The 57,671-nt window shown below is 72.1% G+C and carries 46 protein-coding genes and 1 pseudogene; 24 read left to right on the forward strand and 23 right to left on the reverse strand.

Annotation, left to right across the window (positions count from 1 at the left end; all coding sequences use genetic code 11):
• Positions 1-153: 153 nt before the first annotated feature.
• Positions 154-1,692 carry a multiple monosaccharide ABC transporter ATP-binding protein gene (mmsA, locus tag ACFYPH_RS13725; protein ID WP_355068942.1) on the forward strand — a complete coding sequence of 513 codons (1,539 nt, stop codon included), beginning with the start codon at positions 154-156 and terminating at the stop codon, positions 1,690-1,692.
• Positions 1,689-2,939 carry a multiple monosaccharide ABC transporter permease gene (gene mmsB / locus ACFYPH_RS13730; RefSeq protein ID WP_354855015.1) on the forward strand — a complete coding sequence of 417 codons (1,251 nt, stop codon included), beginning with the start codon at positions 1,689-1,691 and terminating at the stop codon, positions 2,937-2,939. The genes mmsA (ACFYPH_RS13725) and mmsB (ACFYPH_RS13730) overlap by 4 nt, the downstream gene beginning before the upstream one ends.
• A 1,187-nt stretch (positions 2,940-4,126) precedes the next feature.
• Here the strand turns inward: mmsB (ACFYPH_RS13730) and ACFYPH_RS13735 are convergent.
• Positions 4,127-5,503 (reverse strand): DNRLRE domain-containing protein, encoded by a 1,377-nt coding sequence (locus ACFYPH_RS13735; RefSeq protein WP_354855016.1) that lies wholly within the window; start codon positions 5,501-5,503, stop codon positions 4,127-4,129.
• Positions 5,504-5,725: 222 nt separating this feature from the next.
• Here ACFYPH_RS13735 and ACFYPH_RS13740 point away from each other — a divergent pair, with 222 nt between their 5' ends.
• From ACFYPH_RS13740 to ACFYPH_RS13755, 4 genes are all read left to right on the forward strand, one after another.
• Complete coding sequence (locus ACFYPH_RS13740; protein WP_387181676.1) at positions 5,726-7,006, forward strand: MFS transporter; 1,281 nt, start codon at positions 5,726-5,728, stop codon at positions 7,004-7,006.
• Positions 7,003-7,989, forward strand: coding sequence for a TolB family protein (locus tag ACFYPH_RS13745; RefSeq protein ID WP_387181679.1), 987 nt, complete (start codon positions 7,003-7,005; stop codon positions 7,987-7,989). The genes ACFYPH_RS13740 and ACFYPH_RS13745 overlap by 4 nt, the downstream gene beginning before the upstream one ends.
• A 122-nt stretch (positions 7,990-8,111) precedes the next feature.
• A complete protein-coding gene (locus ACFYPH_RS13750) occupies positions 8,112-8,795 on the forward strand; it encodes an alkaline phosphatase D family protein (protein WP_387181682.1) in 684 nt (227 codons plus the stop codon).
• 80 nt (positions 8,796-8,875) lie between these two features.
• A complete protein-coding gene (locus tag ACFYPH_RS13755) occupies positions 8,876-9,838 on the forward strand; it encodes a hypothetical protein (RefSeq protein WP_387181685.1) in 963 nt (320 codons plus the stop codon).
• A 15-nt stretch (positions 9,839-9,853) separates the two neighbouring features.
• Here the strand turns inward: ACFYPH_RS13755 and ACFYPH_RS13760 are convergent, their stop codons facing one another.
• The 6 genes from ACFYPH_RS13760 to ACFYPH_RS13785 form a co-directional block, all read right to left on the reverse strand.
• Positions 9,854-10,792, reverse strand: a complete 939-nt coding sequence (locus tag ACFYPH_RS13760; RefSeq protein ID WP_354855022.1) for an ATP-binding cassette domain-containing protein — start codon at positions 10,790-10,792, stop codon at positions 9,854-9,856.
• Complete coding sequence (locus ACFYPH_RS13765) at positions 10,789-13,827, reverse strand: FtsX-like permease family protein (RefSeq protein ID WP_387181688.1); 3,039 nt, start codon at positions 13,825-13,827, stop codon at positions 10,789-10,791. Before ACFYPH_RS13765 ends, ACFYPH_RS13760 begins: the two co-directional genes overlap by 4 nt.
• A gap of 80 nt (positions 13,828-13,907) precedes the next feature.
• On the reverse strand, positions 13,908-14,555 hold the full coding sequence (locus ACFYPH_RS13770) for an ABC transporter ATP-binding protein (protein WP_387181691.1): 648 nt from the start codon (positions 14,553-14,555) through the stop codon (positions 13,908-13,910).
• A 79-nt stretch (positions 14,556-14,634) separates the two neighbouring features.
• Positions 14,635-15,216 (reverse strand): TetR/AcrR family transcriptional regulator, encoded by a 582-nt coding sequence (locus tag ACFYPH_RS13775; protein WP_387181693.1) that lies wholly within the window; start codon positions 15,214-15,216, stop codon positions 14,635-14,637.
• Between the two features lie 13 nt (positions 15,217-15,229).
• Complete coding sequence (locus tag ACFYPH_RS13780; protein ID WP_387181695.1) at positions 15,230-15,922, reverse strand: hypothetical protein; 693 nt, start codon at positions 15,920-15,922, stop codon at positions 15,230-15,232.
• Between the two features lie 28 nt (positions 15,923-15,950).
• A complete protein-coding gene (locus ACFYPH_RS13785; protein WP_387181698.1) occupies positions 15,951-18,353 on the reverse strand; it encodes a PEP/pyruvate-binding domain-containing protein in 2,403 nt (800 codons plus the stop codon).
• 117 nt (positions 18,354-18,470) lie between these two features.
• Between ACFYPH_RS13785 and ACFYPH_RS13790 the strand changes: the two genes are divergently transcribed.
• Entirely contained in the window at positions 18,471-19,130 is a 660-nt protein-coding gene (locus ACFYPH_RS13790; protein ID WP_387182322.1) for a M23 family metallopeptidase, read from the forward strand.
• Positions 19,131-19,203: 73 nt separating this feature from the next.
• The gene (locus tag ACFYPH_RS13795) at positions 19,204-19,434 is read left to right on the forward strand and encodes a DUF2188 domain-containing protein (RefSeq protein WP_007457642.1); all 231 of its coding nucleotides are present in this window, start codon (positions 19,204-19,206) and stop codon (positions 19,432-19,434) included.
• Between the two features lie 93 nt (positions 19,435-19,527).
• On the opposite strand, the gene ACFYPH_RS13800 is transcribed toward ACFYPH_RS13795, so the two are convergent.
• Entirely contained in the window at positions 19,528-20,550 is a 1,023-nt protein-coding gene (locus tag ACFYPH_RS13800; protein WP_354855028.1) for a DUF4331 family protein, read from the reverse strand.
• A 262-nt stretch (positions 20,551-20,812) separates the two neighbouring features.
• Positions 20,813-22,069, reverse strand: a complete 1,257-nt coding sequence (locus tag ACFYPH_RS13805; RefSeq protein ID WP_354855029.1) for a family 16 glycosylhydrolase — start codon at positions 22,067-22,069, stop codon at positions 20,813-20,815.
• Between the two features lie 279 nt (positions 22,070-22,348).
• On the opposite strand from ACFYPH_RS13805, the gene ACFYPH_RS13810 reads away from it, so the two are divergent.
• The gene (locus tag ACFYPH_RS13810) at positions 22,349-22,747 is read left to right on the forward strand and encodes a hypothetical protein (RefSeq protein WP_354855030.1); all 399 of its coding nucleotides are present in this window, start codon (positions 22,349-22,351) and stop codon (positions 22,745-22,747) included.
• Positions 22,748-22,759: 12 nt separating this feature from the next.
• On the opposite strand, the gene ACFYPH_RS13815 is transcribed toward ACFYPH_RS13810, so the two are convergent.
• A complete protein-coding gene (locus ACFYPH_RS13815) occupies positions 22,760-24,208 on the reverse strand; it encodes an aminotransferase class V-fold PLP-dependent enzyme (protein ID WP_355068866.1) in 1,449 nt (482 codons plus the stop codon).
• Complete coding sequence (locus ACFYPH_RS13820) at positions 24,198-25,946, reverse strand: ATP-binding cassette domain-containing protein (RefSeq protein ID WP_387181703.1); 1,749 nt, start codon at positions 25,944-25,946, stop codon at positions 24,198-24,200. Before ACFYPH_RS13820 ends, ACFYPH_RS13815 begins: the two co-directional genes overlap by 11 nt.
• A 158-nt stretch (positions 25,947-26,104) precedes the next feature.
• Here ACFYPH_RS13820 and ACFYPH_RS13825 point away from each other — a divergent pair, with 158 nt between their 5' ends.
• The 6 genes from ACFYPH_RS13825 to ACFYPH_RS13850 all read left to right on the forward strand — a co-directional run bounded on the left by ACFYPH_RS13825 (position 26,105) and on the right by ACFYPH_RS13850 (position 33,175).
• Complete coding sequence (locus ACFYPH_RS13825; RefSeq protein ID WP_354855033.1) at positions 26,105-26,497, forward strand: PPOX class F420-dependent oxidoreductase; 393 nt, start codon at positions 26,105-26,107, stop codon at positions 26,495-26,497.
• 86 nt (positions 26,498-26,583) lie between these two features.
• A complete protein-coding gene (locus tag ACFYPH_RS13830; protein ID WP_354855034.1) occupies positions 26,584-27,279 on the forward strand; it encodes an alcohol dehydrogenase catalytic domain-containing protein in 696 nt (231 codons plus the stop codon).
• Positions 27,280-27,802: 523 nt separating this feature from the next.
• Entirely contained in the window at positions 27,803-29,350 is a 1,548-nt protein-coding gene (mmsA, locus tag ACFYPH_RS13835; protein ID WP_355135975.1) for a multiple monosaccharide ABC transporter ATP-binding protein, read from the forward strand.
• Positions 29,347-30,645, forward strand: a complete 1,299-nt coding sequence (gene mmsB, locus ACFYPH_RS13840; protein ID WP_354855036.1) for a multiple monosaccharide ABC transporter permease — start codon at positions 29,347-29,349, stop codon at positions 30,643-30,645. Before mmsA (ACFYPH_RS13835) ends, mmsB (ACFYPH_RS13840) begins: the two co-directional genes overlap by 4 nt.
• A gap of 51 nt (positions 30,646-30,696) precedes the next feature.
• On the forward strand, positions 30,697-31,800 hold the full coding sequence (locus ACFYPH_RS13845; protein ID WP_354855037.1) for a sugar-binding protein: 1,104 nt from the start codon (positions 30,697-30,699) through the stop codon (positions 31,798-31,800).
• A gap of 112 nt (positions 31,801-31,912) precedes the next feature.
• The gene (locus tag ACFYPH_RS13850; RefSeq protein WP_387181709.1) at positions 31,913-33,175 is read left to right on the forward strand and encodes an ROK family protein; all 1,263 of its coding nucleotides are present in this window, start codon (positions 31,913-31,915) and stop codon (positions 33,173-33,175) included.
• Here ACFYPH_RS13850 and ACFYPH_RS13855 read toward each other — a convergent pair.
• A complete protein-coding gene (locus ACFYPH_RS13855) occupies positions 33,172-33,312 on the reverse strand; it encodes a hypothetical protein (RefSeq protein ID WP_354855038.1) in 141 nt (46 codons plus the stop codon). The two genes, ACFYPH_RS13850 and ACFYPH_RS13855, sit on opposite strands and share 4 nt — an antisense overlap.
• 74 nt (positions 33,313-33,386) lie before the next feature.
• Positions 33,387-34,997, reverse strand: a complete 1,611-nt coding sequence (locus ACFYPH_RS13860; protein WP_387181712.1) for a hypothetical protein — start codon at positions 34,995-34,997, stop codon at positions 33,387-33,389.
• Between the two features lie 136 nt (positions 34,998-35,133).
• Between ACFYPH_RS13860 and ACFYPH_RS13865 the strand changes: the two genes are divergently transcribed.
• Positions 35,134-36,246, forward strand: a complete 1,113-nt coding sequence (locus ACFYPH_RS13865) for a DNA glycosylase AlkZ-like family protein (protein WP_363939031.1) — start codon at positions 35,134-35,136, stop codon at positions 36,244-36,246.
• 48 nt (positions 36,247-36,294) lie between these two features.
• On the opposite strand, the gene ACFYPH_RS13870 is transcribed toward ACFYPH_RS13865, so the two are convergent.
• The 3 genes from ACFYPH_RS13870 to ACFYPH_RS13880 are packed head-to-tail and all read right to left on the reverse strand — an operon-like array spanning position 36,295 to position 38,614.
• Positions 36,295-37,275, reverse strand: coding sequence for an ABC transporter permease (locus tag ACFYPH_RS13870; protein WP_387181715.1), 981 nt, complete (start codon positions 37,273-37,275; stop codon positions 36,295-36,297).
• Positions 37,272-38,162: an ABC transporter ATP-binding protein gene (locus ACFYPH_RS13875; protein WP_387181718.1), complete on the reverse strand. Its 891-nt coding sequence runs from the start codon at positions 38,160-38,162 to the stop codon at positions 37,272-37,274. The genes ACFYPH_RS13870 and ACFYPH_RS13875 overlap by 4 nt, the downstream gene beginning before the upstream one ends.
• Positions 38,163-38,206: 44 nt before the next feature.
• Positions 38,207-38,614: a GntR family transcriptional regulator gene (locus tag ACFYPH_RS13880; protein ID WP_355068880.1), complete on the reverse strand. Its 408-nt coding sequence runs from the start codon at positions 38,612-38,614 to the stop codon at positions 38,207-38,209.
• A 179-nt stretch (positions 38,615-38,793) separates the two neighbouring features.
• On the opposite strand from ACFYPH_RS13880, the pseudogene ACFYPH_RS13885 reads away from it, so the two are divergent.
• Positions 38,794-40,063 (forward strand): annotated as a pseudogene (locus tag ACFYPH_RS13885) (Nramp family divalent metal transporter).
• 63 nt (positions 40,064-40,126) lie between these two features.
• Here ACFYPH_RS13885 and ACFYPH_RS13890 read toward each other — a convergent pair.
• The 6 genes from ACFYPH_RS13890 to ACFYPH_RS13915 form a co-directional block, all read right to left on the reverse strand.
• Positions 40,127-40,399: a hypothetical protein gene (locus ACFYPH_RS13890; RefSeq protein WP_355068884.1), complete on the reverse strand. Its 273-nt coding sequence runs from the start codon at positions 40,397-40,399 to the stop codon at positions 40,127-40,129.
• A 66-nt stretch (positions 40,400-40,465) separates the two neighbouring features.
• On the reverse strand, positions 40,466-43,333 hold the full coding sequence (locus ACFYPH_RS13895; protein ID WP_387181722.1) for a DUF5682 family protein: 2,868 nt from the start codon (positions 43,331-43,333) through the stop codon (positions 40,466-40,468).
• Entirely contained in the window at positions 43,330-44,442 is a 1,113-nt protein-coding gene (locus tag ACFYPH_RS13900; protein WP_234582269.1) for an AAA family ATPase, read from the reverse strand. The genes ACFYPH_RS13895 and ACFYPH_RS13900 overlap by 4 nt, the downstream gene beginning before the upstream one ends.
• Positions 44,443-44,456: 14 nt before the next feature.
• Positions 44,457-45,881: a VWA domain-containing protein gene (locus tag ACFYPH_RS13905; RefSeq protein WP_387181726.1), complete on the reverse strand. Its 1,425-nt coding sequence runs from the start codon at positions 45,879-45,881 to the stop codon at positions 44,457-44,459.
• Complete coding sequence (locus ACFYPH_RS13910; RefSeq protein WP_387181729.1) at positions 45,878-47,269, reverse strand: hypothetical protein; 1,392 nt, start codon at positions 47,267-47,269, stop codon at positions 45,878-45,880. Before ACFYPH_RS13910 ends, ACFYPH_RS13905 begins: the two co-directional genes overlap by 4 nt.
• Entirely contained in the window at positions 47,269-47,736 is a 468-nt protein-coding gene (locus ACFYPH_RS13915; protein ID WP_387182325.1) for a hypothetical protein, read from the reverse strand. The genes ACFYPH_RS13910 and ACFYPH_RS13915 overlap by 1 nt, the downstream gene beginning before the upstream one ends.
• Before the next feature lie 333 nt (positions 47,737-48,069).
• Between ACFYPH_RS13915 and ACFYPH_RS13920 the strand changes: the two genes are divergently transcribed.
• The 5 genes from ACFYPH_RS13920 (at position 48,070) to ACFYPH_RS13940 (ending at position 53,424) form a co-directional block, all read left to right on the forward strand.
• Entirely contained in the window at positions 48,070-49,179 is a 1,110-nt protein-coding gene (locus ACFYPH_RS13920; protein ID WP_387181732.1) for a lectin, read from the forward strand.
• A 173-nt stretch (positions 49,180-49,352) separates the two neighbouring features.
• Positions 49,353-50,474: a hypothetical protein gene (locus tag ACFYPH_RS13925; RefSeq protein WP_387181734.1), complete on the forward strand. Its 1,122-nt coding sequence runs from the start codon at positions 49,353-49,355 to the stop codon at positions 50,472-50,474.
• A gap of 91 nt (positions 50,475-50,565) precedes the next feature.
• Positions 50,566-51,615 (forward strand): nitronate monooxygenase, encoded by a 1,050-nt coding sequence (locus tag ACFYPH_RS13930; protein ID WP_387181737.1) that lies wholly within the window; start codon positions 50,566-50,568, stop codon positions 51,613-51,615.
• 67 nt (positions 51,616-51,682) lie between these two features.
• A complete protein-coding gene (locus ACFYPH_RS13935) occupies positions 51,683-52,777 on the forward strand; it encodes an SRPBCC domain-containing protein (protein WP_387181740.1) in 1,095 nt (364 codons plus the stop codon).
• A 14-nt stretch (positions 52,778-52,791) separates the two neighbouring features.
• Complete coding sequence (locus ACFYPH_RS13940; RefSeq protein ID WP_387181742.1) at positions 52,792-53,424, forward strand: hypothetical protein; 633 nt, start codon at positions 52,792-52,794, stop codon at positions 53,422-53,424.
• A 40-nt stretch (positions 53,425-53,464) separates the two neighbouring features.
• Here the strand turns inward: ACFYPH_RS13940 and ACFYPH_RS13945 are convergent, their stop codons facing one another.
• Positions 53,465-55,501, reverse strand: a complete 2,037-nt coding sequence (locus ACFYPH_RS13945) for a glycosyl hydrolase family 28-related protein (protein ID WP_387181745.1) — start codon at positions 55,499-55,501, stop codon at positions 53,465-53,467.
• Positions 55,502-55,721: 220 nt separating this feature from the next.
• On the opposite strand from ACFYPH_RS13945, the gene ACFYPH_RS13950 reads away from it, so the two are divergent.
• A complete protein-coding gene (locus ACFYPH_RS13950) occupies positions 55,722-56,825 on the forward strand; it encodes an NYN domain-containing protein (protein ID WP_354855061.1) in 1,104 nt (367 codons plus the stop codon).
• A 347-nt stretch (positions 56,826-57,172) separates the two neighbouring features.
• On the forward strand, positions 57,173-57,394 hold the full coding sequence (locus ACFYPH_RS13955; RefSeq protein WP_030335934.1) for a hypothetical protein: 222 nt from the start codon (positions 57,173-57,175) through the stop codon (positions 57,392-57,394).
• The last annotated feature ends 277 nt before the right edge of the window (positions 57,395-57,671 follow it).

The raw sequence follows: 57,671 nt of genomic DNA on the forward strand, positions 1-57,671 counted from the left end.
CCCCGTGCGGGGTGTGGCCCGGGGTTCGGGGGGGGCGGGGGGGGCCCCCCCCGCCCCCCCCCCCCCACCCCCCCCCGGGGGGGGGGGCGCCCCCCCCCCCCCCCCCCCCACGCCGTGATGGACCGCGTCCAGACCCGACAGAGGACAGTGACCATGGACGACACCATCCTCGAGATGCGTGGTATCACGAAGACCTTCCCGGGGGTGACCGCGCTGGAGGACGTCAGCCTCGCGGTGCGTCGGGGGGAGATCCACGCCATCTGCGGTGAGAACGGCGCCGGCAAGTCCACCCTGATGAAGGTGCTGTCCGGCGTCCACCCCTCCGGCTCGTACGACGGGGAGATCCTGTTCGACGGCAAGCCGATGCAGTTCCGGGGCATCCGGGACAGCGAGGCCAACGGCATCGTCATCATCCACCAGGAACTCGCCCTGGTGCCCTACCTGTCGATCGCCGAGAATCTCTTCCTCGGCAACGAGCGGCGTGGCCGTGGCGGGCTCATCGACTGGAACCGGGCCAACGCCGAGGCGGCCGAGCTGCTGGCGTCGGTCGGGCTGCACGAGAACCCGGTCACCCCGGTCATCCAGCTGGGCGTCGGCAAACAGCAGCTGGTGGAGATCGCCAAGGCGCTGTCGAAGAAGGTGCGCCTGCTCATCCTGGACGAGCCGACGGCCGCCCTCAACGACGTCGATTCGGCGCACCTGCTCGGCCTGTTGCGGCAGCTCAAGGAGCAGGGCATCACCTGCATCATGATCTCGCACAAGCTCAACGAGATCACCGCGATCGCCGACTCGACCACCGTCATCCGCGACGGCCGCACGGTGGAGACCCTGGACATGCGCGCCGACGACGTGAATCAGCAGCGCATCATCCGGGGCATGGTCGGGCGCGACATCGAGAGCTTCTACCCCGATCGCGTCTCGTCGCCCGGGGAGGAGGTGCTGCGGATCGAGGACTGGTCGGTGCGGCATCCGACCCAGGAGCGGATGGTCGTCGAGGGCGTCAGCCTGTCGGTGCGCGCCGGCGAGGTCGTCGGCATCGCGGGGCTGATGGGTGCCGGCCGGACCGAGCTGGCGATGAGCGTCTTCGGCCGTTCCTACGGCCGCGACATCCACGGCAAGCTCTTCGTGCGCGGGCGGGAGGTCAACGCCCGTACCGTCGCAGAGGCCATCGACAACGGCATCGCCTACGTCACCGAGGACCGCAAGCGCTACGGCCTCAACCTCATCGACGACGTCCGGCGCAACGTCTCGGCCGCAGCCCTGGACCGGCTGGCCCACCTGGGCTGGGTGAACGGCAACGAGGAGATCAAGGTTGCCGAGGCCAGCCGCAAGGAGATGAACATCCGGACGCCCAGCGTCATGGCGGTGGTCGGCAAGCTCTCCGGGGGCAACCAGCAGAAGGTCGTGCTGTCGAAGTGGCTGTTCACCGACCCGGATGTGCTGATCCTGGACGAGCCCACCCGGGGCATCGACGTCGGCGCCAAGTACGAGATCTACACGATCATCAACCGGCTGGTGGCCGCAGGTAAGGCGGTGATCGTGATCTCGTCGGAGTTGCCCGAGCTGCTCGGCATGTGCGATCGCATCTACACCCTCGCCGCAGGCCGGATCACCGGCGAGAAGCCGGTCGGCGAGGCGACCCAGGAGAGCCTCATGGAGCTGATGACCAAGGACAAGGAGCTCGTCGGATGACCAGCATCAAAACCCCTTCGACGGAGCGCCCGACGCCCCCGGACAGCACACCCGCCGCCGCCCTGCACAGTGGGACGAGCGACCTGCGGGCGCTGGTGTTGAACAACCTTCGGCAGAGCGGGATCTACGTCGCCCTGGTCGTCATCGTCGCGCTCTTCGCGCTCCTGACCGACGGGGTGCTGCTGAGTCCCGGCAACATCACCAACATCGTCCTGCAGTACTCGTACATCCTGGTGCTCGCGATCGGGATGGTCATTCTCATCATCGGCGGGCACATCGACCTGTCGGTGGGTTCGGTGGTCGCGCTGACCGGCGCGGTCTCCGCCGTCCTGGTGATCCAGCAGGGCCACCCCTGGTGGGTGGGCATCGTGGCGGCACTGGCCGTCGGTGTCGCGGTCGGCGCCTGGCACGGGTTCTGGGTGGCGTACGCCGGCATCCCGGCCTTCATCGTGACCCTGGCCGGCATGCTGCTCTTCCGGGGCCTCACGCTGCAGGTGCTCGACAACATCTCCCTGTCGCCCTTCCCGGCCGAATACCAGAAGGTCGCGGCGGGCTTCCTCAACGGGCTGCTCGGCGGTCAGGGCTTCGACGCGTTCACGCTGCTCATCGGCGCTCTCGCCGTGGCCGGGTACGCGGTGAGCGGCTTCCGCACCCGCCTGGCGCGCATCCGCTACCAGCAGCCGGTCGAGTCGTTCCCGCTGTTTGTCGCCCGGGTCGTCCTGGTGGGCGCGGTCCTCATGTACTTCGCCTGGCAGTTGGCGCACGCCCGAGGGCTGCCGATCGTGCTGATCATCCTGGCCGTGCTGGTGCTCGTCTACGGCCTGCTCACCCGGCGTACGGTCTTCGGCCGCCAGGTCTACGCGATCGGCGGCAACCTCTCGGCGGCGGCGCTGTCGGGCGTGAAGGTCCGCACCGTCAATTTCTGGATGTTCGTCAACATGGGCTTCCTCGCGGCGGTGGCGGGCGTCATCTACTCGTCGCGGTCCAACGGGGCGCAGCCCGCAGCCGGCAACATGTTCGAGCTGGACGCGATCGCCGCGGCGTTCATCGGCGGCGCGGCGGTCACCGGTGGCGTGGGCACCGTGGTCGGCGCGATGGTCGGTGGTCTGATCATGGCGGTGATGAGCAACGGCATGCAGCTGATGGGCATCGACCAGTCGACGCAGTCGGTGGTGAAGGGGCTCGTCCTGCTCGTCGCCGTCGCGTTCGACGTCTACAACAAGCGCCGCGCCGGTACGGCCCGCTGACACGACGACACTGCACACGTGTGCCCCTACCCGTCCCACGGGCAGGGGCACACGTCGTTAGGCGCCGCGGGGCGTTTGGCGCCGCGGGGCGTTCGGCGCCGCGGGGCGTTCGGCGGCGCGGGCGTTCGGCGGCGCGGGCGTTCGGCGGCGCGGGCGTTCGGCGGCGCGGGCGTTCGGCTGCCCGGCCACGTCGACTCCGCGCTGCGGCGCCCACGGAAGCCCGCGCCGCGTCGCCGCCGGCGGAGGCTCGCGCCGATGCCGGGACCGCCTTGCCGGAGTCGGCCCCACCTTCCTCAAGCGCTGTAGAGCTGCCCCAGATATGGGGCGGCAACCCCGCGGCACGCAACAGGGCTCGCGGTCACGCCGGTGACGACCGCCGTGCCGGCAACGGCCGTCCTGGTGACGACGGCCCTCCTGGTGACGACGGCCGTGCTGGGTGGCGACGGTCGTGCTGGTGACGATGGTCGTTCGGTGGCGACGGCCGTGCCGGTTGGCGACGGCCGTCCTGGTGGCGACGGCCGTCCTGGTGGCGACGGTCGTGCTGGTGGCGACGGCCGCGCGGTCACGCCGCCCCTTCGCGGTCCATGCACGGCCCGCCGCAGAGACGGACGGCGTCGTCGGGCTGTCGATGCCGCAGATCTTGGACAGTTTCCGTTCTTTCGTAACGGAAACTGTCCAAGATCTGCATTGGCGAGGTGTCGTGATGGGTGTGTGGTCCTTCGTCTGCGGCCTGGCGTGCGGTTGGCGAGGGGCAGGGTCTGTGCTGCTGGCGATTGCACATCGTCCGCGAACTCGACCGGCATGACGACTTCCGCACCGGGCGGGTGGGTGGCCCATATCTGGGGCAGCTCTACAGGGAACCGCACGGAACCCTGGGCCGCCGGCAGTAGCGCCGCCTGCTGCCGTGCCGCAGCGCCGCAGCGCCGCAGCGCCTGCCTCCGTGCCGCCTGCCTCCGTGCCGTGCCTCCGTGCCGCCGTGCCGCAGCGTCGTGCCGCCTGCCGCAGCGTCGTGCCGCGCCGCAGTGCCGCCTGCCGCAGCGCCGAGTCGCCGCGCCCAGTGAGGGGTGCCCGCGTGGGGGCGGTGCGGGTGTTGCAGGTGCTGCAGGTGCCGCGGGTGCTGCGGTGTCGCGCGCCGCTGCGAGGGGTGATCCCGCCGCCCCGGTAGCGGGGGCGGCGGGATCAGGCGGTCAGTGGCAGGCGCCGGTGCCGCTGTCGTTGTAGGTCTGCCCGGCGACCGGCACGAACTGCCAGTCGTAGCTGGCGGAGTGCAGGGTGAACTTCAGGACCCCGAACGCCGAGCTGTTGCGGGCCTCGCTGTTGGGCTGGATGGTGCCGAAGCCGTAGTGGTCGGCGCCGCCCATCCCGGCGACGAAGCTGCGCATCCCCCGGCTGGCGTCGTAGCCGCCGGCGGGGTTCATCGGGCCGAACCGCTCGTACACGTGGTTGTGGCCCCAGACCACGACGTCGGCGTTGTAGTCGTAGAGCGCCTGGTACAGCGGGCGGGTCGACGTCGACGGCGCGTGGTTGGAGCTGGACGTGAACAGCGGGTGGTGCCAGTACGCCAGCGTGCACGGCTTGCTGGTGGCCGCCAGGTCAGCGCGCAGCCACTGCTCCTGCGTCGACCCGGCCGACATGCTGATGTTCGAGTTCAGCGACACGATGTGCCAGTTGCCGAGGTCGTAGGAGTAGTACCCGCGACCGCTCGGGCCGGCGGTCGTGCCGAAGTAGTTGTAGTAACCGGTCGCGCCGGACGTGTTGTAGTCGTGGTTGCCCGGTGACGGGCGGGTGCGCGCCTTGTGCCGGCCCCAGGTGGGTTCGTAGTAGCTGGCGAACTGGGATGCGGTGCCGCTGTCGTAGACGTTGTCGCCGGTCGTGAAGACGGTGCCGGAGATGTTGTCGAGCAGCGCCGCCGTGGCGGTGTCACCGGAGCCGGAGGTGGCGATGTCACCGGCCCCGACGAGGACCGGATCGCCCGACGGCGGTGTCGTGGTGCCGGTCGTGACCACCAACTGCGGGGCGTCGCCTCCACTCTCCCGCGTGTCGTAGTAGGCGCCGTCGCCGCTGGTCGAGGTCGCGCCGAAGCTGAAGGTCCCGTTGCCGGTGACCGCTGAGGTGACGTCGACCTCGTACCAGGTGTTGCCGGCGACCGCGCCGAGCGACCCGAGGGTGGCCCCGTCGATCGTCGGCTGGTTGCTCCAGGTCGTGCCGGTCTCCGACCAGGTGGTGTTGGACATCGTCCGGAACGTGCCACCGGCGTCGCTGCCGCTGTTGCCGCTGATCGTACGCAGCCGCAGCTTGGCGCTGGTCACCGTGCCGCTGACACCGCTCACCGTGAAGCGCAGGAACATCCGCCGTGCGGGTGAGTTGTCGACCACGATCTGCGTGGACGTGCCGTAGTTGGTGGACGCCGTGTCGCTCTGGACGTAGGTGTCGGCGACCGGCGTGAACGTCACGCTCGCCGCGGAGGCCGCGCCCGAGCCGGTCAGGACGACGGCGGCGGTGGCGGCGACGAGCACCGCGACCGTCCCGATCGTGACCGGTGGGCGGGCGATTCGAATGTCCATCCAGGACCCCTTCGTTGCGGGTGGAAAGCGCAAGGAATGTAGGAAGGTCGATGAACCGGCGGACTGCCGCCAGGTGAACAGTACGCTCAAGCAACGAAACATCTCGATGTTTGTTCGATGTTCACCCACCGCATGTCTGTCCGCCCCTCGCGGTCCCTTGTGACGCCCCCGACCCGATCGTCACGATGGCTGACCGTCGCCCACCGATCAGAGGAGATGCGCGTGTACCTGTCGTCCGTCTCCCGGCCGGTCACCGACCCGCCCGACGCCGGGCCACGACGCCGACGGCTCGCGCTGGTCAGCGGCAACGTGGTCGCGCTCGGCACGGTCAGCCTGATCACCGACATCTCGGCCGAGATGGTGGCCGCCGTCCTGCCGCTCTACCTGGTGCTGGGCCTGCAACTCAGCCCGGTGGCCTTCGGCGTGCTCGACGGGGTCCACACGGGCGCCACCGCGCTGCTGCGGGTCGTCGGCGGCTTCCTCGCCGACCGGTTCCGGCGGCGCAAGCTGGTCGCCGGCGTCGGCTACGCACTCTCTGCCGTCGCCAAACTCGGCCTGCTGCTCGCCGGCCGGTCGGTGCCCGCGATCGGCGCCGTCATCGCCGTCGACCGGCTCGGCAAGGGTGTGCGCAGCGCGCCCCGCGACGCGCTCATCACGCTCTCCACCCCGCCCGAGGCCCTGGGCCGGGCGTTCGGGGTGCATCGGGCGATGGACAGCGTCGGCGCGTTCCTCGGGCCGCTCGTCGCGTTCGCCGTCCTGCTGGTCGTCGGGCAGTCGTACGACGCGGTCTTCGTCACCAGCTTCTGCGTCGCCGTCCTGGCCGTCGTCGTGCTCGTGCTGTTCGTCCGGGAGCGACCGACCGGCGAGCCGGCCGACGGGCCGGACGAGCCCCGGGTCTCCGTCCGCGAGGCGTTCGGCCTGTTGCGCAGCCGGCCCGCCCGTCGGCTGCTGCTGGCCGCGACGATGCTCGGGCTGGCCACCATCGGCGACGGCTTCGTCTACCTGGTGCTCCAGCGCCGGGAAGACCTTGGCCTGCGGTGGTTCCCGCTGCTGGCAGTGGGCACCAGCCTGGCCTACCTGGTGCTCGCCGCACCCCTCGGCGTGCTCGCCGACCGGATCGGGCGGTTGCCGGTGGTGGTGGGCGGCTACGTGGCCCTCGGCGCGACCTACCTGCTGCTGTCCGGGCCGGCGCACGGCTGGCCGGCGCTCGCGTTGACGCTGGCGCTGTACGGCGCGTTCTACGCGGCCACCGACGGCGTGCTCATCGCGCTCGCCGGGCCGGTGCTGCCACCACGGCTACGGACCACCGGGATCGCGCTGGTCCAGACCGGGCAGGCGCTGGCGTACCTCGTCTCCTCGGTCCTGATCGGGCTGGCCTGGCAGGCGTGGGGGCCGCAGACGGCGGTCCGGGTGGCGGCCGTGGCCGTCGTCGGCGTCCTGGTCGTCACCGTGCTCCTGCTGGCCTCCCCGCTCCGCCCCAGTCTCCGGAAGGTGTCCCCATGAGCGCGATGTCGACCCGGGCGAAGCTCGGCGTGGTGGCCGCCAGCGCGGTGCTGTTGGCCAGCGTGGCGGCCGGCTACGCCGCCATCGCCGCCGAGCCGGCCCGGACCCCGCCGCCGACCGCCGCCGGGGACCAGGCGGTCACACTGGCGCCGGGCCCGCGCCTGCTGGCCATCACCGACCGGTACGTCTCCAGCGTCGCGACCGCCGATCCCGCCGGGCCGCGTACCGTCTCGGGTCTGGAATGCCTGCGGGTGTACGCGGCCGCCGGCACCGGTGTCTGCCTGCGGCCGGAGACGGCGTGGTCGTACCAGGTCGTGGTGCTCGACGCGGCGCTGCGCCAGAAGCGGACGCTCAGCGTGCCCGGCCTGCCCAACCGGGCCCGGGTCTCGGCCTCCGGCCGGATGGTCTCCTGGACGACGTTCGTCGGGGGCGACTCCTACACGGCGAGCGGCTTCTCCACCCGCACCGGCATCCTCGACACCGTCACCGGCGCCACCGTGACGTCGCTGGAGGAGTTCGCCGTCACGCGGGACAGTCGCGGCTACCGCAGCCCCGACGTCAACTACTGGGGTGTCACCTTCACCGCCGACGACAACCACTTCTACGCGACCATGGCCACCGGCGGCAGGCGGTACCTCGTGCGCGGCGACGTGGCCGCCCGGACCGTCGAGACGATGCGGACGAACGTGGAGTGCCCGTCGCTGTCGCCCGACGGCACCCGGATCGCCTTCAAGGAGGCGATCGACGCCGACCCGACGAAGGGTTGGCGGCTGTCGGTCCTCGACCTGGCATCCGGGCGGGTCACCGCGACGGCAGAGACCACCAGCGTCGACGACCAGGCGGCCTGGCTCGACGACGCCACGCTGGCCTACACACTGCGCCAGAGCGACGGTCGGCCCGACGTCTTCAGCGTCGCGGCCGACGGGTCCGGTACGCCGAAACTGCTGATCCCCGGTGCCGAGTCGCCGTCGCCGCTGACCTGACGGCCCGGCCGCCAACCTCGGCGGCCAGGACACCTGACCGCCTTGCCGCGGTCGACGTCCCGTCACGTCGGCTTCCGCGCCGCAGCCTTCGCCGTTCATCGACGGCCTCGAAGGTATGGACCATGACAAGGCTGAGCCGTCGCATATTCGTCCTCAGTGGACTCGCTGCCGCCGGCGCCGCGGTGACACCCTGGCAGGGTGACCGCGCCGCGGTCCCGTACCCCTTCAAACTCGGTGTGGCGTCCGGTGATCCGGCGTCCGACAGCGTGGTCCTGTGGACCCGGCTGGCGCCCTCGCCGCTCAACGCCGACGGGCAGGGCGGCATGGCCAACGCCGACGTGACGGTCGAGTGGCAGGTGTCCACGACGGACCGCTTCTCGTCGCTTGTCGCGTCCGGCTCGGTGGTCGCCCGCTACGCCGACGCCCACTCGGTGCACGTCGTCGCGGGCGGCCTCGCCGCCGACTCCGACTACTACTACCGGTTCCGGGCCCAGGGGCAGATCTCCCCGGTGGGACGTACGCGGACCGCGCCGGCCCCGGGCACCTTCGGCCGCGACATGGCCTTCGCGTCCTGCGCCCACTACGAGGCCGGCTACTACACCGCGTACCGGCGGATGGCCGAGGAGAACCCCGGGCTGATCCTGCACCTCGGCGACTACATCTACGAGGGTGGCGTCAACACCTCCGCCGTGCGCCAGCACGTCGGCGCGGAGATCGTGTCGCTGGCCGACTACCGCCGCCGGTACGCCCTCTACGCTAGATCTACCTGCGCCTGTTCCGCGACGGCACACCCGGCTACGAGCTGAAGCTGTCCACCGGCGGCACCAGCGGGGCCGCCTGGCGGCACATCAGCCCGGACGTCGGGCTCGACGACCGGGGCAACACCGTGGTCGTCTGGGCCGCCGACGGAGACGGCAACGGCGTCTACAACATCCAGTACCGGGTGGTGTCAGCGGCCGGCGCGATCCTCGGCTCGGGGCAGGCCAACGCCAGCGACGCCGGGCAGCAGATCTGGCCGAAGGTGGCGGTCGACCCCGACGGCGCGCCCACCACCGCCGGCGTCGGCTTCACCGTCGTCTGGGAGGACGTGCAGGGGACCGCTCCGGCCACCGTCAAGGCCGCCGGCTTCACCGCCGCCACCACCAAGGCGTACGAGGTGACGGCCTCGCAGACGACCGGCTCGCACCACCGCCCCGACGTGGCGGTGTCCGCCTCCGGCGAGGCGCTGGTGGTCTGGGACGAGGACGCCGACGCCAACGGCTCGTACAACATCGGGTTGACCCGGCTGGCCCGGTCGAACGGCGCGGTGGTGCTGTCCCTGCGCACGGCCAACGCGCAGAGCGGCGGGCAGCAGCAGCGGGCGTCGGTCGCGGCGACGTTCGCCGGTGACTTCACCGTCGGCTGGGAGTCGGACCACACCGGCACCCGGGGCGTCTGGGCGCGCTCGTTCACCGCTGCCGGCGCCGCCCGCCACGGCGAGGTCCAGGTGTCCACCGGGACCGGGGCCGTCGCGCCCGGGGTCGGCATCGACGACGAGGACAACGTCGTGGTGGGCTGGACGGTGTCCGGCGCCAACCCGGACGTCTGGGCGCGCGGCCTCAACCCGGACGGCAGCACCACCGGTCGGCTGGCGGCCCAGGCCCTGAGCCAGACCACGACGGGTCGGCAGGAACACCTGGCGATCGCCGCGTCCCCGTGGGGCGAGGTGAGCCTCTGCTACACCGACGACAACGACGGCAACGGCTTCGACCAGGTGCTCCTCGGTCTCGGGGCGACGAACTCCACCTGGCTGATGACCGCCGAGGAACTGCGCCAACGCAAGGCGCGGGCCGCTGCCACGGTGAACTGAGTCGGCCGGGTCCATTCAGAGGGCGTGGTCGGGCTCGCCGCCGGCGCTGGCCGCCCCGTCGTCACCGCCGAGGGACGACGGGGCGGCCACGGCGCGCAGGGTGATCGCTCGGTCGCTGTGGTCGACCTCGAACAACGTGCCGGCCGGGAAGGCTGCCGACGTCTCGGGCGGCAACTGGATCGTGCCGTCACCGGCCACCACGGCGAAGTCCCGGCCGTTACGCCCCTCGGCGCCGACCCGGCCGTCGCGGATGGTGACCGCTCGGCCGAGCCGGGCACCCACCTCGCCGTCGTGGGTCACCACGACCACTGTGGTGCCCCGCTGCGCGTTGACAGTGGCCAGCGCCGCGAGCACGTCGTCGCGACCGGCCTGGTCGAGCTGACTTGTGGGCTCGTCGACCAGGAGCAGGCCGGGCCCGGCGGCGAGCCCCTGCGCCAGAGCGGCCCGCTGGCGCTGCCCCGGGGTCAGGTCGCTCACCCGCCGCGCGCCGGCGCCGCCGAGACCGACCAGTTCCAGGATCGCCTCCGGTGGGTCGAGCCGGCGTCCGGCCAGGCGTGCCGCGGGTCGCTGCGCCAACCAGATGTTGTCCGACAGCGACAGGTACGGCAGCAGGTTGCGTTCGGCGCCCTGGAGCACCGTGCCGACCGTGGCCCCGCGCAGGGCGGCCAGGCCCTTGGCCGAGAGCCGGGACAGCTCGTGGTCGCCCACGTAGACCCGCCCGGCGGAGGGTTGCATGAGCCCACCGAGAATCGCCACCAGCGTGGACTTGCCGGAGCCGGACGGACCCACCAGCGCCAGCATCTCGCCGGCCGCGATGTTCAGGTCCACGCCGGAGAGGGCGACGACGTCACCGGTGGCGGTGGGGTAGATGTGGATCAGCCGGTGGCAGGTGACGGCCACACCCCCGGCCGGCTCTGCGGGGGTCTCCGGCGCGTCCTGCCGCGCGGCGGTCATCGACCGCTCCGGCGGCGCACCGAGGCGGCGACGATCCGACCGAGCACGACCGCCGTGAGGGCGAACACGATGACGGCTGGCACCGCGAACAACAGCAGCCGGCCGACGTCCGGCCAGTCGGGTATCGGGACCGGTGAGCGGCCGTCACTGAACAGACGCTGCCCGCCCCGGGTGAGGAGCCAGATCACCAGGGTGACGAGTGCACCCGACCCCACCGCGAACACGACCGGCCACCCGTAACCGCCACGCACGGCACGTGGTGGCAGCCCCTGCCGACGGAGCGCCACCAGCATGGCCACCCGGGCGCGTTGGTCGGCGGAGGCCGTCGCCACCATGCCGGCCGCCCCGATCAGCACCCCGGCCAGCGCAGCGAACACGTTGAAACGCAGGGCCAACGCCGCTCCCTGCCGATCGAAATTCTCCCGTACCTGGGCGATCGTCCGGTCGCTCCGCACGACCAGACCCTGTGCGCGAAGCCGGTCGAGGATGTCCGCGGGAGCCGACCGCGCCAACCAGACCTCCTCGCTGCCGTTCTGGCTGGCGACGGCGAGTCGGTCCGCGTACTCCAGATCGACGATGAGCCCGGATCCACCGAGCCGCGGCAGGCGGTCGACCAGACCTCGAACCGATCCGTTGGTCGGTGTCCCGTCGACACCGTCGTACGGGTGTGAGCCGCCGACCGCCGTTCCCTTCGACCGGGTCAGGTAGACGGGCAGCGGGAACGGCGCATCGACGACACCGACGCCGGCCGGCTTCGACCGCCGGTTCTCCGCGATCTCGAGGGCCAGCGCCGCCTTCGGCCCGCTCGCGGCGCCGAGGAACGTGTCAACCGGATCGAGCAGCCGCCACCGTTGCGGATCGGCGAGCTGCGCGCCGGTCAGCACGACCGTCTCGCCCTGGCCGTCGCCGTCGGCGGCACGCAATTCCTCGAACTGGACCTTGAGCTGCCCGGACACCACGGGAGCTTCGATTTCGATCTTGACCAGCCGACATTCCTGCGCGCACTCGGGCACCTGGAGGTCGTAATCCCTCCGGCCGGGCTTGATGTCGTCGCGGGGGAGGACCACCCGGGTGCCGTTCCTCCCGGAGATCGTGATCGCGAGGCGGACCCGATTTCCGGCGAAGACCTCGGCGTCGAAGTCGGCGGAGAGCGCCATGATGAGCTGGCTACCCCGCAACCGCACGGGTGTCCCCGGCGCGGCTGGGTGGATGTCTCGGGCGATGTCCGCCAGGGACGCGCCGTAGGACGGATGCGGCGCGGCCACCGTCACCAGTCGGTCGGAGTCCACGGCCAACAGCGGTGTGCCGGCTGCGCCGGGCGAACCCGACACCACCGCGGCCATCGCGAATCTGCCCTCGGGATCAACCGCCCGCACGGCGGTCAGCAGGTGTGAACGCGACGTCGCGTCGACCTCGACGACGCGCGGCGCGCCGACCTCGACGACCGCCCGATCGCGGTAGGCGGCCGAAGCGACCTCACTCGTCGCGACGGTGAAAGCGAGCATGGCGACGACCACGGTCAGCAAGGCGATCAGCGGGCGGAACCGTGGTTGCCGGGCCACCTGTACCAGGGCGAGGCCGACCGCCGTCCGGCCGCGCGCGAGCAGCGCCGCACCCACCGCGGCGCCGGCGATCATCGCGACCCGCGCCAGCAGTACAGCTGCGGCGAGCGCTCCGGCGACCGGCGCCACCAGCGCCAGGCCACTGGGCGATCCGCCGGAGCGCAACTGCACCACGGCGGCCACGGCGATGGACACCGCGACGACGTCGCCGATGGTCGCCCGCCACCCTCGTACCCGTGCCGGCACCCGGCGCAGCAGGTCGACGACCGGCGCGGACATCATCCGAGCCTGGGCCAGCAGCACCGCGGCGAACGCGCCGACGGCGCCGATGGTGGCGAATCCGATCGTGGTCGCGTCCACCGCGACGTCGACGTGGGTCGGGAGGGTATGCGCGGCGAGCAGTGTGGCAGCGCCCAGACCGGCCAGGCAGCCGAGGGGAATCGCGACCAGGACGGGCACGGCGTGCTCGCCGATCGCCAGCGCCCACAGGCGTCGGCGCTGCACGCCACGGAGCAAAAGCAGGCCCTGCTCCGGTCGCCGCTGGTCCGCCGCCGAACCGACCGCGACGAAGAGGACCAGCCAGCAGAGCAGAACGAGCAGCCCCGCGCCCAGCGCCACGCCGTCGGCCAGTTGCCCGCGTTGCAGCGTGACGCGATCCAACAGGCCGGGCAGGCTGGTGCCGGCCCCGTAACCCGCACGGCCCCCGTCGCGCTTCAGCACCGCGAGCGTCGCCTGCAGGTCCGGTATCGATCGGCTGTCCAACAACTGCTCGGTGGCGTAGAGATCAGCCGTCGATCGGAACAGGATCGCCTGATCGTCGACGAGGGGTGCGGACTCGGCGCTGAAGATGGCGTCCTCGGCGCTGCCCGGGATCGACCCGCTGGCCGAGTCCGCAGCGGGTGGCCGAATGAACTCCTCGCCAAGCCAGAACGGATCCTTCACGTCCAGCGGTCGGTAGACGCCGGCCACCCGCACCGGCACCGCGCCGAACGTGAACTGATCCCCGACGGCGACACCGAGCCGCGCCGCGGTGTGCGTGCTGACCATGACCTCGGGGAGCTGACCCCTCGAGGTGGCCCGGGGGCAGGCGCCGGTCACGGTGACCCGTTCGCAGACCCCCGCCCGATAGGTGAGGTTCGAGGTCACCGTGCCGGCACGGCCGGCGGCGACACCGCCACTCTGGGCGCCCAGGACGACGTCGAAACCAGCCGGCGTCAACTCCCGGACCTTGCCCGCGAACAGCGTCCTGTTGGGATCGCCGGGCATCCCCGGATATTCGACGGGCTCGGCGAGTCGCACCCGGAGCTCGTTCGGCTGCGCGGTGGACAGTTCGTAGCGCCACAGAGCCTGCCCGGCTGCGGCGACGTAACTCGGTGCGGCCGCGGCGGCGGCACTGGCGAGCAAGGCGAGCAGGAGCACGGCCGTGGCCTGCGCCCGGCGGGCCGCGAGCGCTGCCCAGATGATGGTCAGCATTGACGGTGATGGTATCGGCGAAGCCCTACGCTCACCGTCCCCTGCGAGTGGACTGAGACCTGCCGGTTACGGGAGGTTCCTCAATTCCGGACGATCTCCGCCCGGCCCTCGACGAGGTGAAGCTCCGCTTCGCAGGCGGCGGCCACCTCCGGGTCGTGGGTGGCGAACACGACGGCCGCACCCCGGCGTGCCTCGTCGTGCAGCAGATCCAGAATCCGCTGCCGATTGCCCGCGTCCAGTTCGCTGGTCACCTCGTCGGCAAGCAGCACGCCGCCGCGCAGCGCCAGACCGCGAGCGATGGCCGTACGTTGCTGCTGGCCGCCGGACAGCTCCTCGACCATCTGGTCAGCCTGGCCGGAGAGGCCCAGCCGATCCAACATCGCGGCGGTCTGCTGGCGGGCCTCCGGCGCTGCCACGCCGCTGGCGACCAGTGCGACCTGCAGGTTCTCGGTCGCGGTCAGGATCGGGGCCAGACCGTTGTCCTGCGGGACGAGGACGATCCGGTGCTCGACCCCGTGATCACGGTCGCGTAGCGCCTGCCCGTCCACTGTCACGGTGCCCTCCCGCGGGTGCAGCAGCCCGGCCATCGCGTTGAGCAGGGTGGTCTTGCCGGCACCCGACGAACCGGTCAACGCCAGCATCCGACCCGGACGGACCGTCACCGACACGTCCCGGAGGACGGGGGGCATGTCGCCGTAGCCGACCGACACCCTGTGCAGAGTCAACATCCGCGCTCGCCCCTCCCGGTACCGACGTTCCGCACAGTGCCACGGCCGTCCAGATGGCGCAATCCTGGAGGAGACACGCTCAGGTGGTCGCCGGTGTGCCGAAGAGCAGGTCGAGGTGGGCGTCCAGGGCGGCGAGGGCCTGCTCGGCGGTGTACTGCCCACCGAGCAGGTGGACGCCCAGCCCCTCCATCAGCGCCAGCAGTCCCGTCGCGGCGGCGTCGCCACGGCCGGCGGGCAGGACGCTGGCGATGAACGCGGTGAGCTGGGCGGTGTCCTCGCGCAGGCTGGGCGCGGCCGACGGCCGCACCGCCGTGTACGCGAGGAACGCGAGTGCCACCCGACCGTCGTCGCGGGTGTGCTCGTCGAGCGGCAGGAGTGCGGCGATCATCGTGCGCAGCAGCAGCCGGGGGGACGGATTCTCGCCCAGGCCCGCCACCGCCTCGGAGACCCGGATCTGACTGCGCTCGCGGACCACGCTCAACGCGAACGCCATCATCTCGTCCTTGGTGCGAAAGTAGTGCTGGACCATCCCGGCGGACACGCCCGCCTCGGTGGCCACGTGGCGCAGGCTGACCGCCTCCAGGCCCTGGTCCGCGGCGACCCGCATCAACGCGTCCGCGATGAGGGTGCGTCGCTGCTGGTGATCGACCTTCTTGGGCATGACCTCGATCGTTTCACAGTGGGTGGCCGGGAGCCGCCGTCGTGCGGCGGTCAGCCTCCGGCGCGGGCGTGCCCCGGGCGCTGCGCAGCAGACCGTCGGGGTCGTCGGCGTACAGCCGCAGCTCGTCCATCGGCGCGGACCGGCCCGTGGGCAGGTCGAAGGTCGTCGGCCGGCGCAGCAGGACGTCGATGCTCGTCTGACTGCCGACCGAGAGGTGCAGGACGCGCCGGTCACCCTCCTGCTCGACCTGGACGGCCCTGCTGGAGGGCAGTGAGCGGTGGCGTTTGCGCAGCGCCGCGACGTCTGCCCAGGGGATCCAGATGTCGATGCCCGAATTGACCCGCACCCGCAGGCCGTGGTCACCGACGACGTGTGGATGAATGGTCATGCTGGCGTAGAGACCGACCATCCAGAGCACGCCCCAGATGCCCAGGCCGAGCACGATCCAGCGGGCCGGCCGCCACGGAACCACGTGGGTGACGATCAGGTCGAAGATCGGGATCTCGACGACCGACAGGGCGATGAAGATGCCGAGGATCGGCTTGACCACGCCGAGGTAGCCGAACGGCTCGCCGCCCTGCCCCAACGGCAGTGGACGACGCCGCGCCCACACGTAGAGGCTGCGCCACATCGCGGCCTCGGCCGCGGCCGCCCGACGCAACAGCGGTCCCACTCTCGCCCTGGTCGGCGTCCTCGTGTCGGTCATCTCGTCGTCCTCGGGGTTCAGGTGGTGGTCAGTGGACGGTCACGACGCCGGCGCCGCCGTCGACGGTGACGAGCTGCCCCGTGGAGATCGTCCGGGTGGCGTCCGGCACGCAGATGACGGCGGGAATGCCGTACTCCCGGGCCACCGTGGGGCCGTGCGCCATGATCGCGCCGGTCTCGGTGACCAGCGCCGCGGCGGTGAGGAACAGCGGGGTCCAACCGGGATCCGTGGTCGCGGCGACCAGGACGTCGCCGGGCTCGACGTGGGCGGTGGCCGGGTCGCGGACGACCCGGGCCGGGCCGGTGACCCGACCTGCGGACGCCCCCACGCCGACGAGCGTCCCGTCCAGGGCGGACGCCGCCGGCAGGACGGTCTCGACGTCGGTGCCGTCGGACAGCAACGCCACCGGCACCGACCGGCGACGCAGCTCCCGGCGGTGCACGGCCCGCCGGGACGCGACGGCGCCGCGGTGATCAACATCCTGGTGTACGGCGGCGCGCACCTCGTCGAGGGTCAGGAACATGATGTCGTCCGGCTGTTCCAGCAGCCCGGCGCCGGTCAGGTCCGCCCCGATCAGCAGCAGTTGTCGGCGCCTCTCCCGCAGCGGGTACAACCCGGCGAACTTGCCGGCCTCGCGCAGGCCGGCCAACGAACGGGCCCGGCGCAGCAGGAACCCGGCGACCCGGCCGCGCACCGGGCGCCGCCGACGGGTCCGCGTGACCAGCTCTCCCAGCGCCGTCTCCGCCGCCGCCGCGGCGCGGTGGAAGCGCTGGTCGGGGCCCTGCCCCGGATCGGTGACACGCAGGTAGTTGGCGAGCGCGGCGAAGACCGGTGTGGGGTCTTCGGCCCAGCGCGGCACGCCGACGTCGACCTCGGCGACACCGCGGTGGCCGTACGCGTCCAGGAAGTCGGCCATGCCGATGTCGGGCAGCGTTGCACCCAGATGGCGGGCGGCCAGCTCGTCCGGTGGGGTGTCGAGCAGGAGTCGTCGGTGCTCACCCACGCCCTGAGCGAGTCGCCACAGCGCCAGGTCCATCTCGATGGTGACGTTGTGCGGCATTCCGCCGAGCACGGCGTGGATCTCGTCCGGGTCGGCGACACCCTTGAGCAGCGTGGCCGGCATCGCGGCGGCGAGCATCCCGGCGACGATCGGCCACATGATGGCGTCGCTGTCGTCCCTGTCGTCGCGCGCTTCGAGCAAGCGCAGCCGGTCGGCCGCGGTCCGCAGGTCGTCGGTGGCGACCGACCGGACTCTGAGCTGCTCGATCGCCTCGAACATCCGGATCCGTGCGGCGTCCGGGCGCGCCAGCGCGCGTACGATCCCCACCACCGCGCGGCCGGCCGTCCGCAGCGACGCCGCGCCCTGTCCCGCACCGCGTCCGGTGCCGCCGCTGGTCGGGGCGAATCGCGGATCCGCCAGGACGTGCTGCATCACCGCCTGTGCCCGGGGGCCGAAGTCGACAGCCATGAGCTTGACCAGCCGTCGGCGGGACGACCGGCTCCTGGCCAGGTCGGTCAGGTCGCCGTAGAGGCGGCCGCCGATGTCGACGATCTCCACCCGGACGCCGAGCGCCGCGAGCATGGCGGTGATCTGCGCCCGCAGGGTCGCCATGCCCATCGGGGTGACCGGTTGCAGCATGCCCTGGACGTGGCCGAACTCCAGAAAGACGCGGGGGAGGGGCTTGCCGGTGGCCGGTGGCAGGGGGAACAGGCTGGTGATCGGGCGCGACTGCAGCAACCACAGCACGTCGTCCGCGTCGATCGCCCACTCCACGTCCTGCGGGCAGCCGAAGTGGTCCTGCAACCGTTCACCCGTGGCCCGCAGTCGCTCCAGGTGCGCGGCGGTCAGGCACCCCGTGTCGTCCCGCGCGACGCCGTCGAGGACGTAGTGGTCGACGGCCGTCGCGCCGTCCACGACTGTGGTGCCGAGACCCGGCGCGGCGTCGACCGCCATCTCGTCGCGGCAGCCGGTCAGCGGGTTGGCGGTGAAGAGCACCCCCGCCGCCGTGGGGGTGACCATGCGCTGCACGACGACCGCCATCCGCACCTCGCGGTGCTCGATGTGGCGGGCCTCGCGGTAGGCGGTCGCCCGGTCGCTGTGCAGCGATTCCCAGCACCGGCCGATCGCGGCGATCAACTCGGCGCCGCCCGTGACGTTGAGGAGGGTGTCCTGGTGTCCCGCGAAGCTGGCGTCCGGTAGGTCCTCGGCGGTGGCGCTGGAGCGCACCGCCACCGGGCCGGCCCCGAGTCGCCCGTACGCGGCGATGATCTCCGCCGCCGGGACGACGCCGCGCCGATGGGCCTCGGTGGTGACGCAGAAACCCTCGGGGACGCGTTCGCCGCGCCGGATCAACTCGCCCAGCCCGGCTGCCTTGCCACCGACCAGGTCGACCATCTCGGCGGTCACCTCGGACAACGCGATAACGGACATGACGCCCTCCAGTTGCAATGCGACTGCATCGCAACCACCGTAGCCTCTTTACGATGCAACTGCAATGTCACCTGGGTATGAGCGCGACCCGCGATCGCGGCGTTGCCGGCGTCTGCCATGCTCGGGCCGGTGACGACCGGCCGCCCCACCCGAGCCCGCAGCCACCGCCGCATCCGCCGCCGGCTGATCCCCGTCCTTCTCGCGCTCGTCGTGGCGGCGGCCGTGCTGGGCGTCGCCGTGGTGGTCGTGCCGTTGCTGCGGCCGGCCGGTCCCCGTCCGCTCTTTCAGATGCCGGTCGCCTGCGGTGAGACGTGGCAGCTCAGCACCTACCCCGGTCACGACGACTTCGACGTCGACCTGTTCCCCATCGAGGGCGAGGCATGGGGGCGTCCGGTGCTCGCGTCCTACGGCGGCACGGTCACCGTGGCGGGCATCAACGGTTCGCTGGGTGGGCGTACGCCGGAGAATCCGGAAGGCCCGCGCGGTCGCGGCGGCGGCTACTGGGTGAAGATCGATCACGGTGGCAAGTGGGAGACGCAGTACCTGCACCTGCTCGAACCGCCGCTGGTCGAGGTCGGTCAGAAGGTCGCCCAGGGTGAGCAGATCGGGCGGCTCGGCAGCACCGGCGACTCCGGCGCTCCGCACCTGCACTACGAGCAGCGACGCGGCTGGGACAAGGTCGAGACCCATTTCGGCGGTGCGCCGTCGGGCATCACCACCGACGAACGCGAACAGATACTTCGGCGGGTGAGCGAGAACTGCCCGGCCGTCTCCTGAGGACCACGGGTTTGTCCACCACGGCTCGGGGCACTGGACTGGTGACAGTTCGGACGCAGGGAAGGAGCCGGCGATGGTCAAGGGTGACGTCGACACGTACCAGGAAGACGGGCAGTGGAAGAACCGTCCGGAGGGCAACGATCGGGCCAGCAGCACGCACGACTCCAAGGCCGACGCGCAGGCGCAGGGGCGCGAGATGGCAGCCGACCGGGGCGTCGAGCACGTGATCAAGAAGCAGGACGGCACGATCGGGGAGAAGAACACGTACCCGCGCAGCCGCGACCCACGGGACATCGCGGGCTGACCGCCGCACCGCCTGCGGACCGACCTCTTCGGCGTGACCGAGGAGGTCGGTCCGCTTTAGGCGCGTCGTCGTGAATCGCCCATGGGATGCGGGTCAGGCCGGCACCACGTACGGGAACGCGTCGGCGCGGGCGGCCTTCGTGACGTCGGGCGTGAGGCCCGAGGTGGTGCCGGTGTTGAGGACCAGGGAGAACATCACCTCGGGCGCGTTGTCGGCCATGGTGCGGCCGTTGCGGACCGCGAAGCCGTAGTTCGCGGCCGTACCGACGGTGTACGAGAGCACGTCCGGGTAGAGCTGCCGGGCGACGCTCCAGCCGTACGCCTGCGGGTCCGGTGCGGTGCCGTTCGCCGCGACGACCCCGGCGACCGCGGTGGCGATCTCCTTTCCGTCCTCGGGCAGGTCCTGGCTGGGGTGCCGGAAGTTCGCCGGGTCTGAGAAGTCGGTGTCGTGCGGCCAGAAGATGGGCCACATCATGGGGTGGCCCGCGCGGTTGATCTGCCGCCACCCGCCCGCGTCGGTGGCCAGCAGGGTCCGACACCAGACGCCGATCTCGGTGCCCTCGCGCAGCAGCGGCTCGTCGTGGGAGACCTCCAGGACGATCGACTCGACTGTGGTGCCGGCGAAGCTGTTCTTGGCCTGGTCGACCCGCCACGCCGAGCGGTCCACCCGCGCGCCGTTCTTGACCGCCCCGTTGATCGTGGCGAGCTCGTCGAGGTCGACGTAGAACGGGTCGGTGATCCGGCCCGCCCAGATCCGTACGCGCTGCCCGGTCGTCACCTCGCCGGTCCTGCCCTGGGCGATGGGGGTTCCCATGGCGGCGTCATCGCGGGCGTCCGCGCCGGTGAGTTCGTACAGCTCCAGGGTCTGCGTGGCGTTGCCGTCCGGCTCGCCGAACGCGAATCGGTAGGCCAGCTCCTCCAGGTCCGAGCCGTTGAAGTGAATCTTGAACTCGTAGCGGGCCTCGGCGTGGAAGCCGCGCTTGATGTCGGCCTTGGTCACCGAGCTGTTGACGTCCATGACGAACACGGTGGTGCGGTCGCCGTTGAAGACGTACAGGTCGTCGATGTAGAGCTGACCGCCCTGGGCGGCGAGGGGGGTGTCAAGGTGGTGCGACATGGGCTCACTCCCGTAACGGCTATATCTGGATTAAACCGAACATAGCGGTCGGGTTTGTGGTCGCCCGGTCCATCGACCGAATCAGGCTGACCCGGTGGGCGGAGATGTCGCACGCGGCGGTGGGGGGGGGGGCGGGGGGGGGGGGGTGGGGGCCCCCCCCCCCCCCCCCCCCCCCGGGCCCCCGGGGGGGGGGGGGGGCCCCCCGGGGGGGGGGGCCCGGGGGGGGGGGCCCCCGCCCCCCCCACCGCTCGTGCCGGCCTCGTCAGAAGCGGGACCACTTCTGGTTGGCCGCGCCGAGGCAGTCCCACAGGTGCAGCTTGCCGCCGTTGTTGGGGTTGGCGTCCCGCACGTCCACGCACTTGTTGGCGCTCAGATTGACCAGGTCGCCCGCGCCGTTGAGCGTGAAGCGCTGGGCCGGATTGCCGTTGCAGCTGACCAGGTTGACCTCGGTGCCGTTGGCGGTGCCGGCCCAGGCCGGGTCCATGCACTTGCCCATCGCCCGCACGGTGCCGTCGGAGGCGAACGTCCACGCCTGCGCCGCGGTCGTGTTGCAGTCCCAGATCTGCAGCTTGGCGCCGTCGACCGGGTTGGCGCTCGGGATGTCGATGCAGCGCCCGCTCTGCGCTCCCCGGATCCGAGTGGTGCCGGGCGCCGGGTCGCCGCCGCCGGAGGTGTAGCTCGACACCCGGACGTAGTCGACAAGCATCTGCTGCGGGAACTGGGTGGAGCCGTCCGGGTAGCCGGGCCAGTTACCGCCGACCGCCACGTTGAGGATCATGAAGAACGGGTGGTCGAACACCCACCGGTTGCCGCCGAGTCGGGCGGGGTCGACCCGGTGGTACTGCACCCCGTCCAGGTACCAGGTGATCGCACCCGGCTCCCAGTCCACCCGGTAGTCGTGGAAGCCGTCGGCGAGCGGGCTGCCGAGGGTCCGGCTGCCGGTGATGCCGCCGCTACCGGAGTAGCCAGGCCCGTGCACCGTGCCGTAGACGGTGTTCGGCTCCCGGCCGATGTTCTCCATGACGTCGATCTCGCCGGCGTCGGGCCACCCGCCGCCGGTGCCGAGCATCCAGAACGCCGGCCAGATGCCCTGGCCGCGCGGGATCTTGATACGGGCCTCGAAGCGGCCGTACGTCTGGGTGAAGGTCGCCGCGGTCAGCAGCCGGGCCGAGGTGTACTCGCAGCGACCGTAGTGGCACTGGTAGTTGGCCGGGTTCTCCCGGCGGGCGGTGATGACGAGGTTGCCCTGGCCGTCGTGCACCGCGTTGCTGGTGCTGTTGGTGTAGTACTGCCGCTCGTTGTTGCCCCAGCCGCCGCCGCCGATGTCGAAGCGCCACTTGTTCTGGTCGACGGGCGTGCCGGCCGGGGCGTTGAACTCGTCCTGCCAGGTGAGCGGGCCGATGGCGGCCTCGGCCCGGTCGGACTGTCCCGGGAGGGTGAGGGAGGCGAGGGTGGTGACGAGGGCGACCGCCGCGAGGACGAGGGGACGCAGGCGGGATGGGGGGCGGGCTGTGAACACGGGAGGCTCCTCAGCGAGGTGGGTGGCGGAGGCGGCGCGTCGGAGAGTCTCGGAGAGCGCTCTCTAAAGCGAAGCATGTCGATATGAGGAATTTCTGTCAAGAGTGTTTCCAATGCGACGACGGTCCGTTACCGCCTGATCGCACCCCTCGATAGCGGTCGAATCGACCCTTCCTATTGCCGTGGAGCGTCCACGCGGGACAGGATGACGAGGTCCGCAGGAAACCTCCCCGTAACCTGCGTGCTGCTGGTCTCTGTCACAAGGAAGTGGGAGTCAGTCATGAGCGACGCGTCGACGGCGCTGGGTGTGCGCCTCTACCCGGACCTGGTCGAGCGGGGTGGCCTCGCCCCCGCGCTCATCGAGACCGCTGCCCACCACCAGCTCGACGTCGGGCGGGTGACCGCCCCCGAGCAGGGGCGCGCCCGGTTCACCTGCGCCGAGCTGCACTCCGATCAGGGTGTGGTCTGCATCGGGCTGGGTTCGCAGGCCCGATACTTCATGATCGACCTCCGGTCCGCGGGCGAGGTTCTCGCGCGCGGTGACTGCATGGACCTCGTCCAGGTCGTCCAGGTGGCCGCGGCCTGGCGGGCCGGGCTGACGCTCGCCGAACTGACCGCCCGCTTCGCGTTCATGGAGGAGATCAAGCACCGCCCGGCGTCGGTGCCGCAGGCCGTCTAGCCCGCGGGCGCGTCAGCAGCGCAGGCGGGGAGGCAGCGGCGGCTCGGCGCCGACCTCCCGGTCGAGGTAGGACGCCTCGACGAAGGCGAGGAAGCGTTGCGCGTCGGAGGCGTTGGAGGCCAGGCCGAACGAGACCCGGACCGCGCCGCCGGTCGGCAGCCGCAGCGCGCCGAGGTACTCATCGATCGTGTCGACCCGCGCGAGCAGCCCTCGCCGCAACGAGGTCCCGCTGATCTCGAACGCGCCCTCACCGGCTCCCGGGTTGCAGAAGCAGCCGGTCCGCAGCGAGAAGCCGGCCGCGGCGGACTCCCGCGCGACAAGTCGCTCGTCCACCGGGGACCCGTCCGGGCGCAGGACGTTGAACGTCACGGTGCCGCCCCGACCCACGCCCGTCGTCGGCCCGTACACCCGCACCAACGGTTCGCCGGTGCGGTGCCGCAGCGCGGACAGGCGGCCCAGCAGCCACTCGGTGAGCAGCCCGACCCGGGTGTGCACGAGGTCCACGCCGATCGAGTCGAGCCACCGCAGCCCGAACTCGACATCCGGGATGCTCAGGAAGTTGAGCGTGCCGTCCTCGAACGCCGACTCGTCGTCCATCGAGCGGTGCCAGTCGCCCTGCACGCTGACCGCGCGGATGGTGCCGCCGGCGAACCACGGCCGGCGCAGCCGGGCCAGCGCGTCGCGGCGGGCCAGCAGCGCGCCGACGCCGGTCGGGTAGCCGAAGAGCTTGTACCAGCTCAGGCAGACGAAGTCGGGTCGGACGGCACGCAGATCCAGCCGGTTCGTCGCGGCGAACGCGGCGGCGTCCAGCAACACGTCGTAGCCGTGCCGGTGGGCCAGCTCGACCCAGTCCAACGGATGCTGCACGCCGGAGAAGTTGCTCTGCGCCGGGTACGCGAACAGTCCACGGCGACCGGACCGCCCCCGCCGCCCGGCGTCGAGCACCGTGACCAGGTCGGACTCGGCGACCCGCAGCTCCGGCCCGCTCAGCGGCACGTACCGCACCGGCGCGTCGGCCGCCCGGGCGTACTCCCGGATGCCGTTGACCGAGTTGTGGTTGTCCCAGGTCAGCGCGAACGGCGCGGCCGGGCCGAAGTCGTACGCCTCGCCGACCAGTCGACAGGCGCCGCTGGCGTTCGGGGTGAAGATCACCGCGTACTCGGCCGGGTCGGCGTGGAAGAAGTCGAGCACCGCCCGCCGGGTCGACTCCACCAGCGACCCGGCCGCCACGCTGGTGGGGCTCTCCGAGTGCGGATTGCCGTAGAGGCTCGCCAGCAGCCGGTCGTGGTGCGCCCGCACCTGAGCCTGCGCGGTCACCCCGGCGCCGGCGTAGTCGAGGTAGACCTGGCCGTGCCGGTCGAGGTGCTGGTACTCGGTGGCGCGCAGCTCGTCGATCCGGGCGGTGTCGGCGTACCCGGGCAGCGCCGCAGGTGAGGGGAAAGGGGCGTGCTCAGGACGCACGGCGGGCCTCCCGGCGCTCCAGGACCGCCCACGCGGCGGCGAGGAAGAGCAGCACGAACCCGCCGAGCACCAGCCAGTCGACCCAGATCGGCCGGGAGAAGCTGTCGCCGTACGTCTGCAACAGCGGCGGGCCGAGCGGCGAGCCGCCGTCGCGCCACAGCCGCTCCACCCCGGCGGTGTGCCCCAGCCCCTCGAACGCCCACCGGTTCGACATCGCGTAGCTGAGCCACCGGCCGCCGGTCGCCATGGCCGGCACCGGCAGGATCGCCCCGACGAACAGCACCTGCGGGAAGCACAGCATCGGCAGCATGAGCGTCGCCTGGGCCGCGTCGGAGACGGCCGCCGAGCAGAGCAGGCCGAGCGCGAGCGCGGCCGCCGAGGAGAGCAGCAGGGTCGCGTACAGGGCCGCGAAGTCGCCGCCGTCGACCGGGGGCAGCCGGTCCATGCCCCGCAGCACCCCGAGCAGGGCCAGATCCACCAGGGCGAGCAGCGGCAGCAGCACCGCGACCTTCGCCAGCAGGTACGGGAGCAGCCGGACACCGGCAAGCCGCTCCCGACGCAGGATCGGCAACTCCGTGCAGATCTGGAGCAGCCCGTAGGTCAACCCGAAGAAGAAGCCGCCGAACGCGATCCAGAACAGGATCATCACGGTGACGGTCGGGCGGGGGTTCGCCGAGTCGAAGGCACCGGGGCGAAACAGCAGCGCGAACATGCCGAGCACCATGAGGGGCGAGCCGAGCAGGATCGCCAGCGTCAGCCGGTTGCGGGCGACGATCTCCGCGTTGCGCGCGGTGAGGAGCATCCACTGACGCAACCGGCCGACCCGCCGTGCGGCACTCCCGCCCGGGTGGTCGGTCCCGCCCGGGTGCTCCGTGGTGCCCGGATCGCTCCCAGCGCGGGGCGGGCCGGCCGGGCCCGGGTCGACCGTGTCGGCGGCCCGGTCGGCGTCGCGGTACGCGGCGAAGCGCTCGGGCCACCCGGCCGGGTCGGACTCCTCGTCAAGCCGCAGGTGCACCTCCGCCAAGGACCGCAGGCCGAAGAACTCCCGGGCGGCGGCGGGCGTGCCGGCGTAGGCCAACCGGCCCTGGCGGGTCAGCACGACGACCCGGTCGCAACGGTCCACGTCGGTGATCTGGTGGGTGGTGAGCACGACAGTGGTCCCGGCGTCGGCGAGGGTACGCAGCACCCGGAGCAGTTCCACGGCGATCGCCGGGTCCAGCCCGGAGGTGGGCTCGTCGAGGAAGAACACGCCGGGTCGGGTCAGCAGCTCGACGGCGATGCTGGCGCGCTTGCGCTCACCGCCGCTGAGGCGGCCCACCGGCACGTCGGCCCGCTCGGTGAGCCGCAGGTCGGCGAGCACCGCGGCGACCCGACCCGACGCCTCGGCCGGGCCGGTCCCGGAGGGCAGGCGCAGCCGGGCCGCGTAGTGCAGGGTGCGGGCCGGCGGTAGCTCGCAATGGATGATGTCGTCCTGCGGGACGAAGCCGACCGCGCCCGGCGCGGCGCTGCCGTCGTACGCCACGGTGCCCGCAGCCGGTCGGCGGACCCCGGCCAGCGTCTCCAGCAGGGTGGTCTTGCCGGCGCCGCTGACCCCGATGATCGCGACCAGCTCGCCCGGCGCGATGGTCAGGGAGATGTCGTCCAGGATGCGCTGTCCACCTCGGACACTCTGGCCCAGGCCGTCGGCCACGATGGCGACGCCGGTACGCGGTGGTGCGGCGGTCTGCTCGGTCGTCATGTCGAGGGTGCCCGATCCGGTCGGTGACGTGGTACGCCTGACATCGTGCCTCGCCGATGCTACGTCGCGCCCCGGGCGCCGCCGGGGCCTCGATCACGACGTGCGACTGTTGCCGGGCGACCAACGCGAGGTTGGACGCCACCGGAAAGGACCGGCACGTGAACCTGCCCGATGACCTGCTCGCCCTGCTGCGCGCGCCGAGCACCTGCTACCTGACGACGCTGATGCCGGACGGCTCGCCGCAGCTCACCCAGACATGGGTGGACACCGACGGCACGCACATCCTGATCAACACGGTGGAGACGCACCAGAAGACGCGCAACGCCCGCCGGGACCCCCGGGTCGCCGTGGCGATCTCCGACCCGGACAAGCCGGGCCGCTACCACGAGGTCCGGGGCCGGGTGGTCGACCTGAGCACCGAGGGCGCAGCCGAGCACATCGAGCGGCTGGCCCAGCGCTACCTCGATGGGCCGTACCCGTGGTTCGGCGGCCGCGACCAGGTCCGGATCATCCTGACCATCGAGGCCGACCGGGTCCGCTCGATGGGCTGACCGGCCCGCCTGCCGCCCGACATCGCGACAGCATGAACGACCCGACCGGGGGAAGACCGACACTCCACCACCGGAAGGGGGTCGGGATGAGAGCCGTCGTCTACGCGGACGTCCGGACCGTCGCGGTGCGGGAGGTGCCCGACGCGACGCTGGAGGCGCAGACCGACGCGCTCGTGCGGGTCACCTCCACCGCGCTGTGCGGCACCGACCTGCACATGTACGACGGGCGCACCGGCGCCGACCCCGGGCTGGTGCTCGGTCACGAACCGCTGGGCGTGGTGCAGGAGGTCGGCTCGGCGGTGCAGACCGTGCGTCCGGGCACCCGCGTGGTGATCCCCACCCACCTGTTCTGCGGCACCTGTGTGATGTGCGCCCGCGGGCTCTCGGCAGCCTGCCTGCGGGCCCGGGCCGAGGGGCCGGGCGCCGCGTACGGCTACGCCGGGATGGGCCCGTACCGGGGCGCCCAGGCCGACCTGCTGCGCGTGCCGTGGGCCGACGCGAACTGCGTGCCCGTCCCGGGGGAGCCGGGTGACGCGCACGAGGACGACTTCGTGCTGCTCGCCGACGCGTTCGTCACCGGTTGGCACGCCGCGGCCACCCTCGCCGGAGTCCAGGCCGGCGACACCGTGGCCGTGCTGCTGCGCGACCTGGTCGTCGCGGGTCGTGCCCGGCCCGGGGTGATCGTGACCCACCACGGCACCCTCGCGGACGCGCCGGAGCTGTACCGCAGCTTCGACCGTCGGGAGAACGGGGTGATCAAGGCGGTGCTGCGCCCGAGCTGACCGGCCGGCGGATCGTGCCGTTTGGACCTGATCCGCACGTAAGGGACGTTCAGCCTCCCTGGTGGTGCGCGTGACGAGATCACCGTCGTCGATCCGCCCCGCCGTGGGAGGCGTGGGTCACACCGCCGGCCGAGGGTGGTCGTCGCCCCCTGGGGGCGGTGCCGGCGGCGCCGCGCGATCACGATCGCTCGATGGCGGCGTACTCGCGGGTAGGTCGCGCTTCGTCCGGCCGGCGGGGATCGTGCCTGGTGGCGGGCCTGGTAGCAGCGACCGGAGACGATCATCCTTCGGTCCCGCATTTGACAACGTTGCCACCGACAGGCCATGGTGCCACGAGGGGCTGCGGGGGCGGCTGTGACGGGCGAACACTCTGCTACGTCTATATTGCCGGATTGTTACATTTTCAACAGGCCCTCGCCTTGCGGATGGGCTGTTCGCCGCAATACGTTGCCGTCAACAACAAAACCGAGTGAAGGTTCAACCTTCCGGAGGCAACGATGACGTTGGCGAGGTGGTACGAGCGATGAACGACGTGCCGACCCTCCTTGAGATGCGCTCCATCACCAAGGAGTTCCCCGGAGTCAAGGCCCTCTCCGACGTCAACCTGGTGGTTCGCGCCGGCGAGATCCATGCCATCTGCGGCGAGAACGGTGCGGGCAAGTCCACGCTGATGAAGGTCCTCAGCGGGGTCTACCCGTACGGAAGCTACGACGGCCAGATCATCTACCAGGGGTCGGAGAGCAGGTTCTCCGACATCCGGGCCAGTGAGAACGCCGGAATCGTGATCATCCACCAGGAGCTCGCGCTCATCCCGGGCATGTCGATCGCCGAGAACATCTTCCTCGGCAACGAGCCGCGCAAGCACGGCGCGATCGACTGGAAGGCCGCCAACCGGATGGCGCTGGACCTGATGGCCCGGGTCGGCCTCCAGGAGGACCCGGACACCCTGATCAAGGACATCGGTGTCGGCAAGCAGCAGCTTGTGGAGATCGCCAAGGCGTTCGCCAAGGACGTGAAGCTGCTCATCCTGGACGAGCCGACGGCGGCGCTGAACGAGGCGGACTCCAAGCACCTGCTGGATCTGCTGCGGGGGTTCCGCTCGCGCGGCATCACCTCGATCATGATCTCGCACAAGCTGAACGAGATCGAGGCGATCGCCGACCAGATCACCATCCTGCGCGACGGCCGGACCGTGGAGACCCTCGACGTCAAGGCGGACGGGGTCGACGAGGACCGGATCGTGCGGGGCATGGTCGGCCGCGAGCTGGCCAGCCGGTTCCCGGACCACACCCCGAACATCGGCGAGGTCTTCTTCGAGGTCCGCAACTGGAACGTCCGGCACCCGATCTCCGCCGAGCGCCAGGTCTGCAAGGACGAGAGCTTCGTGGTGCGCCGCGGCGAGATCGTCGGCTTCGCCGGCCTGATGGGCGCGGGCCGCACGGAACTCGCGATGAGTGTGTTCGGCCGCTCCTACGGGGTGTACGAGTCGGGCACGATCATCAAGGACGGCAAGGAGATCGTCCTGAAGTCGGTCGCGGACGCGATCGACAACGGGCTCGCGTACGTCAGCGAGGACCGCAAGGCGATCGGCCTCAACCTGCTCGACGACATCAAGTCGTCGACGGTGGCCGCCAAGCTGTCCAAGATCTCCCACCGCGGCGTCCTGAACGAGGTCGAGGAGTACCAGGCGGCCGAGGCGTACCGCAAGGAGTTGCGGACCAAGGCCCCGACTGTCGACGAGAGCGTCTCCAAGCTCTCCGGCGGCAACCAGCAGAAGGTCGTCCTGGCGAAGTGGATGTTCACCGACCCGGACCTGCTGATCCTCGACGAGCCGACGCGCGGTATCGACGTGGGCGCCAAGTACGAGATCTACGGCATCATCCAGCGGCTCGCCGACCAGGGGAAGGGCGTCGTCGTCATCTCCTCGGAGCTGCCTGAGCTGATCGGGCTCTGCGACCGCATCTACACCGTGTTCGAAGGCGCCATCACGGGCGAGATCGCCCGGGCGGACGCCACCCCGGAAAACCTCATGAAGCAGATGACCTCGACGAAGAAGATGCTGACACGATGAGCCGATTGAAGGACCTTCAGAAGAACCTGTTCGGAGGTACCACCTCCAACGCTCGCCAGTTCGGGATGATCTTCACCCTGGTGGCGATCGTCGTCCTGTTCCAGATCCTGACCGACGGCCTCACCCTGCGGTCGGACAACCTGATCGCGCTGTTCCAGCAGAACTCGTACATTCTGATCCTGGCCATCGGCATGCTCATGGTGATCGTGGCCGGGCACATCGACCTCTCGGTCGGCTCCGTCGCCGCCTTCGCGGGCATCCTGGTCGCCAAGTCGATGGCCGAGTGGAACCTGCCCTGGCCTGCCGCCATCCTGTTCGGTCTCGTGATCGGCGCGGCGATCGGCGCCTGGCAGGGCTTCTGGGTGGCGTACATCGGGGTGCCGGCGTTCATCGTCACCCTGGCCGGCATGCTGCTGTTCCGCGGCGGCAACCAGTTCATCGGTAACGCGCAGAGCATTCCGGTGCCGGAGGGCTTCCGGGAGATCGGCGCCGGCTTCCTGCCGGAGTTCGGCCCGGACACCGGCTACAACAACGCCACGCTGCTGCTCGGTCTGGCCGCGGCGGTGGCCGTGGTGTGGCGGGAACTGCAGGCCCGCAAGACCCGTCGGGCGATGGACGCCGACCCGGCGCCGATGTGGATCTCGATCCTGCGGATGGCCATCATGGTCGGGGTCATCGCCTTCGCGTCGCTGCGCTTCGCCAGCGGTCGGGTCGGCACCAGCTTCCCGATCTCCGGCATCATCCTGCTGGTCCTGGTGATCGCGTACTCCTTCTACACCCGCAACACGGCCGGTGGCCGGCACATCTACGCGGTGGGCGGCAACTCCCGGGCCGCCGAGCTGTCCGGCGTGAAGCTCAAGCGGGTCAACTTCTTCGTCATGATGAACATGTCCGTCCTGGCCGCGCTGGCCGGCATGATCTTCGTGGCCCGTTCGGCGGCCTCCGGTCCGCAGGACGGCAACGGCTGGGAGCTGGACGCCATCGCCGCGGTCTTCATCGGTGGCGCGGCCGTCTCCGGTGGTATCGGCACCATCAGCGGCTCGATCGTCGGTGGTCTCGTCATGGCCGTGCTCAACAACGGCCTCCAGCTGATGGGCGTCGGCACCGACCGCGTCCAGATCATCAAGGGTCTGGTCCTGCTGCTGGCCGTCGCGATCGACGTCTACAACAAGAGCCAGGGGCGCTTCTCCATCGTCGGGAGCCTGATGCGACCGTTCCGTCGCGACGACTCCGCCCCACCCGCCTCACCGCCGGACGCGGAGCGCGAGCCCGCCAAGGCAGCGGTGTCCGGCTGACGGCCACCGACCTCTCCACCCGTCTCACATCTAGAAAGGCAAGTCCTCACCATGCGTAAATTCTTCGGCACGTCGGTGGTCGCGGTAAGCGCCGCCGCCATGCTGGCCCTGGCCGGTTGCGGCTCCGGCCGCGACGGCGACTCCAACAGCAAGGGCGGCGACGCCAAGGGCTTCGCGGCGAACTCGCTGATCGGTGTCGCCCTGCCGGCCAAGACCTCCGAGAACTGGGTTCTCGCCGGTGACCTGTTCACCAACGGTCTCAAGGAGGCCGGTTTCCAGGGTGACGTGCAGTACGCTGGCGCGTCGACCACGGTCGCCGACCAGCAGGCCCAGATCACCGCCATGGTGACCAAGGGCGCGAAGGTCATCGTCATCGGCGCGACCGACGCCGCGCAGCTGTCGACCCAGGTCGCCGCGGCCCACCAGGCCGGCGTGAAGGTCATCGCGTACGACCGTCTGATCAAGAACACGCCGGACCTCGACTACTACGTCGCGTTCGACAACTTCAAGGTCGGCCAGCTCCAGGGCCAGGCCCTGCTGGACGGCATGAAGGCCAAGAAGCCGAACGGCCCGTACAACATCGAGCTGTTCTCCGGCTCGCCGGACGACAACAACGCCGGTGTCTTCTTCGACGGCGCGATGAGCGTGCTCAAGCCGGAGATCGACAAGGGCACCGTCGTCGTCGCCTCGGGTCAGAAGGACGTCAAGCAGACCGCCATCCAGGGCTGGAAGGCCGAGGGTGCGCAGGCCCGCATGGACCAGCTGCTGACCTCCACCTACGGTGGCAAGACGCTGGACGGCGTCCTGTCCCCGAACGACACGCTGGCCCGCGCCATCCTGACCTCGGTCAAGGGTGCCGGCAAGCCGATCCCGGTCGTCACCGGCCAGGACTCCGAGGTCGAGTCGGTCAAGTCGATCGTCGCTGGCGAGCAGTACATGACGATCAACAAGGACACCCGCAACCTGGTGAAGGAGACCATCAACATGGTCAAGGCTCTCCAGGCTGGCAACGCCCCGCAGGTGAACGACACCAAGTCCTACAACAACGGCAGCAAGGTCGTGGACACGTTCCTGCTCCCGCCGGTCGCCGTCACCAAGGCGAACGCGGCCGAGGCGTACGCGAACGACCCGAAGCTCGCGCCGCTCACCAAGTAATCACCGCACGGTAGGTAGTAACGCCGATGGGTCCCGGGTCTCCTCTACCGGGACCCATCGTCGTCCCTGCACCCCCACACCAACCTGCACCGACCCGGAAGGAGGTCTGACCGTGGCGACACCAGTACGGTCCAGGCCAGCCGGCGTCGGCCGCAACACCGAATCCCCGCTGCCCTCGGTCCCCGGCGCGAGCCAGGAGGAGATCCGGCGGCAGAACCTCGGCGCCGTGCTGCGCTACGTGCACCTGCACGGGCCGACGTCGCGGGCCGAGCTGACCAGCCGCCTCGGCCTCAACCGCAGCACCATCGGCGCGCTCGCCGCCGACCTGACCGCCAGCGGCCTCGTCACCGAGGAGGCGCCGACCACCGCCCGGCGGGCCGGCCGTCCCTCCCTGGTGGTCAGCCCCCGCTCCGACCGGGTCTACGCGCACGCGCTCAGCATCGACGCCGACCGGCTGCGCGCGGCGCGGGTCGGCCTCGGCGGTCGCATCCTCGACCGGCGCGAGGTCGCCCGTCCCGGTGGCATGTCGGCGGTCGACACCGTCGGCCCGCTGGCCGATCTCGTTCGCGACATGGAACGCGGCGTCGCCTCCGACGCGCTGCTGGTCGGGGGAGCGGTCGCCGTCACCGACACCACCCGCGACCCGGACGGCAGGCTCCGGATCGTCGGCGTCGACGAGGGCCTCAGCGTGGCGCTGGAGGCCGAACTCACCGCCGGCCCGGGGTTCGTGGCCGGCGACCTCGCCGACATCGCGGGCCTGGCGGAGCACATCCGGGGCGTGGCCCCCGGCATCGACGACCTCATCTACCTGCACGGCGACCTGGGCATCAGCGCCGGCATCGTCGTCGGCGGCCGGTTGATGATCGGCCACCGGGGTCACAGCGGCAAGGTCGGCCACATGGTCGTCAACCCGAATGGCCTGCCGTGCGGCTGCGGCTCTCGTGGCTGCTGGGAGACCGAGATCGGTGAAGCCGCGCTGCTGCGCCACGCCGGCCGCGACCCGGACGACCGCGCCGCCGTGACCGAGGTGCTGCGCGCGGCGGCGGACGGCGATCCGGCCGCCCGCCGGGCCGTCGAGCAGGTCGCCGACTGGCTCGGCTTCGGCGTGGCCAACCTGGTGAACGTGGTCAATCCCGACGCCGTGGTGTTCGGTGGCTCGCTGCGCGACATCTTCATCGCCGGCGCGGACACGGTGCGGCGACGGCTGGACGCCATGCCGCTGCCGGCCTCCCGCGAGCACCTGCGGCTGCGCGCGGCGGCGCTCGGCCGCGACGCCGTCCTGATCGGCGCCGCCGAGTTGGCCTTCGACAAGCTGTTGGCCGATCCGCTCAACGTTGGCGTCGCCGGTCAGTCGGGTTCCGCCGGCCCGGTCTAGGCGATCTGCCGTACCACGCTGGTCCCGTTGCCCGGCCGGGACTCCCAGGCCCAGGACTCGTGCAGCTCCAGGCCGACCTCGCCGGCCACCACATCCGCCAGGGCGGCGAACCGCCGGCCGTCCAACGAGATCGTCACGCCCACCGAATCTAGTCGGCCCGATGTCGAGGCGTACGCGCCCCCGGTGGTCGGGCCACCGGGGGCGCGGTCGATCATCCGGCGGGACGCAGCACCCGCCCAGGGCCGGCTGCGTTGTCGGCGGCAGCCTGGGTGCGCTGAGCCCCGGTGACGCAGACGTCGTCGCCGATGAACGCTTCGCGCCAGACGTAGCCGGCGACGCAGGTGTGCGGGCCGTACGGGCCGCTGACCCACCGGCTCGCCGCGACCGCGTTGTCCGCGAGCACCTGGGAGCGGGTCGCGCCGGTGACGCAGACGTAGTCGGACTGGTCGGCGTCGCGCCAGACGTATCCGCTGACGCAGGTGTTCGGACCGGACACCAGCCGGGCCGGGTTGCGCCGGGAGGCGGCGGCCGCGTTGTCGGCGGCGGCCTGGCTGCGCTGAGCCCCGGTGACACAGACGTCGTCCCCGGCGTACGCCTCGCGCCAGACGTAGCCGGCGACGCAGGTGTGCGGGCCGTACGGGCCGTTCACCCAGCGGCTGGCCGCGGCGGCGTTGTCCGCCCACACCTGGCTGCGGGTGGCGCCGGTGACGCAGACCAGGTCGCCGGCGCGGGCCTCGCGCCAGACGTAGCCCTGGAGGCAGCGGTTGACCACGTCGGTGGTCACGGTCACCGAGGCGGCGTCGCCGGAGAGCCAGTTCACGCCGATCTGCACGCCGTTGGCGTTGAGTGACTGGGCCGGCCCGCCGCCGGGGCCGGTGCGCAGCAGGGTGGGGGTGCCGTCGCGGACCTCGTGCAGCAGCACCGTGTCGACGGGGATGCCCGCGCTCCAGCCGGTCTTGCGGCGGAACTCGACGGTGTAGTAGTGGAAGAGGTCGGCCGGGTCGAACGGGATCCGGACCAGCTGCGGGCCGCTCGCGGCGGGCACCTCCAGCGGGGCCAGGGTCAGGGTGCGGGAGCCGATCCCGTCAGCGGCCATGGTGAACACCCGGTTCTTCGGCAGCCAGCCCAACTCGTCGCGGTGCGGCCCGTTGAGCCCGACCGCGCTGGTGCCGTAGTTCGCGGTGCCGAAGGCGTGGATGTGCATGGCGCTCATCTCGTCCCACGGGTCGTCGTACTCGCCCGGTTGGGACCACGGCGCGTTCTGGTACGTGGTGTCGTTGGAGAAGGAGTGCCCCAGGTTGTAACCGTGCAGCATCTCGTGCGCGGCGAAGCCGACGTTCCAGGCGCCCGGGTCGAGGAGCACCCGGCCGCCGGCCGCGCCGGAATCCACCCAGTCGTTGAGCATGACCGCGATCCGGTTGCCGGCGGGCACCGCGTAACCGGCGGTCGCCGCCGTGTCCACGCAGCGCTGGATCCGGGTCCACCTGTCGATCGACCCGAACTGGGCAAGCGTGTACGGCATCGTGTACCAGCCCCGCACGACCGAGCCGGCCAGCGACACCCGACCACCGGACTGGTCGGCGAGGTAGTCGGCGACCCCGCCGGTGCCGGCCCCGGCGGCGGTGAGGAAGTTGGCGAAGTGCGACGGCGGTTGGGGCTCCGCCGGCTTGTCGCTGAACTTGCACAGCAGCACCGACCATGCGGTCGCGTTGCGGATCGGGCTGGCCGTCGCCGGGGCGGCCGGCACCGCGACCGCGCCCAGCACGGCGCAGGCGAGCGCCACGGCCGACGCGGCGACCCGACGGAGGATTCTGGGCTTCACACGTACGCTCCCATCTCTGCGGCCCGGCCAACCCGGGCCCGGGGTCCACATCGGAGCACCGTGGGTGAGTGAATCGGCACGTTGAGTCGAGTTGGCGACGGGCCGGAATCCGACTTCGCCGAGCGGAGTGATGTCGGTGCGCGCCGCTAAGCTCGGCGGCGTGGTCGTCCACCAACTCGACAGGGCACAGGCCCGGCGGATCGCCGTCCGCGCCCAACTGCTGGCCGCCCCGCGCCCGACCGACCTGCTGGCGGTGGTCCGACAACTGACCCTGGTGCAGATCGACCCGACCGCCGCCGTCGCGCCGAGCGCGGACCTGGTCTGCTGGAGTCGGCTCGGCTCGTCGTACCAGCCGGAGCGGCTGCGGCGGGCCCTGGAACGGGACCGGACGCTCTTCGAATACCAGGCGATGGTGCGCCCGATGGAGGATCTGGGGCTCTATCTGGCCGCGATGGCGCAGTGGCCCTCGCACGAGCGGCAGCGCGAGTGGCTGCGCGCCAACGACTCGTTCCGCCGAAACGTGCTCGACCGGCTCGCCGCCGACGGGCCGCTGCTCTCCCGGGACATCCCGGACACGTGCGTGGTGCCCTGGCCGTCGTCCGGCTGGACCAACAACCGCAACGTCACCCAGATGCTGGAGTTCCTGGTCCTGCGCGGCGAGGTCGCGATCGCCGGTCGCCAGGGCCGGCAACGACTCTGGGGCGTGGCGCAGCGGGTTTACCCGGCTGGCACGCCGGTGGTCCCGCTGGAGCAGGCACGCCGGGCCCGCGACGAGCGGCGGCTGCGGGCCCTGGGCATCGCGCGGGAGAGGGCGATGGTCGTTCCGGGTGAGCCGGCGGACGTCGGCGCCGCCGGGGAGCCGGCGGTCGTCGAGGGCGTCCCGGGCGTCTGGCGGGTGGATCCGGCCGCGCTCGGGCAGCCCTTCGCCGGGCGTACGGCGGTGTTGTCGCCCTTCGACCGGCTGGTGCACGACCGGGTCCGTCTCGCCGAGCTCTTCGAGTACGAGTACGTGCTGGAGATGTACAAGCCGAAGGCCAGCCGGCGGTGGGGCTACTTCGCGTTGCCGATCCTGCACGGCGACTCGCTGGTCGGGAAGGTCGACGCGACGGCCGACCGTCGGCGCGGCACGTTCACGGTGCACGCCGTCCACGAGGACGTGCCCTTCACCGCGGAGCTGACCCGAGCCGTGCACGACGAGCTGCGTGACCTCGCGTCCTGGCTCAAACTGACCGCCGAGGGTCTGCGCTGACGGGTGATCGCCGAGGCCCCCGTGGCTCCGGCGATCACCCGCCCCCGATTACGCGATCCGGCGGACCCGACGCACGGCGAGGTAGAGCAGGAGCACGGCGAGGGCGACGAAGATGCCCGTCTCGATGCTCTGGAACAACCAGAACCGGTCCGCCGGCTGGTACAGCTCCCAGTTGTACGCGCCCGGTCCGATACCCAGCTCGGCGCCGCAGGCCTGGCCGGTCGGGCCCTTGCCACCCGGCGGGCACTGGATCCGGGTGTTCTCCGCCGCCATCGTGCCGTCGGCGTTGCGGACTCCCACGGCGAGAACCCAGTTGCCCCGGTCTCCCTCCGGAATCCCGGGCCCCTCGATCGGGAAGGTCTGGGTGCGGGCGGGCTGGTAGTGCGGTCGGGCCAGGATCTCCACCGCCGCCCGTACGCCGATGAACCCGGCCAGGGTGATGCCCATGGCGGGCAGCATCCGCTTGAAGATGGTGCCGGCGAAGATGCCGAGCGCCACGGCGAAGAGGGTGTAGCCGATCGGCACGATGCCCTGCAGGTCGAAGACGATCATGCCGAGTCGGCCCTGGTGCGCGGCGTGGGTGAGCGGTTGGACCCACCACGACATGCCCAGTCCGTAGCCGGCCGCGAGGAGCACGACGGCACCGCCGACCAGCCCGAACTTCACCAGCGCCCAGCGGGTGCGGCCGACGCCCTGGGTCCAGACGAACCGGTGCGTACCCTGCTCCACCTCGCGAGCCACCAGCGGCGCGCCCCAGAACAGGCCGACCAGCACCGGCAGGGTGATCAGCAGCACCGCCACCAGGTTCAGACTGTCGTACCGGTCGCTGAAACGGCGCAGGCCCACGTCGCAGGTCTGCGCGGCAGCCTCGCTGAGGGTGGACGGGCGCAGACACTCCGCCAGCCCGAGGTCGGCGAAGGTGTGCCGCATCGACAGGCCGATCGGCACCAGCACGGCGGCGAGCACCAGGAACCCCAGGAGGGTGTAGAACGCCAGCTTGCGGTGTTGCCGCCAGGTCAGCCAGATCATGCCGCCACCCCCCACTCGCTGTGACTGGTCTGCGTGACGCCGTCGGCCAGGTAGGCCAGGACGACGTCCTCCAGGCTGACGTCGCGCACGGTCCAGGCGGGGTCGGTGACCGGGCCGTCGGTGCGCACCAGCAGCGTGGACTGCCGGTCGGTGTGGCTGGCCCGGACCACCTGCGCGACGCCGCCGATCGGACCGCCGTCGTGCCGGGGGCCGACGAGCTGCCGGTGCGTCGCCACCAGGTCATCGACCAAGCCGGTGAGCTGCACCCGGGCGGCGTTGAGCACGATCAGGTGGTCGCAGACGCGCTCCAGGTCGGCCAGCAGGTGTGAGGAGAGCAGAACTGTGGTCCCGGAGTCCGCGACGCTGCCCATCAGCGACTGGAGGAACTCCCGCCGGGCGAGCGGATCGAGGCTGGCCACCGGCTCGTCGAGCAGCAGCAGCCGGGGTTGTTTGGCCAGCGCCAGAGCGAGCGCCACCTGGGCCCGTTGCCCGCCGGAGAGTTTGCCGACCGGCTTGTCGGGCGGTATGCCGAGCTGGGCCAACCGGGTCCGGGCCAGCGCCGCGTCCCACCGCCTGTTCAGCTCGCCGCCGGCGATGACCAGCTCGGCGGCGGTGAAGTCCGGGTACAGCGGGGTGTCCTGGGCGACGAACCCGATGTCGGCCAGCCCTTCCGTGTCGCCGTACGGCGACCTGCCGAACACCCGCACCGCGCCCTCGTCGGGCTTGAGCAGCCCGACGGCCAGGTGCAGCAACGTGCTCTTGCCCGCGCCGTTGGGCCCGACCAGCGCGGCGATCCGCCCGGCCGGAAGGTGCAGCGAACAGTCCCGCAGCGCCCACGTTCTGCCGTACCGCTTGCCCAGCCGGTCGGCCTCCAAGACCATGTCCATCCTCTGTCCTCTCGTAGCGCCGCGTGCTCGCTGCGCTCGCCCGCTCACGCGGGCTCCTTCTGTGGGGTGTCGTCGGCGAGAGTGGCGCGCAGTGTGGTCTCCACCAGGGCGACGACGTCCTCGGCCGTGAGGCCGGCGGCCTGCGCCCGGTGCAGCCACGCCACGAGGTCGTCGCGCAGCTCGGCCTGGTTGGGCAGGGACGCGCCGGCCAGGGTGCGCTGGACGAACGTGCCCACCCCCGGTCGGCCGCCGACCAGACCCTCGATCTCCAACTCCCGGTACGCCTTCAGCACCGTGTTCGGGTTGATCGCCAGCGACTGGGCGACGTCCCGGACCTTCGGCAGCTGGTCGCCGGGTGCGAGCAGACCGACGCGCAGCGCCTGCTTCACCTGCTGCACGAGCTGCATGTAGGTGTTCACCTTCGACCGGCTGTCCAGCACGAACTCGATCACTCGTGATGATCCTTCCTGTTGTCCTACGACAGTAGGACTAATAGACAGCTTGGTAGGACGCCCGCCCTCTGTCAAGCGGCTCCGCCGCCCTGGCACCCCCGGGCCAGCGATTGGCACCGACGGGTCAGCCACCCGGGAAGGGAACCGGCACGCGATCCGTGCGGAGGGGGAGGTGCTCGATGGTCACCAACGAACTCACGACGACGAGGGCGACGCCGTTGCAGGTCGCTCGCGCCCGGGGCCGGGTACGCGGGCGGTTGATTCTGCTCGGCCCGGCGTTCGTCGCCGCCGTCGCGTACGTCGACCCGGGCAACTTCGCCACCAACTCGGCTGCCGGCGCCCGCTACGGCTACCTGCTCGTCTGGGGTGGTGGTCGTGGCCAACCTGATGGCCATGCTGGTGCAGACCCTCACTGCCAAGCTGGGCCTGGCCACCGGCCGCAGCCTGCCCGAGCTGTGCCGCGAGCGCCTGCCCCGCCCGGTGAACCGGATGATGTGGGTGCAGGCCGAACTCGTCGCGATGGCCACCGACCTGGCCGAGGTGATCGGTGGCGCGGTCGCCCTGTACCTGCTCTTCGGCATCCCGCTGCTGCCCGGCGGGATCATCATCGGCGCCGCCGCCTTCGTCGTGCTCGCCCTGCGCTCGCGCGGGTTCCGCGCGTTCGAGATCGCCATCGCCGTGCTGCTGGGCGTCATCGTCCTGGCCTTCGCGGCCAACCTGCTCGCCGCCGGCTCCGATCCGGGCTCCGCCGTGGCCGGCCTGGCGCCCCGGCTCCAGGGCACCGACAGCGTGCTGCTGGCCGCCGGAATCCTCGGCGCCACAGTCATGCCGCACGTCATCTACGTGCACTCCGCGCTGACCCGCGACCGCATCCCCGCGACCGACGACGCCGAGCGCCGTACCCTCTTCCGTGGCCAGCGCACCGACGTGCTGCTGGCCCTGACGGCGGCCGGCGCGGTCAACCTCGCCATGCTGCTCATCGCCGCGGCCAGCTTCCGGGGCGGCGGCCCGGTGGGCGCCGACAGCCTGGAGGGGGTGCACGCCGGCCTCGGCCAGAGCATCGGTACCTTCGCCGCGTTCGGGTTCGCGGTCGCCCTGCTGGTCTCCGGGCTCGCCTCCACGAGCGTCGGCACCTACGCCGGCGAGGTGATCATGCAGGGTTTCCTGCGCCGCCGGGTCCCGCTGCTGCTGCGCCGGCTGGTCACCCTGGCACCCGCGCTGGCCGTGCTCGCGATCGGCCTCGACCCCACCCGCGCCCTGGTGTTGTCGCAGGTCATCCTCAGCTTCGGCATCCCGTTCGCGCTGATCCCGGTGGTCGCCTTCACCCGCCGCCGCGACCTCATGGGCAACCTGGTCAACCACCCGCTCACCACCGCCGCCGCGGCGCTGGTGGCCCTCCTGGTCGTCGCGCTCAACGCGTTCCTGCTGTGGCAGGTCGTCGCCGGCTGACCCGGCGGCAACGGACCCGATCCGCCCGCCGGTCGCAGCCTCGTCGGGCCGCGACCGGCGCGGTCAGGTGCGGCGACCCTCGTCGCGCGCGGGGATCTCCTGACGCTGTTCGAGGGCATCCGCCGGGTTGGCCTCCGCCGGGAGCGACGTGACCTCCTCAAGCGTGCCGCCCGGCAGGGCGCCCTGCTCGGCCAGGTCGGCCTCGGACGCCTCCGGGTCGACGTCGCCGGACATCCGATCCGGCGGCCCGACGTCGAACGCGTCCTGCCGCTGCTCGGCGGCGTCCGCCTCCGGCGGAGGAATCGGTTCGCCCTGATCATCCCGGAACGTGCTCATCGAAAGCCTCCTGCCCGACGGGTGTCGACGTGCCGCCGGGCCGCTGCCTACCCGCCGTGGTCGCGCTCACGCCTGGGCCAGCACTCGCGCGGCCACGGCCTCGACCGTGTCGGGATGCTTCGCCACCAGCGCGGCCACGCCGCCCGGGTCGGCGGGAGCGTCGGTGACCGGCAGCCACCCGCCGTCGTGTCCGAGCAGAGAGGCGATCGCGTCGACCGCCTCCGGATGCGCGGCGACCAGGACGCCCACCCGACCCCGTGGCGCGACGACGGCGCGCATGTCGCCCACCTCCTGCGCACCCACTCCCGGCGGCGGCGGGGACGCGACCCACGGCGGCACCCAGGAATCCAGCTCCGGCAGCGCCTCCGGGAAGGTGCGCCCCGCCTCGCGGATCAGCAGCGGGACCAGCTCCGGCCCCTGGTCCCGCAGTGTCGTGATCAGGGTCGGCAGCCACGGCAGCAGCACCGGGTCGGGTAGCCGGGCGAAGGCGGTGGACATCGTCTCGACGACGAACGGCGCCAGCGCGGGCACCGGCTCCAGCGCGTGCACGAACCCGGCCAGATACTGCGGGAAGGCCGGCACCACCAGCGGGTTGGCCAGCAGCTCGGCACACCGGGCCCGCAGTTCGGCCAGCGGCAGCAGGTCGAGCTGGTGTCGGGCCGCCCAGAGCAGGGCGACCTTCGCCGGCGCCGTCGGGTGCGACTGCCCGACGGCCAGCTCCAACTGAGACCGGTCGCAGCCCAGCGACAGCGCCAGGCCCTCCATGGAGAACAGGAAGCCGAGCATCGCGCCGACCTGCCGGACCCCGGTCTCCTCGGCGGCGATGGCGGTCGGCAGCAGGGTGCAGTAGTGCGCGTACCCGGTGGTCACGAACGCCGCGCACCAGGGCGGAAGGGTCGGCGCGGTGGCCCGGTAGTGGGCCAGCAGGCGCCGGATGCGGCGCAGCACGTCCGGGGCGTCGTCGACGGTGCGCTCGGCGGCGAGCAGGTCCACCGCACGCGCCCCCAACTCGTCGACCAGACGAGGGCTGTCGAGCAGCCGGATGGCGTCCTCGACGGCGGCCAGCGCACCCGCGGCGGTGGCGTCGGGGCCGCGTACCGCCCGCCGCAGTCGCTGCTCCAGGACCTGCTCGACGGTCACGCCCTCGTAGCCCAGCTCGATCAGCGCCCGCTGGTGGCGGCCGAGCGCCAGGTCCCAGCTCTCCTGGACCGAACGGTGCCCGAGCCGACGCTCGCCCATGATCGGGCGGACCGCGGCCGGTGGCAGCAGGTGCCGCAGGATCCACAGCAGGTCCGAGCAGCGGCCCAGCTCCGGCTGGGCGGCCAGATCGAGCAGCGCCCGCTGCACTGTCCGCTTCTCCAGGGCCAGGCCGAGGGGCTGGAGACGATCGAGCACGTCGCGGGCCAGCGGCGGGAGGGCGTCGTAGCCGACCTGACCGATCCGGTCGCCGCCCAGCAGGATCTCGCAGAGCCGCCGGACGTCGCGCCGGCCGGGCACCACGTCCTTCTCGATGCAGGTGACCGCCGCGTCGGCGAAGTCGTACGGGGTGGGCCGGGCCCGGTTGCGCAGGCCGGCCAGCAGTACCGAGGTCTCGAAGACGGCGATCGCGTCGGCGGTGCTGGCCAGGTACCCGTTGCGCCGGGCCAGCCGGACGATGTCCACGCACCAGCCGCGCAGCTCCGCCTCGTCCAGGCCGTCCAGGTCAGGCGCCGCGGCGAGGAAACCGGTGAGCCGGTCGCTGACCGGCCCGGCGGGGGAGGGCGCCGTCGGGGTCCGGCCCCGCCGCCCCCGGCTGGTTCCGGTGCGCTGGCCGTCCAGCCGGTACGGGGACAGCCCGTGCCGGCCCACCGCCTTCGTCCAGGTCGCCGCCGCGATCGACACCGAGCCCGGCGCCAGCCCGAACTGGGCCTCGATCGCCGAATGGCTGGACGGGATCAGGCCGTACCGCCAGCGGGTGTCGGTGCGCGGGGTGATCTCGAAGTCGTCCACGGTGGAGCCCAGCCCGAACTGCTCGACCCGGCTGGCGGCGTGGAACGCGCCGCAGACGTAGAGGCAGTCGGCCGGATCGACGCCGGAGGTGGCGAGGTGCTGACGCATCCGCGTCCACATGTACCGCTCGCGATCCTCGTCGCGGTCCAGCCGATCCTCCCCGGCCGGGCGCAGCCGCCGGAACAGGCTGCCGATCAGCACCATCACCTGCCGGTAGGTGTCGTGGTCGGCGTCGGCCAGCGGGCGTTCCACGTACTGGTCCCACCACTCCGACCAGTGCCGCACCTTGCCGTGGTGCAGCAGGTACGCCTCCAGCTCCGCGAACCGGGGCCGCAGGTCGCCGATCTCCACCCCGACGGCGTCGCCGTGCAGCCCGGACTCCTCTCCGGTGGCGGCCGGCCCGGCCGCGCCGCCCCCGTCGGTCGCCCCGGCCGCGCCGCTCCCGCCGGTCGGCTGATCGCGCGGCGACCACTGAAAGACGTGGTCGGTGGAGCGGTCCACCAGCACCAGCTCCACGCCGGGGGTCTCCAGCACGTACGCGATGGCCTGGTACTCCGCCGACGCCTCGGTGACCGGCGCGACGACGCTGAGCGGCCCCCAGTCGGCGGGAAAGCCGGACAGCTCCGACGCGAACGCCTGCACCGCGACGGGCAGACGGCAGTTGCGCAGCTCCCCGAGCAGCGGTTGGAGATCTTCGCACAGCTCCAGGTAGATGACCCGGGGCTGCTTGGCCCGCAGCCGGCGCACCATGGCCAGCGCGGAGGCCGGTGAGTGGTGGCAGACCGGGAAGATCTCCAGTCGCTCGCCGAGCGCCCGGTCGACGTCGTCGACCATGCCGGCGAGGATCGCGCCGAGCGCGTCGGCGGAGCCCGCGAACGCGGCCGCCGCGTCGCTGAGCTGCTCGCGGAGCGCGCCGAACGGGCCGGCGACGGTGGACGCGGTCACGACAGGGACGCGATCGCCTGACGACCGCCGTCGAGGAAGCCCGCCCACCCGTCGTCGTCCTTGCGGGCCCGGGGCTCCACCACCCCGTGCAGGTACTTGTTGAGGATCGCCAGGTCCTCCGGGCTGCGCCGGGCCAGCGACCCGACCAGCGAGCCGGCGAGCGTCGCCGCGCGCAGCGTACGGTCGCCGAAGAACTGGCTGTGCAGGATGGCGTCCTCCAGCACACCGATCTGCTCGGCGGTGGACAGCGCCGACTCCAACTTCTCGTCGTCGCTGGTCGCGGCGGCGGCGCCGGCGCGCAGGTCGGCGAAGCTCTGCAACAGGATGTCCAGGAGGGTCGGCGGGACGTCCAACTCGATGCGGTGCCGGCGCAGCAGCTCCTCGGTGCGGAACCGGACGATCTCCGCCTCGCTGCGCTTGTTGGTCACCACCGGAATCCGCACGAAGTTGAACCGCCGCTTGAGCGCCGAGGAGAGGTCGTTGACGCCCCGGTCCCGGCTGTTGGCGGTCGCGATGATCGAGAAACCGGGTTGGGCGAAGACGATGTTGTCCTGGTCCAGCTCGGGGATGGCGACGTACTTCTCGGACAGGATCGAGATCAGGGCGTCCTGCACGTCGCTGGTGGAGCGGGTCAGCTCCTCGAAACGCCCGACCACGCCACGCTCCATCGCCGTCATGATCGGTGAGGGGATCATCGACTCGCGGGACTGGCCCTTGGCGATCACCATGGAGACGTTCCACGAGTACTTGATGTGGTCCTCCGTCGTGCCCGCGGTGCCCTGCACGACCAGGGTCGAGTTGCGGCAGATCGCGGCGGCCAGCAGCTCGGCCAGCCAGCTCTTGCCGGTGCCGGGATCGCCGATCAGCAGCAGACCCCGGTCCGAGGCGAGGGTGACGATGGCCCGTTCGACGAAACTGCGGTCGCCGAACCACTTCTGCGGGATCTCCCGGGACAGGCCGTCGGCCCGCTCCGAGCCGAGGACGAACAGCCGGACCATGCGCGGGCTCAGGCGCCACGAGAACGGCTTCGGGCCGGTGTCGACCGACTCCAGGAAATCCAGCTCGTCGGCGTACGTGACCTCGGCGGGGGCGCGCAGCATCTCGGACATGAGGGGTTGCTCTCCTAGGTGAGGAAGTTCTTCAGCTCGACGACGAGCTTGCGGATGTGACCGGAGATGACCGGGGTGCCCTGGTCCTTGAAGCGCTGCCGGAACCAGGGGTTGACGCTCTGCTGCCCGGAGCTGCTGACCGAGCCGACCGGAATGACCTTGACGCCGGAACGGTGTACGGCCTGGAGCCCGTCGAAGACCGCCTGGTGGTTGGCCTCGTAGAAGTCGGAGATCCACACCAGCACCGTGTTCTTCGGCTCGGCGATCTTGGGCCGGGCCAGCGTCAGCGCCGCCGTGCCGTCGGTGCCGCCGCCCAACTGGGTACGCAGCAGCACCTCGAACGGGTCGTGCACCCACGGGGTGAGGTCCAGTGCCCGGGTGTCGTACGCGACGAGGTGCACGTCGACCTTCGGCAGCCCGGCGAAGATCGAGGCGAGGATCGTGCAGTTGACCATCGCGTCGACCATCGAGCCGGACTGGTCGACGACGACGATGAGCCGGGACGGCGTGGTACGCCGCGCGGTGTGCCGGTAGTAGAGCCGGTCGACGTAGAGCCGCTCGTCGTCCGGGCTCCAGTTGGTCAGGTTCTGCCAGATCGTGCGGTCGAGGTCCAGGTTGCGGAACACCCGCTTGGGCGGCACCGACCGGTCCAGGGCGCCGACACTGGTCTGTTGCACCTGCGTCCGGAGCACCTCGGCGACCTCGTCGACGAAGCGCCGGATCAGTGCCTTCGCGTTGGCCAGCGCCACCCCGGACAGGTTGGCCTTGTCGCGCAGCAACTGCTCGATCAGCGACATGCTCGGGGTCAGCTGGCTGGCCAGCGCGGGGTCGGCGAGCACCTCCCGCAGGTGCATCCGTCGGACCAGGTCACCCTCCAGGCCGGCGAGGGTGCCGCCCAGCCCGCCGCCCTGACGGCGCAGCTCGCCGGGCTCGCAGCCGAGGGCCTGCTCGAACCAGCCGGCGTCGGACTGCCAGCGGGCCAGTTGGGTGGCGCTGACCGGACCGGAGCCGGTGGCGAACACGTTCAGCAGCACCTTCGACACCAGCGCCGCCCGGCGCACCTCGGCCGCACCCGGCCGGTAGGCCGAGCCGTCGCCCTCCGACCCGACCGGCCCGGTGCCCTCCGGCGCGGTGCCCTCCGGCCCGACGGTGTCTGGCTCGGCGTCGTGCGGCCGGTCGTCGTGCGGCTGGGCTTCGGCGGAGGTGAGCAGGCCGCGCAGCTCTGCCGCGAGTGCCGGGAAGCGCTGCACGATGGTGTCCACCGAGACCGACGGGTCCAGCAGGGCGGCGGGCAGCCCGAGGTCGTCGACCACGGCCACGCTCGCCGACTCCAGGCCGGGCTGCTCGTCGCGGTCGAAGAGGCGGGACAGCAGCCGCCAGTAGAGGACCTGACGGCGGTTGGCGTCGGCGAACCCGCCGGTGGGGATCGGCGCGGTCATCGGCGCAGCAACCGTCCCGCGCGCTCGCGCAACACGGCCACGGCGTCGCCCGCCCGGGCCTCCTCCTTGGCGACCTTCGGATCGGTGACGCCGCACGCCCAGTCGCCGTTGTGTGCCTGCACCGTCCGCCGCTTCACAGTCGCCCGGACCGCCAACGGCTGGAGCAGCCAGCGGCCGTCGTCCCAGCGTAGGAGGCCCAGGCAGGCCGACGCGGCGGCGACCAGGTCGGCGGTCAGCGGGCCGGCGGCCGGCAGCCGGTCGACGGCCAGCACGACCCGTTCGCCGTCCACCTCGATGCCGAGCGTGCCGTCCTCGTCGCGGATCGCGGCGCCCTCGACGAGCACCGGCTCGGCGATGCCCGTCGGGTGCCGGTCGAGGGGGTCGGTCGCGGCCGTGCTCGCGGCCGGCAACAGCACCCGGGCGGTGGCGAACGGGTCGGCGGGCTCGTCGAGCTGGACCCGGTCATCGACCCAGCCCAGGTCGCCACCGCGCAGCGGCAGATCGGTCACGACCAGCGCCCGCCGCTCGGCCAGCGCGGTGAGCAGCAGCGGGTGTGCCGACAGCAGCCGCCAGATCGCCGGCCCGACGATCGTGTCGACCTTCGCGGCGGCGACCGCCGTGCGGACCAGCAGCGCCGGCCCGCCGTCCGCCGGCTCCAGGACGGCGTGCAGCTGGACCTGCACGGCGGTGTCGTGACTGTGCACGTCCACACCGAGCGGCAACAGCCGCCCGGAGACCGCCGGCGCCTCACCGGTCGGCGGTGCGCCCTCGGTGAGCAGGACGCCACGGGCCCACAGGTCGGCCCAGCGGCGGGCCGGCACCTGCGCCATGGTGGCGACCGGAACGCAGGCCCGCAGCTCCGCGGCGAGCCCGTCGAGCAGCACCGCGATCCGGCGCAGCTCCGGCACGGCCAGGCTGGCCTCGACCACCCCGGCGGCGGCGGAGAGCAACTCGTGGTCGACGCCACGCCAGCCGGTGACCGCCACCTCGTGCCACCAGGCCCGCGCTCCGGCGAGCGCGGGCGGCGTCTCGGAGGGCCCGGTGGTCGGCGTCGTCCACGGCGACCGGGTGCGGCCCAACGCCTCGTCGAGCTGCCCGAGCAGGGCGTCGTGTGCCGCGCCGAGCAGCGCCGAGCGCGCCCCGGCGAGCGCGGCGAGGTGCTCCGGGGTAACCGATCCGGCGGTGACCGCGTCGACCGCGGCGGTCACCGGGCCACCCAGTGGGGTGCCGGCCAGCGCGTCGGCGAGCGCGGCGAGCGCCGCGGCGCCCCGTTCGCCGATCCGACCGAAGCCGTCGGCGAGGGCGTCGTCGAAGCCGGCGACCACGTCGAGCGCGTCGCTCAACCCGGCCGGGACCGCATGCAGGCGCGCGACCTGGGCGCCGCGCATCAGCGGCCGGACCCGGTGGCCGGGAACCAGTGCAGCTCGGGCAGCGCGACAGCGCTGACGGGCAGCTCCAGGTAGGAGAGGTGGCGCAGGAAGCGACTGAACACCACCGCCGCCGAGGCGGGCTCGGGCTGGCCGTCGAGCCGGGACAGCAGCTCGCTGCCGTCGGCCAGCCCGTCGCCGACGTCGACCCGCAGGTAGCGGGCCACCCGGTCGACGCCGTACTGGAGGACGGCCTCGTCGGCGAGCGCGTGCAGGTGCTTGCACGGGATGCCGCGCAGGCCGCCGCAGAGCCGGTTGTTGTTGGTGCTGCACTGGTAGGCGTGGGTGCCGGCGGCGACCGACGAGACGTAGACCCGCTCGACGTCCGACCCGCTGGAGACCACGCCCTGCAACCGGCCGTCAGCCAGCTCGACGAAGGGCACCTTGGCCAGCTTGCGGGGGCGGGCGGGCGGCACCACCGCCACCACGCTGCGCCGCCGCCAGTCGGCTCCGTCGGCGTTCGTCACGTCACGGCCTCCCACTTCGAGAAGAATCAAGGGTGGTGCGCACGCCGGCCGGTGCCGGTGCCGCTACGACGACACGATCATGGACTACGGGTACGACAGATCCGGTGGCGGTGCCGGTCCCCGCGAACCGTTCGGCGCAGCCAGCGCGGCGTTCGGCTCGCGGCCGTGCCGGGCCGGGTCCGGCCCACCCGTCTGATAGCCGAGCATCGATGGATCCGTTCGGATGTGGTAGCCGTTTTCGGCGGGCGGCGTGCCACGACGGTCCCGAACGACCCGCGAGGAGAGGGATCAACCATGCGATGGAACGCACGACGGGCCGCCGCCGGGGCCTTCGGGCTCGCCCTGGGTGCCGTACTGGCGTTGGCCCAGGTCGCACCCGCCCAGGCCGAGTCGAACGGCGGGGTACGCGTGATGCCGCTCGGCGACTCGATCACCGACGGGTTCAACGTGCCCGGTGGGTACCGGATCAACCTGTGGCAGCGGCTGGCCGGCGGCGGCTACACCGTCGACTTCGTCGGCTCGCAGTTCAACGGGCCGGCCAGCCTCGGTGACCACGACCACGAGGGCCACTCGGGCTGGCGCATCGACCAGCTCGACGCCAACATCGTCGGCTGGCTGCGGGCCACCGCCCCGCGGACGGTCCTGCTGCACATCGGCACCAACGACGTGAACCAGAACTACGACCTGGCCAACGCGCCAGCCCGGCTCTCCGCGCTGATCGACAAGATCAGGGCGACGGCGCCGGAGGTGGAGCTCTTCGTCGCCACCATCATCCCGGAGTCCGACCCGAATCTTCAGGCCCGGGTGCAGACGTACAACGCGGCGATCCCCGGGATCGTGGCGCAGAAGGGCAGCCGGGTGCACCTGGTCGACATGCACGCGGCCCTGAGCACCGCCGATCTCGCCGACGGGGTCCACCCCAACGCCGGCGGGTACGACAAGATGGCCGCCCGGTGGTACGACGCGCTGCGATCGGTGCCGGGCAGCCTCGTCCCGCCGAGCGGACCGCCGGTCGGCACCCCGGTCGGCCTGCTCAACCCGAACTCCGGGCGCTGCCTGGACGTCTCCGGCGCCAGCACCACCGCCGGCGCCCCGGTCATCATCTGGGACTGCCACGGCGCCGCCAACCAGCGCTGGACCCGCACCGCCGCCGGGGAGCTGCGGGTCTACGGCGACCGCTGCCTGGACGTGCAGGGCGGCGCGAGCGCCGACGGCACCAGGGTGCAGATCTGGACCTGCAACGGCGGTGCCGCCCAGCGGTTCACCTTCCGCTCCGACGGGGCGATCGTGCTGACCAGCGTCGGCAAGTGCGTCGATGTGGCATCGGCCGGCACCGCCAACGGGACCGCCGTCCAGCTCTGGACCTGCAACGGCAGCGGCGCGCAGCGCTGGTCCACGAGGTAGCGGGTCCGACGCCGGTCCACCTCGTGTCCCGGTGGACCGGCGTCCGCCCCCTGCGAGCCCCCCGGTTGGCGGCGCGGATGTCGTCGGGTCCGCGCGGATGGTCGCCGCCGCTAGTCACGATCGGCCAGGATGGGCGGGACGGCCGGACAACGGCCGCGGCGAGGAGGCGGGCGATGCGGGTACGCGGCTGGGTGACCCGGGGGCGGCACGTCCGCGCGGCGGCGACGCTGGCGGCTCTCGTCACCGGCGCGGTGCCGCTGGCCGCGGTGCAGTCGCCGGGCCCGGCGGCCGCCGGCGCGGCGTCGGCGGGGGCGCCCGTGTGCCAGGTCCGCGACGACCGGCTTACCGAGATTTCCGGGATGGTCGCCACCGACGACGGGTACGTGGTGGTCAACGACGGCGCCGACGACGAGGCCCGCCTCCGGATCTTCTTCCTGGACCGGCGCTGCGCGGTGGCGCGGACGGTCAGCTACCCCTCCCGTCCCCGGGACACCGAGGACCTGGCCCTCGGCCGGGACGGCACCATCTGGGTCGCCGACACCGGTGACAACGACCGCAACCGCGAGACGATCGCGCTGTGGCGGCTCGCGCCGGGGGCGGACCGGCCGGTGCTGTACCGGATGAGGTACCCGGACAATCCGCACGACGCCGAGGCGCTGCTGCTCGACGCGGCCGGCCAGCCGCTGATTATCACGAAGGGCGGCAGCGGCACCGTCGTGGTGTACTCGCCGGCCACCGCGCTGAAGCCGGGGGTCACCACACCGCTGGCCTCGGTCGGCCGGGTGGTCCTTCCGTCCAGCACCACCAGCAACCCGTTCTCGTTCCTCGGGCGGGGCGTCGTCACCGGGGCGGCGAACGCGCCGGACGGCCGCCGGGTGGTGCTGCGGAGCTACGCCGACGCGTTCGAGTACGACGTGGTCGGCGGTGACGTGGTCGGCGCGCTGACCGGTGGCACCCCACGGGTCACGCCGCTGCCCGACGAGCCGCAGGGCGAGTCGATCACCTACAGCCGCGACGGCCGGTCCCTGCTCACCGTCTCCGAGTCCGCCGACCAACCGGCCGGCAGCCGCCCGACGATCCTGCGGTATCCGGCCGCGACGGCGACGGCCGCCGCCCCGCACCCGGCGGAGTCCACCACGGCGGCCCCGCCGTCGCCCCCGCCGGCCCGCCCGGCGGCACAGGCGGCCGGCATCGGGGGCGGTCGGACCTGGCCGCTGGCCGCCGGCGCCGGGACGCTACTGGCACTCGTCGCCGCGGCCGGGGTGCTGTGGCGGCGGCACACCGACCGACGCTGACCGACGACGGCGGGCCGGGCGCGCGGCACGGTGTGCGGGCGGGCACCGCGTCGCGAGCCGGGGGACCGGCGCGCTGCGGCAGGATGGGTGGATGTCCGTGCTGTCCGAGCTGCGCCACCCGATCGTCGCCGCGCCGATGGCCGGCGGCCCGTCCACCCCGGCCCTCGTGTCGGCCGTCTCCGCCGTCGGCGGGCTGGGCTTCCTGGCCGCCGGCATGATCGACACCGCGCGGCTGGTCGCCGACATCGCCGAGGTGCGCGCGCGTACCGACCGGCCGTTCGGGGTCAACGTCTTCCTGCCCGGCGACGACACGGTCGACGAGGCCGCCATCCGGGCGTACGCGCAGCGGCTCGCCCCGCACGCCGACCGCCTCGGAGTGCGGTTGGGTGAGCCGGTGGGCGGCGACGACGCGTACCCGGAGAAGCTGGCCGCGCTTCTCGCGGACCCGGTCCCGGTGGTGTCCTTCGCGTTCGGGCTGCCCGACCGCGCCGTGGTGGCCGCCCTGCGGGAGCGCGGCACCGAGGTGTGGGCCACCGTCACCCGCCCGGCCGCCGCCACGGCCGCCGCCGAGCTGGGCGTGGACGCCGTCGTGGTGCAGGGCACCGAGGCCGGTGGGCACCGGGGCGGGATCCCGGACGACGACGACTACGCGCTGTTGCCGCTGCTCCGGCTGGCCGCCGCCGAATGCGACCGGCCGTTGGTGGCCGCCGGTGGCATCGCCGACGGCCCCGCCCTGGCGGCGGCGCTGGCCGCCGGGGCGCAGGCCGCCCAGCTCGGCACCATGTTCCTGCGCTGCCCGGAGGCGGGCAGCTCACCCCTGCACCGGGCGGCGGTGGCCAGCGCCGCGCCGACGGCGTTGACCCGGGCCTACACCGGCAAGCGGGCCCGCGGCGTGGTCAACGACTTCCTGCGTACGCACGACGCGGTCGCGCCGGCCGGCTACCCGCAGGTGCTGCACCTGACCCGTCCGCTGCTCGCCGCCGCCCGGCGCGACGGCGACGCCTCGGTGGTGAATCTGTGGGCCGGGCAGGCGCACCCCCTCGCCCGGGACGTACCGGCGGCCGAACTGGTCGTCGAGGTCAGCGCCGCCGCCCGGGCCGCGCTGACGGCGGCGGCACAGCGGGCGACCCGCTGGGGCTGACCAGGCGACCTGTCGTCGATCCGGGCGGGCGGAACGGCCCGGACGCCCAACCCGTTAGAGTCTCGCCGTGATCGAGATCGGCGCGCACGTCGACCTGTCCCACTCACCCGACCGGGTCTGGCTCGCACTGACCGATCGGGAGCTGTTGGGCCGCTGGTTCGCCGAGGCGGACACGGTGGAGGGGGTGCCGGACCGGCTGGTGCTGCACACGGCCGGCCTGCCCGGCTTCGACGCCGACGTCGAGGTCGAGGTGACCGAGCGGCGGGTGCCGGAGCTGCTGGTGTTGCGCTGCGACGAGGCAGGTCGGCTCACCGAGCTGACCTGCGCCGTCACCGCCACCAAGCAGGGCAGCCGGTTGACCGTGCGGGAGGTCCCGACGCACGGCTCCTGGTCGGAGGAGCACCACGAGCCACGCGAACAGCAGCTCCGGCAGGCGTTGACCGTGCGCCTGCCGGCCATCCTCGACTGGCTCGCGTTCCAGCAGGTCGATCTGCGGCGTGGCGTGGCGGGGATGACGACCGAGCTGCCGGTGCTCGGCGCGTCCGGCCCCGCGCCGGCCCGGGGTCGGCGCCGTGCGGCGGTCGCCGGGCTGACCGGGGTCGTGCTGGTGGCGGGGCTGGTGGCGTGGCTGACGCTGCCGGGCGAGCCGGAGCACTCCGCCGCGCCGACGCCGACCGCGACGTCGACGACGACGCCGCCGAGCATGGCGGCGGCGGCGCCGACCGCGCAGCCGAAGGCGACACCGTCGGCGCGAGCGTCGCGCAGCGTCACGCCGACCACCGCCCGTCCGAGCCGCACCCCGTCGGCGACACCGTCGCGTACGCCGACGGCGGCGGGGCCGCCGCCCCCACCGCCGCTGGTGGCGCACTACGACACCGACTCGAGCCGGCTGTTCGGCTACACCGGGGAGGTGGTGGTCGACAACCCGGGCCCCGCGCCCGCGGAGCAGTGGGTCGTGGTGGTGACCCTCGCCGACGGCAGCAGCGTCGACGACGTCGAGGGAGCGGACTGGCGTCAGGACGGGCAGGCCATCACCTTCAGCGGCTTGGCCGTGCCCGCCGGCGGGTCGCGGACGATCCGGTTCGACGTCCGCGACAGTCGGCCTAAGGCAAGGCAGCCGGAGGGCTGCACAGTGGGCGGCAACCCGTGCGCGGGGCTCTGACTAGGCTCCTCGGCATGGCACTGCTGCACCGGGCGACGCTGCGCCCCACCAAGCTCGAACTGCTGACGACCTGGCTGCCCGGCCGACCCTGGTGGCAGGGGCCGGCCGGCGTCGACGTGGTGAGTCGGGGGGCGTACCGCTTCGACGACCCGGCCGGCGAGGTCGGCATCGAGACCATGCTGGTCGCCGCCGCCGACGGGCCGGTCCACCAGGTCCCGCTCACCTACCGCGCCGCGCCCCTCGACGACGCCGACGAGTGGCTGGTCGGCACGACCGACCACTCGGCGCTCGGCCGCCGGTGGGTGTACGACGGCTGCGCCGACCCGGTCTACGCGGCGGCGCTGACCCACGCCATCCTGGCCGGCGCCGGTCAGGCGGAGCAGTACTTCGAGGTCGACGGCCGGCGCGAGGTGCGACCGCCGACGATGGCGATCGACGTCAGCGGCGACGGCGGGGCCGTGCCGGCGATCGGCGCCGTCCAGCAGGTCGTCGACGAGGACGACACGGTCATCGTCACCGACGCGGTGGAGCTGGTCGTGGTCCGCCGGCCGGCCGCCGGGGCGGTCGGGGCCCGGGGCGCCACCCTGAGCGGCGCCTGGGACGGGCAGCCGACGACCGTGCCGCTGGCGTACGCCCGGAGGCGGTGACGGCGGTGGGCGGCCCGATCGGTCGGGCCGCCCACCGCGTTCACCACTGGGCCGGAGGCGGTGGCGGTGCCACCGGCGGTCGGTCGTCGCAGGTGATGGTGTTGGGCAGCAGCCACGGGGCGAGCCAGCCGCCGTCGTTGCCGCCCAGGTCGGTCAGGGTGAACTCTGAGCCGGCCGGGGTGAAGTGGAACGACCCGCAGTTGTTCACGCCGACCGCTCCCACGTTGCGGGCGTCCACGTTGGCGAACGAGGCCGACCCGGCCGAGCGGGCGCTGAGCACCGAGGTGCCGGTGCCGTCGACCCGGATGTCGCGGAAGCGCACGTTCGTGATCGAGTAGAGGTCCTTCACCGGCCAGTCGCTGACCAGCATGATCGCGTTGTAGGTGCTGTCCAGGTACGCGTCGCCGGTCACCTCGACGTTCGCGTCGATGCTGCGGTCCAGCGCGAACATCCAGATGGCGCCGAGCCCGATGTTCCAGTTCAGCTCGTAGGTGCCGGCGCGGGCGGTGGTATTGGCGGTGAACCGCAGGTACCCGGCGAACGGCTCCGCGCCGAAGCGGGCGCCGGCGTGCAGCCCGCTGCCCTCGCGGACCGGGTCGGCGACGAGGTTGTGGGAGACGGTGGTGTCGGTGCCGCCGTAGATGGCGATGCCGTTGGCGAGCGTCGGTGACTGCACGGTGTTGTGGTCGAACGTGTTGCGGGCGTTGGCCGTCTTCTCCGACCACATCGCCAGGCCGTCGTCACCCGTGTTGCGGACGAAGGTGTGCGCGACGAGGGAGTCGGTCACGCCGGTGTGGAAGTTGAGCGCGTCGGCGATCTGGTCGACGACGATGGTGTTGGTGACGCGGACGTTGCGCATCGGGCCGTCGAACCACAGGCCCGCCTTCGTGTGCCGCAGGTGCAGCCCGTCGACTGTGGAGTCGCTCAGCGCCCCGCCGATCGCGTTGACCTGGTCGGTGTCGATGCGCTCGCGTACGTCGCCCTCGATGGCGAAGCCGGAGAGGTGGACGTTGCGGCTGCCACCGTCGGCGGCGTCGCGACCGTAAAAGCCGACGCCGGTGTGCACCGAGCCGTCCGGCGCGGGCGTCGACAGCGCGACCTCGCGTCCCTTGAAGACCGTGTACCAGTTGCCGGCGCCCTCGATGGTCACGTCGTCGACGATGATGTGCCGGTTGACCTGGTACGTCCCCGGCGGAACGTAGACCTTCAGGTGGGTGCGCCGGGCGAAGGCGATGGCCTTGTCCAGAGCGTCGGCGGAGTCCCGGCGGCCGGTGGGGTCGGCGCCGAACGCCAGCACGTTCGCGGCGAGCAGCCGTACGCGCGGCGGTGCGACCAGTTCGGAGTCGAGCAGGTCGATGACCGTCCACGCGGCGGCGCTGCCGGCCGGCGCGGTGAGCCGGACCGTGTCACCGGCCCGGTAGGTGCGCCCGAGCAGTAGCCGCTGCTCGTCGTAGAAGTGGGTGGGCCGAAACGGCGTGCTGATGCTCGGGTACGGCGTGGTGGCCGACGGCACGCACTGGCACTCGGTGATCCACCAGTCCGGGTGCAGCAGCCCGGCCTGCGGGTCGTTGGTGAACGGGTACTGGTTGTAGAGCCACGAGTACTGCGAGGTCAGCGTCATGGTGCGGACGTGCTTGCCGTTGACGGCCACCCGCAGCGGCGCGGTGATCCCGCCGCCGGAGGGCGCGTCCGGGATGCTGTACCGCACGGTGATCCCGTTGGTCGTGCTGGGCAGGACGAACTCGACGTACTCGCCGGGGGTGAGCCGGACGGCCCGGCGGCCGGACGCCTCGGCGGGCAGCGTGTAGGCGGACCGGTCGGGGCCGATGACCTCGCCGTTGGTCCGGGCGTTCTCGGCCTCCTGTTCGACGAAGTCGACGTCGGCGCCGCGCCCGGCGACCAGCGTCGGATCGAGCGCCGCCCGGGTGACCACCGGCTGTGCGCCGGGTGAACCGGGTGGGCCGGCGGCGGCCACGGTGGGCCCGGCGACCAGCACGGCGAGGCCGGTCGCGAGCGCGACGGCGGTGGCGACCGGGCGGCCCGGGCGTCCCCGTGCCGGCAGGATGCTGCGAAACATCGGTGACCCTCCTGGTGGGGTGGTGGTGGAGGTCCGCCCGGCGTTCCCCCGGACGCCCGACATTGATCGTCATGATGCAGCACTGAACATCGCACTGCAAGACGACAATCGAAGATTGAAAAGAGGCGACTATTGGGCCGCAAGAAATGGACGGTCGGTGAGTTGAGGTGTCGCGCGTCGCGTGCGCCCCGGCCAGCCCGCCGGGCGTAGGCTGAGGCGCGTGGATCAAGAAGACCGGATCGCCCTTTTCCTCGACTACGAGAACCTGGCGTTGGGGGCCCGCGACCACCGTGGCGGCGCGGACTTCGACTTCCGGCCGATCGCCGACGCGCTGGCCGAGCGAGGGCGGGTCGTGGTGCGCCGGGCGTACGCCGACTGGTCGTACTTCGACGAGGACCGCCGCATGCTCACCCGTAGCCACGTCGAGCTCATCGAGATCCCGCAGCGCATGGGCGCGTCCCGCAAGAACGCCGCCGACATCAAGATGGCCGTCGACGCGATCGAGCTGGCGTTCGAGCGCGACTACATCTCCACCTTCGTCATCTGCAGCGGCGACAGCGACTTCACCCCCCTGGTTCACAAGCTCCGCGAGCTGAACAAGCGGGTCATCGGTGTCGGGGTCGAGGGGTCCACGTCGGCGCTGCTGCCCCCGGCGTGCGACGAGTTCCTCTACTACGACCGGCTGGAGGGTGTGGACATCCCGCCCACCCGCAGCCGGCGCGGTCGCCCGGCCCGGCAGCCCGGCCCCGACCAGCGCCCGCCCGAGCCGGAGCAGCAGCGCGAGCAGGAACACGAGCAGGAGGCCGAGGGTCGGCCGGTGGGTGAGGAGCCCGGCCGGGACGTGGACGCCCTCGCCGTGCAGGTGGCCCAGACGGTGGCCGGGTTGCAGGGCAGCGCGAGCGGCGAGGTGACCGCCTCCCGGCTCAAGCGCACCCTGCTGCGTAAGGACCCGACGTTCAGCGAGTCCGACTACGGCTTTCGTACCTTCGGTGAGCTGCTGCGCCATCTCGCCGAGCACAACGTGATCGACCTGGGCGAGGGGCCCGCGAAGGGCGACCCCGAGGTCTCCCTGCCCGAGCACGGCGACCGGGAGGTCGCCTTCGGCCTGCTCCGGGGCGTGGTGGGCGACCTCGGCAGCGCCGGCAACCCGGTGGCGCTCTCCGGCCTGAAGAACCAGCTGCGCCGGGCCCGCCCCGACTTCAGCGAGAAGAAGCTCGGCTACCGCAGCTTCCTGCAGTTCTGCAAGGCCGCCGCCACCAGCGGCGCCGTCGACCTACGGTGGAGCCCGGAGGCGGACGACTACCTGCTCACCGCTCAGGGGTGAGCGACCGCCTCCGGTAGGCCCTGCCGGCCGCCCCGTCATGACTCGGAGTCCCGTTCGACCCGGCCGTGCGGGTGGCGTTCCCGCCACCGTGCACTCCGGGTGGCATCCAGATCACCGCAGAGGGTGGATTTCCCCTCTGGGCAGGACACGTTGGCCAACACCCTGGCCGGCGTGTTCAGCGGTATGTGACGCCGGCCTGATTGATCGCTCAGGACGGGGAGAAATCGCCGATGCGGTCCCTCCCCGTCGCCCGCACAGGTGGAACTGTGTCTGAGTTGCGGCTATTACGGCGGTATATGCTCACCTGCGCCGTACCCCCAGCACGAAAATTGCTATACGGTCGGCGAATGAAGGTGGAGGAACACTGGTGGAACGGTGACACGACCCCGCGCGGGCGCCGGGACGTGTATATCCGTACTGACGGGCAAGGTTGGGAGGTCCGCGCCCAGATCGGTGGGGCGTCGGGTCGTGAGCGGGTGCAGCAGTGCCCCAGCCGGGCCTCGGCGGCCATCCTCGCCGACGCCTGGCGCGGCACTCACCCATCCTGGCGCGAGCTGAAGCAGCGCTGATCCGGCACCGGGCCGGGCCGGCAACGCTCCTGGGCTCCCGCCCGGTGCGCTCCCCGGCCCGCCCGGTGCTCGACTCACCCCCGACCGTCAGCGCGTTCCCCGGCAGCTGTCGACGATGTGGTTCGGCTCGTGGGTCACTGCTTCTGGAACATGACCGAGGCGACGTCTGCCACGAATGCCGAGGCCCAATCGAGCTGGGGGCAGTTGTCGCGGCCCCTGCACTCCAGGCACCCACCTGCTCGCGCCGCGCGTCATCCGGAGTCCTCGATCACCTGCT

Source organism: Micromonospora sp. NPDC005252 (assembly GCF_042872475.1).
In the GTDB taxonomy this organism is placed as follows: domain Bacteria; phylum Actinomycetota; class Actinomycetes; order Mycobacteriales; family Micromonosporaceae; genus Micromonospora.

Excerpts from the sequence above, each read along its gene's own strand:
- ACFYPH_RS13775 (WP_387181693.1), bottom strand. The coding sequence starts at position 15,216 with ATGCCCAAGAAGGTCGATCACCAGCAGCGACGCACCCTCATCGCGGAC.
- ACFYPH_RS13930 (WP_387181737.1), top strand. The coding sequence starts at position 50,566 with ATGTCCGTGCTGTCCGAGCTGCGCCACCCGATCGTCGCCGCGCCGATG.
- ACFYPH_RS13925 (WP_387181734.1), top strand. The coding sequence starts at position 49,353 with ATGCGGGTACGCGGCTGGGTGACCCGGGGGCGGCACGTCCGCGCGGCG.
- ACFYPH_RS13870 (WP_387181715.1), bottom strand. The coding sequence starts at position 37,275 with ATGATCTGGCTGACCTGGCGGCAACACCGCAAGCTGGCGTTCTACACC.
- ACFYPH_RS13905 (WP_387181726.1), bottom strand. The coding sequence starts at position 45,881 with ATGACCGCGCCGATCCCCACCGGCGGGTTCGCCGACGCCAACCGCCGT.
- ACFYPH_RS13945 (WP_387181745.1), bottom strand. The coding sequence starts at position 55,501 with ATGTTTCGCAGCATCCTGCCGGCACGGGGACGCCCGGGCCGCCCGGTC.
- ACFYPH_RS13940 (WP_387181742.1), top strand. The coding sequence starts at position 52,792 with ATGGCACTGCTGCACCGGGCGACGCTGCGCCCCACCAAGCTCGAACTG.
- ACFYPH_RS13785 (WP_387181698.1), bottom strand. The coding sequence starts at position 18,353 with ATGTCCGTTATCGCGTTGTCCGAGGTGACCGCCGAGATGGTCGACCTG.
- ACFYPH_RS13900 (WP_234582269.1), bottom strand. The coding sequence starts at position 44,442 with ATGTCCGAGATGCTGCGCGCCCCCGCCGAGGTCACGTACGCCGACGAG.
- ACFYPH_RS13875 (WP_387181718.1), bottom strand. The coding sequence starts at position 38,162 with ATGGACATGGTCTTGGAGGCCGACCGGCTGGGCAAGCGGTACGGCAGA.
- ACFYPH_RS13770 (WP_387181691.1), bottom strand. The coding sequence starts at position 14,555 with ATGTTGACTCTGCACAGGGTGTCGGTCGGCTACGGCGACATGCCCCCC.
- ACFYPH_RS13810 (WP_354855030.1), top strand. The coding sequence starts at position 22,349 with ATGAGCGACGCGTCGACGGCGCTGGGTGTGCGCCTCTACCCGGACCTG.
- ACFYPH_RS13745 (WP_387181679.1), top strand. The coding sequence starts at position 7,003 with ATGAGCGCGATGTCGACCCGGGCGAAGCTCGGCGTGGTGGCCGCCAGC.
- ACFYPH_RS13910 (WP_387181729.1), bottom strand. The coding sequence starts at position 47,269 with ATGCGCGGCGCCCAGGTCGCGCGCCTGCATGCGGTCCCGGCCGGGTTG.
- mmsB (WP_354855036.1), top strand. The coding sequence starts at position 29,347 with ATGAGCCGATTGAAGGACCTTCAGAAGAACCTGTTCGGAGGTACCACC.
- ACFYPH_RS13800 (WP_354855028.1), bottom strand. The coding sequence starts at position 20,550 with ATGTCGCACCACCTTGACACCCCCCTCGCCGCCCAGGGCGGTCAGCTC.
- ACFYPH_RS13890 (WP_355068884.1), bottom strand. The coding sequence starts at position 40,399 with ATGAGCACGTTCCGGGATGATCAGGGCGAACCGATTCCTCCGCCGGAG.
- ACFYPH_RS13735 (WP_354855016.1), bottom strand. The coding sequence starts at position 5,503 with ATGGACATTCGAATCGCCCGCCCACCGGTCACGATCGGGACGGTCGCG.
- ACFYPH_RS13790 (WP_387182322.1), top strand. The coding sequence starts at position 18,471 with ATGCTCGGGCCGGTGACGACCGGCCGCCCCACCCGAGCCCGCAGCCAC.
- ACFYPH_RS13765 (WP_387181688.1), bottom strand. The coding sequence starts at position 13,827 with ATGCTGACCATCATCTGGGCAGCGCTCGCGGCCCGCCGGGCGCAGGCC.
- ACFYPH_RS13750 (WP_387181682.1), top strand. The coding sequence starts at position 8,112 with ATGACAAGGCTGAGCCGTCGCATATTCGTCCTCAGTGGACTCGCTGCC.
- ACFYPH_RS13845 (WP_354855037.1), top strand. The coding sequence starts at position 30,697 with ATGCGTAAATTCTTCGGCACGTCGGTGGTCGCGGTAAGCGCCGCCGCC.
- ACFYPH_RS13780 (WP_387181695.1), bottom strand. The coding sequence starts at position 15,922 with ATGACCGACACGAGGACGCCGACCAGGGCGAGAGTGGGACCGCTGTTG.
- ACFYPH_RS13920 (WP_387181732.1), top strand. The coding sequence starts at position 48,070 with ATGCGATGGAACGCACGACGGGCCGCCGCCGGGGCCTTCGGGCTCGCC.
- ACFYPH_RS13820 (WP_387181703.1), bottom strand. The coding sequence starts at position 25,946 with ATGACGACCGAGCAGACCGCCGCACCACCGCGTACCGGCGTCGCCATC.
- ACFYPH_RS13955 (WP_030335934.1), top strand. The coding sequence starts at position 57,173 with ATGAAGGTGGAGGAACACTGGTGGAACGGTGACACGACCCCGCGCGGG.
- mmsA (WP_355068942.1), top strand. The coding sequence starts at position 154 with ATGGACGACACCATCCTCGAGATGCGTGGTATCACGAAGACCTTCCCG.
- ACFYPH_RS13795 (WP_007457642.1), top strand. The coding sequence starts at position 19,204 with ATGGTCAAGGGTGACGTCGACACGTACCAGGAAGACGGGCAGTGGAAG.
- mmsA (WP_355135975.1), top strand. The coding sequence starts at position 27,803 with ATGAACGACGTGCCGACCCTCCTTGAGATGCGCTCCATCACCAAGGAG.
- ACFYPH_RS13830 (WP_354855034.1), top strand. The coding sequence starts at position 26,584 with ATGAGAGCCGTCGTCTACGCGGACGTCCGGACCGTCGCGGTGCGGGAG.
- mmsB (WP_354855015.1), top strand. The coding sequence starts at position 1,689 with ATGACCAGCATCAAAACCCCTTCGACGGAGCGCCCGACGCCCCCGGAC.
- ACFYPH_RS13760 (WP_354855022.1), bottom strand. The coding sequence starts at position 10,792 with ATGACCGCCGCGCGGCAGGACGCGCCGGAGACCCCCGCAGAGCCGGCC.